Below are 57,028 nucleotides of genomic sequence, written 5' to 3' on the forward strand. Positions count from 1 at the left end.
TTTTTTTTTTTTTTTTGTTCTCTACCACGGAGGGGGGGACGGGGGGGTGGCACCTGCCCCCCTCTGCCCCCCCCCCCCCCCCCCCCCCCCCTTCTCCCCCCCCCCCCCCCCCCCCCCCCCAGGGCTGTCCGGACGGTCGCGGTACCCGGAGATACGACGCGTGGGCACACCTTCTGTGGGCCGGCGCGGTCAGCGACCGCTCAGAAGCAGGCGCGCGAGCAGGCGCAGCGTGCTCACCGGAGGCGGGGATGCGGAACCACGCAACACTCCGGCGCCTCGCGCGAGCACCGCATCCACGGTCAGCAGCTCTATCTCGACGACAGCGCTGATCAGCCGCCGGTTGGGCGCCGGGGCCAGGGCGGGCAGTTCCCTGGCGGCCATCAACGAGGCGCGAGCCGCGGTGGCTTGGTCCTTCACCAGCCTCTCCACGGCCGGCCCGCTGTTGCCGGCGGCGAGGTCTTCCGAGGTGAGGTCCTTCCAAGTGAGGGAGAACTCTTTCAGCGTCGACTCCGGGATGCCCAGCCGTCCTTCACGCAGGTCTTCGGCGAGATCGTTGACGAAGTCGAGACGCTGGCTGCCCTCGATGAAGGTCCGGCACACGGCCCGGTACCGCACGTCGTCGTCCTTCGGTCCGAGCAAGGTACCGACCAGCATGAAGGCGGGGAGCGAGTAGGCGTCCACATAGGCTTGGTAGTCCGCTTCGGTGGCGAAGCCCGCGAAGTCCAGCTCAGCCTTGGCGGTTGACAGATAGTGCTCAACTGCCGCCCGAAGCCGGGGATGTGCGGCCACGCTGTCCACCAGCGTGCGGATCAGCGGGGAGTCACCACCACCGGTCGCCAACGCCTCACGCACCTGCTGCTCCCAGGACGCCCAGGCTGCCTCGCGCTGCGACGAGGCCCCGGTGTCCAGGAGGTTGTCACCGTGGTGCATCACCGCTGTCGCCGCGACGACGTACGGCAGTTCATGCCGTGGCAGCAGAAGCATCGCCGCCAGATACGGAGCGCGCCTGAAACGCCGTACGAGCTGCCGCTGAGAGTCGTAGTCCCGGCGCAGCCCGAACTCCTTGATACCCGCCGCGTCCAGGCTCTTCGTCCATACGCTCACGGTCCGATCGTAGGCGCAGCGCCGTGACGAGCCGGCGAGGGGGTGACCTGCCGGCGGTGACCACCGACCGTTTCGGACGGAGAAAAGTCCAGCTTGCCGTCACCTGCCGTATGCCCGGCGACGGCAGCGTGGCGGCATGACGTACGAGCGCATTCCTTCCGTGGACGGGCTGATGGCCCTGCTGGCCGACTGTGCGGACGTCTGGGACCGGCCGGATCGCTCCGGTGACCCGGTGCCCGTCCTCGACCACGGCCTGCAGGTCGCCGCCGTGCTGGCCAAGCTTGCCCCTGACGACGAGGAGTTGCAGGTGGCCGGGCTCGTACACGACATCGGTCACCACCTCGTGCCCGACGACGAAGCGGGCCACGGGACGCACGCCGCGAGGGCGGTGGAAGGCCTGCTGGGGCCGCGGGTGGCACGCCTGGTCGCCCTGCACATCCCAGCCAAGCGCTATCTCGCGGCTGCCGACCCGGATCTCGCGTTGTCGCCGGAGAGCGCCCGCACGCTGGGCTGCCAGGGCGGACCCATGACACCGCGGGAGACGGCGGCGTTCGAGGCCGACCCCGACTTCACGGCGGCAGTGGCACTGCGCCGCGCCGACGACGCGGGGAAGGTGGTGGGGCTACGGGTCGAGGCTCTCGAAGCCTGGCGGCCCGTCGTGGAGCGCGTCGCCGCAGCCGCCGCGGTTGCCGAGGACCGAGCCTCCGACTGCTCATGAGGCGGACAGGACGGTGGCGAACACCGCTGTCAACGTGTCTGCCCTCAACCGCAATTGAGGATCGGTGGCGCCCACCACTCGGACGGAGACCTCATCGCCTCCCACCGCGTTGGCGAGCTGCACGACGAGGTGATGGTCCGCCCCGACCAGCGGGTAGTCGTACCAGCGATCCGGGCGCTCGTCATCGGTGGTCTCGAGGCCGAATTCCACCGCCTGCCAGTCGACGCCGTCGAAGTCGCAGCCGGCGTAGTGGGCCAGAAGTTCCAGGAAGGGCCGGACGTTGTCACTCCAGATCCAGCCCGCAAGGCGGCCGTCCGCGTCGCTCTCTGCCACTCGTCCAGCGTGCCACACGGACAGTTCGCCCACAGCGGTGCCGGCGGCCGTGGGCTGGGCTGTCAGAGCGTTGTGTCATAGTCCGCGCATGCTCGAAATCGTGGTGAAGACGGAGAACAGGGAGCGGCACGTTCGTGTGTCCGCCGAGGAACTGGCCGGCCTGGTCCGGCGCATGGGCGCTGACGGCGACCGGTTCCTGGTGGTCCAGCGGATACCCGACCTGCCCGACGTCTTCGCCCAGGTCTGGCACGAGGACGGCGGGGACTACACGCTGGAGTACCGCGACGGTGCCGCCGACCGGCACTTCCAGGCGATGGTCGGCACACCCGAGGCCGTGTCCGCCGCGATGACCGGCTGGGCCCGTCAGGAGGCCGGCTGGGACGCCGGTCCCGCCTGGTCACCACTGGACATGGGACCCGCCGGCGAAGCGCCGCCGCTCGACCTCGAGGCGGACGAGCGTGCGGAGTTGGAGGGGCGCGTGCGCGAAGAGCTGGTCGGCGGTTACGCCGACCGGGCCGAACTGGCCGAGCTCGCCGAGGAGTACCTCGTCACCGCGGACCACCGGCCCGTCTCGCGCCAACAGGCGCGGATGCTCGCCGACCGGATGTGGGTCGAGCGCGTCGCGGAGCAGGCCGCATGGCAGGGGGAGACCGACCCTGAACGCCTCGGCCGTGCGTTCACCGCCCTGGAGGGGGCGGGTGTCACCGCCCGCGAGAACTTCACCTGCTGCCGCAGCTGCGGCCAGTCCGAGATCGGCGGCGAAGCCGCTCCCGACGCGCGGGGCTTCGTGTACTTCCACTCCCAGTGCACGGAATCCGCCGCGGCCGGCCACGGACTGATGCTCCTTTACGGCGGCTTCGACGGTTCTTCCGAGACCACCGCGGCCATCGGCCACGAGGTCGTGGCCGCCCTCGAAGCGGTCGGCCTCCGCACGGAATGGGACCACGACCCGGCCCGTGCCATCACCGTCACGCCGCTGGACTGGCGCCGCCGACTGGTCGGCTAGAGGCCGTCGGGCGGACCTTGCGGTCGTACGGCGTCGAACAGGGGCCAGCCGTCGACCTCCACCGATCCCGCCGTGGGAAACAGTCCACGGAAAAGGGCCTCGTCCAGCAACGCCCTTACGCTGCCGGGCTCGTGGAGATTCAGATACTCCCGGTCCGGCAGGCGCACCACTGTGCCCTCGTCGAAACAGCCGTCGGCGATGACCCGGCCGGAAACCGGCCGGAACACAAGACGTAGGCGGGCCCGGCTTTCGGGACGCCACAGCGTCACCGTGCTGCTGCACCCGGGGTAGCCCCGCACACGATCGTGCCGGTGCCGGAAACTCCAGCCGTACTCGGTGCCGCCCACCAGCATGCGACGGACCCTGCGTCTCCCCATGGCGTGCACTCCAGGGCCAGGTTCAGAACACGGACCGTACCTCCCCCACCTCCTGGCCACCGCCCAGCAGCGGCATTCGGCCGACTCGGTCCGTGACCGGTGCGGTCACGCCGGACAGACGCAGTGCGCGGGCCAGGACCGGCCTGAGGGCCCGGGCGGCGCCGTCGTCGATCTTGAGGGCCAGGGCGCGGCCGTCGGGCAGAGCGACGGCCTGGACCGCTTCCGCGCCCACCTTGGACAGGGCGCCGGGTATCTCGCGCATGAGCCAGGTGTCGTGGCGGCGGGTGCCGGCGACGTACTCGGGGTGGGCACGCATGGCGTCGGCGACCCGCCGTTCGGGCGTGCCGGGGGCGGCGAGGACGAAGGAGCGGAAGGCGCGGGCGAGGCCGGTCAGGCTGATCGCCATCAGCGGCGCCCCGCAGCCGTCCGTGCCGACGGCGGCGACCGGTTCGCCGGCGGCCTCCTCCACCACCGTCCGGATGAGCTGCTGGAGCGGGTGGCAGGGGTCGAGGTAGGACTCCAGCGGCCAGCCCCGCAGCGCGGCGGCGGCGAGCATCGCCGTGTGCTTGCCGGAGCAGTTCATGGCCACCCGGTCGGGTCGCGCGCCCGCCGCCAGGTAGGTCTCCTGTTCCTCCTGGTCCAGGGGGAGGGCGGGCGGGCACTGCAGGTGCTCCGGGCTCAGTCCGTGCTCGTCGAGCATCGTGCGGACCAGGTCGCGGTGGAAGCCCTCACCGGAGTGGCTCGCTGCCGCGAGCGCCAGCCGTTCGCCCGCGAGCTCCAGGCCGGCACGCAGCATGCCCGCCGCCTGCATCGGCTTGTTGGAGGAGCGCGGGAAGACGGGCGACGTCACTTCGCCGAGCGCCAGCTCCACCGAGCCGTCGGCACCGAGCAGCACCAGGCTGCCCCGGTGCCGCCCTTCGACGAATCCGGAGCGGACGACCTCGGCGAGGACCGGGCTGGTGACGGTGGCGGCGGCCATGGCGGGCTGGGGCATCGACGGTGACCTTCCGGACGCGGATCGGACCGGCCTGCCCGGCCGGCCACCCCTCATCACCGGGCCGCCGACCAGATGAGCGGGCCGTCCACCTGGGCTTCGGCGCCACCGTACCCGCGGCGCTGCCGCGCCCTGCAGCCGCCTGCCCCGTGCGGGACAAGCTCGCCGCCCGGCACACCGGCTCCGACGGTCGCCACGGACCCCCGAGCACCCCGGCTGGGACCCTCGCTCTTCCGTCTCCGTCGAGCTGTGCGACACCGGCGGTCGGCCGTGCCGGGACAGGCGGCGGTGGGCCGGCAGCACCAGGGCCGAGGCGGCCAGGGTGATCGTGCCGCCGGTGCGCAGGACGGCGTCGTACGCGGCTCGGATGCGCCCGACGGGCGGGCGCCGCACGGCGCGCGGACGCCGGGAATGCCCGCGGGCCTCGCGTGGTTGTACGGCCCGTGGTGGTGAAGGGGAGAGTGTCCCCGGGCCTCACCTTGTGCCCATGAGGACGATCGTTCGGCTGAAGCCTCATGGCGCGTCTCGCCGCGTGGGCGACCGCCCTTCACGACCACGGTCCGACAGAGCCGGGAATGCCGCAGTACCCGGCGCTGTTGGGAGAACCAGATGACATGCCCGCATCAAAATCGGGCGGGTGAAGGGAGAACCTCATGGCACGCAGCACCCTGCGTCCCGTCGTCAGGCTGAAGTCGACGGCTGGGACCGGCGTCACCTACGTGACCCGCAAGAACCGTCTGAGCGACCCCGACCGGCTCGTCCTGCGCAAGTACGACCCGGTCGCCGGCAAGCACGTCCCCTTCCGCGAGGAACGCTGAACCACGCTCCGCGGGAAACGCCGAACCACGCCGCCGCCCTCCGGGTGGACGGCCACTAGGAGAAACGCCCCATGAGGTCTGGCATCCATCCCGAGTCCCGGCCGGTCGTCTTCCGCGACCGGGCCGCCGACGCCCTCTTCCTGATCCGCTCGACCGCGGCCACGTCCAAGACGATCGAGTGGGAGGACGGCACCACCTATCCGCTGATCGACGTGGAGATCTCGTCGGCCGGCCACCCCTTCTACACCGGCACCACGCGGGTCGTGGACTCCGCCGGCCGCGTCGAACGCTTCGAGCGGCGCTACGGCCACACGGCCACGCCCCGCGGCTGACCGCCGTACGCGCACGAGCACGAGGAGAACCCGGCCATGAAGGTGCGCAAGTCCCTGCGCTCGCTGAAGTCCAAGCCCGGCGCCCAGGTGGTACGCCGCCGCGGCACGGTCTTCGTCGTCAACAAGAAGAATCCCCGCTTCAAGGCCCGCCAGGGCTGACGGAGCATGCCGAGAAGGCGAACCCGGCCCGGTCCCGCCACGCGCGGTACCGGGCCGATCCGTGTGAGGCGCGACGAGTGTCCTGGTCCGGACCGTGGCATGCGGCGGACACCCCGGTCGCCGAGCCATTAGCCACAGTGTTAGAAAAGGGGCATGAGCGGACGTTCCCGCTGGCCCTGGGGGAAAGCGGCGCCGCCGCCCGGCACTGGGAGGTCATCCGAGCCATCCCGTCGCCCAGGCCCCTGGCGATCACTGGGACGCCGCCTTTCGCCGTACCTGAGCGTGCGCACCCTCGCCGCGCAGGTCTTTCTGCTGCAGGCGTTCATCGTGCTGGTGGTGGTCGCGGTGGCGGCCGCCGCCCTGGTGGTGCAGGGCCGGTACGACGCCGAGCGCAGCGCCAGCGACCAGTCGCTGGCCGTGGCCCAGTCCTTCGCGCACGCGCCCGGCACCGCTGCCGCGCTGCGATCGCCGAACCGGACGGAACTGCTGCAGGTGTCGACGGACCGGGTGAAGGAGGGATCGGGCGTAGATTTCGTCAGCGTCCTGGACCAGCACGGAGTCCGGCTCGCCGACACGGATCCCGCCCTGGTCGGCATGAAGGCCCAGGGCGTCGGCCGAGCCGCTGCGGGAGAGTCGTTCACGGAGACGTTCCACGGCCGGCCGTCCGACGCCGTGCGCGCGGTCGTCCCCGTGATGGACGCCAGCAGGCGCGTGATCGGCATCGTCAGCGCCGGAATCCAGTACGCGAATCTGGGTCACGTGCTGAACCGGCAGCTGCCGGCGCTGCTCGGCGCGGCGGCCGGAGCACTCGTCCTCGCGACCGGCGGCACGGCTCTGGTCAGCCGGCGGCTGCTGCGGCAGACCCGTGGACTCGGCCCGGCCGAGATGACCCGGATGTACGAGCACCACGACGCCGTGCTGCACGCGGTGCGCGAGGGTGTCCTGATCGCCGACGCCGACGGGTGGTTGCTGCTCGCCAACGACGAGGCACGCCGGCTGCTGGGCCTGCCCGAGGACGCCGACCGGCGGCAGGTGACGGAACTCGGGCTGGGGACCGGGCTGACGCGGCTGCTGGTGTCGGGTGAGGCCGCCTCCGACGAGGTGATTCCGGTCGGTGACCGGCTGCTGGCCGTGAACATCCGGCACACCGCACCGTACGGCGGCGCGCAGGGGCTGGTAGCCACCTTCCGCGACACCACGGAGCTGACGGCGCTGTCCGGCCAGGCCGAGGTGGCGCGGGGCCGGCTGTCGTTCCTGTACGAGGCCGGCATGCGGATCGGCACCACGCTCGATGTGCAGCGCACGGCCGAGGAGTTGTCCGAGGTGGCGGTCCCGCGCCTGGCCGACTACGTCACCGTGGAACTCCTGGACTCCGTGTTGCGCGGCGAGGAGCCCACGGGCGCCGTGCACCGGATGCGGCGTACCGCGCTGCGCGAGTCCCGGTCCGGGCATCCGTTGCAACCGGTGGGAGACCTGATCCAGTTCGTGGTGGCCGACACGCCGATGGTGGCGGCGCTGCAACGCGGCAGGGCCGTCCTGGTTCCCGACCTGCACACCGCCGAGGACTGGCGGGCCCAGGACCCGGAGGGGGCACGGGAGGCGCTGGAGTACGGCATTCACTCACTGGTCACGGTCCCTCTGCGGGCGCGTGGAGTGGTTCTCGGCATGGTCAACTTCTGGCGGGGCGCCGGCATCGCGCGGTTCGACGAGGAGGACGTCGCGGTGGCCGAGGAACTGGTCGCCCGCGCGGCCGTGGCGATCGACAACGCGCGCCGGTACTCCCGTGAGCACGCCCTCGCCGTGACGCTGCAGCGCAGTCTGCTGCCCGTGGGCCTGCCCGAGCAGGACGTGCTGGAGATCGCCTCCCGCTATCTGCCGGCACGGTCGGGCGTGGGCGGCGACTGGTTCGACGTCATCCCTCTGCCCGGTTTCCGGGTGGCACTGGTCGTCGGCGACATCGTGGGGCATGGCCTGCACGCCGCGGTCACCATGGGACGGCTGCGGACCGCGGTGCTGAACTTCTCCTCACTGGACCTGGCCCCGGACGAACTGCTGGGCCACCTCGACGAGATGGTGACCCGGCTGGACACCCGGACGGAGACCGGCGACGACGACCGGGCCCCGCTCACCGGCGCCACCTGCCTCTACGCCATCTACGACCCCGTCGGCGGGCGCTGCACCCTCTCCCGGGCCGGGCATCTCGCGCCGGCCGTGGTGGACACCCGGGGCAGGGTGACCTTCCCCGAACTTCCCCTGTCGCCGCCGCTGGGTGTGGGCGGGCACCCCTTCGAGACAGGTGAGCTGGATCTGCCGGAGGGCAGCCGGCTCGTCCTGTTCACCGACGGCCTGGTCGAGAACCGCGGACGCGACATCGACGAGGGCCTGGAGATCCTCCGCTCGACCATCGCCCACCCGGACCGGACGCCGGAGGAGATCTGCCGCGCCCTCATGGAGACGATGCTGCCCGAGCACCCCAGTGACGACGTGGCGCTGCTGGTCGCCCGAACCCGGCTGCTCGACCCGTCCCGGGTCGCGACCTGGGACGTGCCGTCCGACGTGCAGGCCGTGTCACGGGTGCGCACGGACGTCAGCCGGCGCCTGGACGAGTGGGGACTGCGGGACTCGGCGTTCACCACGGAACTGATCCTCAGCGAGCTTCTCACCAACGCGATCCGGTACGGTGCCCCGCCCGTGCGGGTGCGGATCCTGCTCGGGTCCACCCTGGTGTGCGAGGTGTCGGACGGCAGCAACACCTCACCCCGGCTGCGGCGCGCGGCCACCACCGACGAAGGGGGCCGCGGCCTGTTCCTCGTCTCCCAGTTCGCGGACCGGTGGGGCACACGCTATGCGCCGCAGGGCAAGGTGATCTGGGCCGAGCAGACACTGGACCGCAATCGGGAACCGGACCCGGCGGCGCTGTTCGACGCCATGGCGTGGTGAACCCGTCCGGCTGATGCGTCATCCGCCCCGACGCGCCGTCAAGAAGTCTTCCGAGGATGCTGGTCGTCGTCCTCGGGCGAGGGCACCGGGGCGGTGGTGGCCCGGGGGATCAACTGGGTGGGCAGGACGATGTGCCGCACGTGGTCCGCCTCGGAGTCGTCGATGAGCCTCAGGGCCAGTTCACCCGCTGCCCGGCCCATGTCCGACGGTGACTGGGCCACGGTGGACAGATCGAACCACTCCGCCACCTGGTGGTCGTCGAAGCCGATGACGGACATGCGCTCGGGTACCTGGATCCTGGCCCGGCGCAGCGTGTGGATGACGGCGACGGCGAGCTCGTCCTGCTCGGCGAAGAGAGCGGTGGGCGGCTCCCGCAGCGCCAGCAGTTGTCCCACGCCCGCGACGAGGCCGCGCCGGTCGTCGGCTGCCATCGTGACCACCAGTTCGTCGTCGACGGCGATGCCCGCCTCGGCGAGCGCCTGCCGGTAGCCGAGCAGACGTTCGCGCGAGCTGAAGGTGAAGCCGGTGGCGCCCGTGGTCGGTGCGAACGCGATCCGCCGGTGGCCGAGGTTGAGCAGATGCCGGGTGGCCTTCAGGGCTCCGGCCACGTCGTCGACGTACACGCTGGGCCGGCCCTCGGCGTGCTGACTGACGTAGATGACCGGCATCCCGAGGTCGTCCAGCCCCGCGGTCTCCTCGTCGGTGAGGTCGAACCCGAAGACGAGCAGCGCGTCGGCGTTCCGGCGGGCCGGCAGACGCTCGAAGAACGAGGTGCGCTCGGCCATGTCGGGGATGACGTAGACGTTCAGCTCCATGCCCGCCGCGCGCAGCAGCGGGCCCAGACTGGAGAGCGCCGATCCCATGAACCACGAGTTGAGCGTCGGGACGAGCACCGCCACGACCCCGGTCCTTCCCGTGACGAGGCTCGCCGCCTGGCGCGAGACCGCGAAGTTCAGCTCACGGGCGGCCTGTTCGACCCGGGCGCGGACCTCGGGCGAGACGGTCGGCAGCCCGCGCAGGGTGCGGGAGACGGTGGACGGAGAGACGCCGGCCCGTTCGGCGACGTCGGCCATCGTGGGGTGCCGTTGCGCGGGTGACATGAGCGGAAGTTAGCACAGACCATGCCTCTCGCTCGTGACAGCGCTGTCATGACGTCGTACTGCGGTGGATAGACCCAACTTGTCCATAGATAAGCTGCGTAGCCCATCTAAATCTGTTCGAGCTACCGACAAGTTACGGATTGACTTCCCCCAGGTGTACTCCTAGCGTGCAAGCGTTGTCACGGCGGGGTCGGACACGCCGCCACACATCCCTCATCCACCGCTCTGACCTGCATTTTTATTCTGTGCAATGCCGTGACAGCTCAGTCTCACACGGGCGCTCAGTCGCGCCTTCGGTTCCGCACGACCAGGAGAGAGACAGTGAAGACCAGGACCACCAGAGCCCTCCAGTGCTCGGCGACGCTCGTCGCCGCCGGGCTCCTCCTCACCGCCTGCGGCTCGTCCGGGGGCAGCGGCTCCGGGCAGCAGGCCGGGAGCACGTCGTTCGAGGGCCGTGGCCCCATCACCTATGTGGCCGGAAAGGACACCTCCGGCGTCGTGCAGAAGGTCATCGACCGCTGGAACAAGCTGCACCCCAAGGAGAAGGTCACCTTCGTGCAGCTGCCGACCGACGCGGACTCGCAACGGCAGCAGATGATCCAGAACGCGGAGACGAAGTCCGACGCCTACACGGTGCTCTCCCTCGACGTCGTGTGGACCTCGGAGTTCGCCGCCCACCAGTGGATCGAACGCCTGCCCGAGAAGCAGTTCCCGCTGCGCAGCATGCTCAAGCCCGTGGTGGAGACCGCGAAGTACCGCGGCGGTCTGTACGCGGCCCCGGCCAGTTCGGACGGTGGACTGCTCTACTACCGCACCGACCTGCTCAAGAAGGCCGGCATCGCGAAGCCCCCGACCACCTGGTCGGAGATGACGGACGACTGCGCCAAGGCGAAGAAGCTGCCCGAGGCCAAGGGCATGTCGTGTTACGCCGGTCAGTTCCAGAAGTACGAGGGCCTGACGGTCAACTTCGCCGAGGCCGTGGGCTCCGCCGGCGGTGTCGTCACCGACGCCGCCGGCAAGCCCGACGTCGACACCCCCGAAGCGAGGAAGGGCCTGGACTTCCTCGCCGGTTCGGTCAAGGACGGGACGATCCCCAAGGAGGCCGTCACCTACCAGGAGGAGGACAGCCGCCAGGCGTTCCAGTCCGGCAAGCTGATGTTCCTGCGCAACTGGCCGTACGTCTACGCGCTCGCCGGCAAGAGCAGGCTGGCGGGGAAGTTCGCGGTCGCACCGCTGCCCGGCCTGAACGGACCCGGCTCCTCCAGCCTGGGCGGCCACAACCTCGCCCTGTCGTCCTTCGCCAGGAACAAGGCCACGGCCCTGGACTTCATGAAGTTCTTCAGCAGCGAGGACAGCGCGAGCACCTTCCTGAAGGACGCCTCACTCGCCCCGCCGTACGCGGACCTGTACGACGAGGCGTCGCTGGTCGGGCAGTACCCGTACCTGCCCGTTCTCAAGCAGTCCATCCTGCACGCCGTGCCCCGGCCGAGGGTCGTGCAGTACGGCGATGTCACCTCGGCGATCCAGCAGGAGGCGTACGCCGCGCTGACCGGCGCCAAGAGCAGCGCGCAGGCGCTCAAGGACCTGCAGAGCGCCCTGCAGAAGTCCACGGCGCAGTGAGGAGCGGGGCCATGGCCGACACGACGATCCCGCCCGACACCACGGTCCACGAACGCGGCAGCGCCTCCGGGCTGCAGTCCGCACCCGTCACCGCGCGCCGCCCCGCCCGGGCGACCGCCGGCTCGGGCCGGATGGCGGCGCTGCTGGTCTCCCCGACGCTGCTGGTGCTGACGATCGTGGTGCTCTACCCGACGCTCATGGCGCTGCACGAGTCGCTGTACGGGCCGAAGGGCCTCGACCCGAAGACCGGCTTCGTGCGCACCACCGAGCCGTTCGTCGGGCTGCGGAACTACGCCGACGTCCTCGGCGCCGCCGGGGACCGGTTCTGGAACGCCTTCTGGAACACCACGTTCTTCACGGTCGTCACGGTGGGACTGGAAACGGTCATCGGCGTGGCGATGGCGCTGATCATGCACAAGGCATTCCGGGGCCGCGCCCTGGTGCGCGCCGGAATCCTCGTGCCCTGGGCGGTGCCCACGGCCATCTCCGGCCTGCTGTGGCGGTGGATCTTCAACAGCAACGGCATCGCCAACGCCCTGATCGGCCGCCAGATCCTGTGGACCACCGAAGGCTTCCACGCCAAGGTCGCGGTCATCGTCGCCGAGGTGTGGAAGACCGCCCCCTTCATCGGGCTGCTGGTCCTGGCCGGCCTGCAGGTGATCCCGAAGGAGGTCTACGAGGCCGCCCGCATCGACGGCGCCGGCGCCCTCAGCCGGTTCTGGCACGTCACCCTGCCCCTGGTGAAGCCCGCGCTGCTGGTGGCGGTGCTGTTCCGGTGCCTGGACGCACTGCGCATGTTCGACCTGCCCTACATCCTCGTCGGGGCACAGAAGAACTCGGTGGAGACCCTGTCCATGCTGGCGCAGAACGAGGCCTCCAACGTCCGCTTCGGACCGGCCTCCGCCTACGCGGTGATCCTCTTCCTGTACGTCCTCCTCATCGCACTCGCCTTCGTCCGGCTGCTGGGCGCGGACCTCGTCGGCGACCGCGACGGCGGAAAGGCGGGCAGGAGCGGGCGCCGGAGCATCCTGGCACCGCGCCGTGCGGAGGTGACCGCATGACCTCCACGGCGAAGTGGCGCAATCGGTTGCTGTACGTGGGCGTGGCCGCGGTGGTGGCCTACTGCCTGGCCCCGTTCTACTGGATGCTGGTCTCCAGCCTGCGCCGCACCTCCGACATCTTCGACACCTCGCTGCTTCCCGGCCCGGTGTCGTTCGAGAACTACCGGGCGGTGTTCGACCCGTCCCAGGGATTCACCCGCGCGCTGCTCAACAGCCTCGTCGTCGCGGGCATCACCACCGCGCTGGCGCTGTTGCTGGCCACGTTCACCGCCTATGCGATGGCCCGGCTGCGGTTCCGGTTCAAGCGGCTGATCCTCACGCTGATCATCGCCACCTCGATGTTCCCGGTGGTGTCGATCGTGGTCCCGCTGCTGAAGCTGTTCACGGACATCGGGTGGATCAACACCTACCAGGCCATGATCGTGCCGAGCATGTCGTTCGCGCTGCCGCTGGCGGTGTGGAACCTCACCACGTTCTTCCGTCAGATGCCGGACGAGTTGGAGCACGCGGCCATGATCGACGGCTGCAGCCGTGGCCAGGCGTTCCGCAGGATCATCATCCCTCTCGCCGCACCGGGCATCTTCACCACCGCGATCATCACGTTCATCGCCGCATGGAACGAGTTCCTCATCGCCCTGTCGATGACGAACAAGGCCGCCATGCAGACGGCACCGGTCGCCATCTCCAAGTTCTCCGGCGCCACCCAGTTCGAGACCCCGTTCGGCAGCCAGATGGCGGCAGGCGTCCTGGTCACCGTCCCCCTCTTGGTCATGGTGCTGCTCTTCCAGCGCCGTATCGTCGCCGGACTCACCGCCGGCGCGGCCAAGTAGACACCCACGAGCGGGACTTCCCGTCCCGCCCCGACCCTCCGCACCCTCTCCCAGACTCTCGAAGGACCCATTCCACCCCATGTCCAACACCGCCCCGTGGTGGCGCAGCGCCGTCATCTACCAGGTCTACATCCGCAGTTTCGCCGACGCGAACGGTGACGGCGTCGGCGACATCGCCGGCATCCGCTCCCGACTGCCGTACCTCGAGTCGCTCGGTGTCGACGCCATCTGGATCAACCCGTGGTACAAGTCGCCGATGGCCGACCACGGTTACGACGTCGCCGACTACCGTGCGATCGACCCGCTGTTCGGCACCGTGGCCGAGGCCGAGCGACTCATCGAGGAGGCGCACCGGCACGGGATCCGCGTCATCCCCGACATCGTGCCCAACCACACCTCCGACCAGCACGCCTGGTTCCAGGCAGCCCTGGCGGCCGGACCAGGCAGCCCGGAACGCGCGCGGTACGTCTTCCGGCCCGGCCGCGGGCCCGACGGCGCCGAACCACCCAACGACTGGGTGTCCTGCTTCGGCGGCCCGGCCTGGACCCGGCTGCCCGACGGCGAGTGGTACCTGCACCTGTTCGCACCGCAGCAGCCCGACCTCAACTGGGAACACCCCGACGTACGCGCGGAGTTCGAGTCGGTCCTGCGCTTCTGGTTCAGCCGCGGCGTGGACGGGTTCCGCATCGACGTCGCCCACGGACTCGTCAAGCACCCCGAACTGCCCGACCTGCCGCCCCGCCAGGAGCCGGCCGTACTGGGTCCCCTGGCCGCCCGGGACACCGCGGACTACCGGACCCGGCAGCACGTCGATCACCCCCACTGGGACCGAGACGAGGTCCACGACATCTACCGGGGCTGGCGCAAGGTGGCCGACGAGTTCCCCGGCGACCGGTCGTTCGTCGCCGAGGCCTGGGCCGACACCCCCGAACGGCTGGCCGCCTACGTCCGCGAGGACGGGCTGCACACCGCGTTCAACTTCGACTTCCTGATGTCCAGTTGGAGCGCGAAGGATCTGCGTGCCGTCATCGACGACTCGCTTGCCATGCTCGGCGCCGTCGGCGCGCCGGCCACCTGGGTAATGTCCAACCACGACGTCATGCGCCACCCGAGCCGCTACGGTCGCAGGACGGTCAAGCGGTGGACGGCGAACGAGCCGTACCGCCCCGAGGGCCCCGCCGACCTGGAACTGGGCACCCGGCGCGCCCGCGCGGCAGCCCTGCTCATGCTCGCTCTGCCCGGCGGGGCGTACATCTACCAGGGAGAGGAGCTGGGCCTGCCGGAGGTCGAGGACCTGCCCGAGGACGTGTTGCAGGACCCCGTCTGGGAGCGGTCCGGGCACACCGACCGGGGCCGCGACGGCTGCCGTGTGCCCATCCCGTGGTCCGGGAAGGCCGCACCGTACGGCTTCAGCCCCGAGGACGGCTCCGGCGCGCCCTGGCTGCCCCAGCCGGCCGCCTGGGGCGAGCTGAGCGTGGCGACGCAGACCGGCGACGAGACGTCGATGCTGGAGCTCTACCGCCGCGCCCTGCGTCTGCGCCGCGAGCATCCCGCGCTCGGCGACGGCACCCTCACCTGGCGGGACACCCCCGAGGGAGTCCTGATCTTCGGCCGTGATCCCGGCTTCGTCTGCGTGGTCAACCTCTCGGCCGAGCCGTACCGGCTGCCCGCCCACACCTCGGTCCTGCTGTCGAGCGGACCCGTCGCCGACGGCCTGCTCCCGCCCGACCACTCGGCCTGGCTGGCGGTGTAAGCGGCCCCCGGGCAACTGCCCGCGCGCGCACCTCCGGCAGCGGGATGCCGGAGGTGCGCCGGCTCGCGTGGGCCGTTCCCGGGGGAAGCGGTCGGTGCGGGTCGGAGAGCCTTGACACGGGCGTCGGCCTGCGCGACTCCCGCGCACCAGGAACCGTGGCCACCGTATGCAGGCACGGCGTCACTGTCGGCGCACCCGCGAAGCGGCAGTCGGCCGATCACGAGCCGGGACCTCGTGATCACGGAATCGCGGCACCACCGGTGCAGAACTAGTATCGACCGGAGTACAGACCACCACGCCATGAGGAGCTGCCCCGGCCGGCCACCCCCGCAGGAGGTCCGCGATGGCGACGCTGCTGTCCGTCAACGTAGGAACGCCCAAGAACGTCTCCTGGCAGGGAAGAACCGTCCACACCGGCGCCTGGAAATCCCCCGTGCACGGCCCGCGCATGGTGCGGCGGCTGAACATCGACGGAGACGGCCAGGGCGACCTCGCCGGCCACGGCGGTGAGATCCGCGCCGTCCTCGTCTACCAGCTGCAGTCCTACCAGTACTGGCAGAAGCAACTCGGTCGCGACGACCTGACCTTCGGGATCTTCGGCGAGAACTTCACCGTCGACGGCCTGCCCGACGACGAAGTGTGCATCGGCGACCGGTATCGCATCGGCGAAGCCGAATTCGAGGTCACCCAGCCCCGCGTCACCTGCTACCGCGTCGGCATGCGCCTGGGCGAACCCACCATGGCCGCCCTCCTGGTCGCCCACCACCGCCCCGGCTTCTACCTGCGCGTGATCACCGAGGGAAGCGTCGAGGCCGGCGCCGAGATCGTCCTCACCCGCAGGGGCCCGGAAGAACTCACCGTCGCCGACACCGACGCGCTGCTCTATCTCCCCGACCGTGAGCCCGCGAAACTGCGCAAAGCACTCGCCATCCCCGCCCTCAGCCCGGGATGGCAGCAGTCCTTCCGCGAACTCACCGCCGCCCCGCCCCCCGGACGGCAGGAGGAGCGGGCGGGCACCGGGCCGCCCCGGGCAGAGCAGGGATGGCCGGGGTTCAGGGCCATGCGCGTCGCACGCATCGTGCCCGAAACCCCCACTGTCTCCTCGATCTACCTCAACACCGCCGACGGCACGCCCCTGCCCGCGGGCAGTCCCGGCCAGTACCTCTCCCTTCGCCTCGCCGCCGGTGATGCCGCCCCGGCCGTGCGCAGCTACTCCCTCTCCGACACGCCCACGGCCGACACGTACCGCATCAGCGTCAAGCACGAGCCGCACGGACACGTCAGCAGCTACCTCCATGCCACGCTCCATCCCGGGGACGTCGTCGGCATCGCCAGCCCCCGCGGGACGTTCGTGCTCCAGGAAGGCACCCGGCCGGTCGTCCTCGTCTCCGCCGGGATCGGCGCCACTCCCGTGCTCGCCATGCTGCACCGACTCGCCGCCCACCAGGACCCGCGCCCCGTCTGGTGGATCCACACCGCCCACGACCGCGCCCACCACGCCTTCGCGGACGAGGCCCACGCGCTCCTGGCCCAACTCCCCGACGCCCGCGAGCACATCTACTACACCGCCGAAGCCGCCCCGCACCCCGATCAGGCCCACATCACCCAGGGACGCCCGACCGCCCGGTCCCTCGCGGCCATGGGCATTCCCACCGACGCGGACGCCTACCTCTGCGGGCCAACCGCCTTCATGGACGCCCTCGGTGGCTACCTGCACGACCTCGGCCTGCGCCCCGAGCGCATCCACACCGAACAGTTCAGCGCCCTGCCCGCCATCAACCCAGGCGTCACACCCGCCGCCACCGTCCGGCCGCACCAGCCACCCGGCACCCCCGGCACCGGCCCCCTCATCACCTTCGCCCGCAGCGGCATCGCCACCCCGTGGTCGCCCGCCTACGCCTCGCTCCTCGACCTCGCCGAAGCCTGCGACATCCCCACCCGCTGGTCCTGCCGCACCGGCGTCTGCCACACCTGCGTCACCCAACTCGTCTCGGGCGACATCACCTACGCCACCCAGCCCCTCGAACTCCCCGAGGCCGGCACCGCCCTCGTCTGCTGCAGCCGACCTGCCACCGAGGTCGTCCTCGACCTCTAGGGCCCGCCGGACACTGGCCTGCCGGACACGACGGCCAGGACCGCCGCGAGCAGACCGGCGACAAGCGCCGGCGCCGGGGTGCACGCGGCCGCCAGGACTGCGAGAGCCACAGCGGGAAACGCGAACGCCGTGAGCCCGCAGCGCCGGTGCGGCCGAACCTGGAGGACCCACAGGGTGATCAGGAAGACCGCCAGCGGCACGGTGACCGCCGCACCCGCTGCCGCCGACGGGGCATCGGCGCGCCGGGAGACCAGGTGCGCGTACGCCGCCAGGCCGGCACCCTCGGCGGCGGCCGAGGCGAAGATCAGGTAGTGCCCGTACGCCCAGACGAACCTCCTGCGGTGGGCCCGGTGCGTCGTGGCGAGCAGGGTGTGGGCCGGCCGGGCGAAGTAGAGCCACCACATGGAGAAGACCATGACGAGGCCGCCGGCCGCCAGCGCGTACAGGGCCCCGGCGTGGTGGTGCCGGTCGAGGGCGCCGCGGACCGCCGTGGTGGCGGCCGTGACGGACTCACCGAGCACGATGGGGGTGAAGAGTTCGTACCGTTCGGCGATGTGGTGCGGGTGCCAGGGCGTCATCCCGGCGGACTGTGCCCACACCGGGACCGAGACCTCGGCGGCGATCAGCGCGAGCACGACCGGCAGGTGTGCCGACGCCGGGAGGAAGAGCAGCCCGATCCAGCCGATCTGGCAGCCCGTCACTCCGGCGGCGAAGCGCAGCGCCGTCCGCCGCCGACCGGGATCCGAACGAGCGGCACGCAGCCACAGCGCGGCCGGAGCCGTACGGAGCAGCGCGTACCCGAGCGTGATGACGCGCAGGTCCCCGTCCCTGAACGCCCGCGGGACTCCGGCGGCGAGGATCAGGGACCCCGTGATCTGGACCAGCACCGTCAACCGGTAGGGGACGTCGTCCGGGTCGTAGGCGGATGCGAACCAAGTGAAGTTCATCCAGGCCCACCAGACGGTGAAGAACACCAGTGCGAAGCGCAGGGAGCCGGTGGTGTAGTGCCCGGCGGTCACCGCGGTGCTCAGGCTCGCGGACGCCTGCGCCACGCTATGACGAAGCACAGGTCGAAGAGGAGTTCCAGGGAGGTGGCGGTCCGGTGCGGTTCCCCGGGGTCCCGGCCCGGCATGGCGTCCCCGGATCGCTGTTTCCGGCGTCCGGGCCACCGGGCAGGCGTCAGGAGGGAACGGCTCGGCGCAGGGCTCCCAGTCATGGCTCTCCTCGCCTCCCGTGGACTCACACCGTCCGCGAGAGGTCAGGAGCGGCAGGGCCCTGGGACGTGCCCGTCGGCGCACGGGGACTTGCCCGAGAACGCCCGGACCACCCGAGGAGCCGGATCATCAGGTCAGATTCAGCCCGCCGTCGAGCATGATGACCTCGCCCGTGAGATAGGTGTTGGCGATCACCGACGCCACCAGGTCGGCCACGTCGGCAGGTTGGGCCGGTCGGCGCATGGGCGCTCGCTCCCGCCACAGTTCGTGCGCCTGCGCCCAGTCCTTCGTCATGGGAGTGTCCACCAGCCCCGGCGCCACCGCGTTCACCCGCACGTCGGGCGCGAGCGCGGCCGCGAGCAGCCGGGTCACATGGTTCAGCGCCGCCTTGCTCGCCGCATAGGGCACCGACGAGCCCTTGGGACGCACCCCGGCGTGGCTGGTGACGTTCACGATGCTGCCGCCCGCCGGGGACTCGCGCAGCGCCGGCAGCGCCGCCGTGCACAGCACCCAGGGCGCGATCAGGTTGACCTCCAGCAACCGGCGCCAGTCCGCGGGCGTCGCCGCGGCGAGGTCATGGTGCGGGATCGGCCAGCTGATGCCCGCGTTGTTCACCAGCACGTCCAGCCGCCCGTACCGGCCGAGCGCCGCCGCCACCAGCTCGCGGGACTCCGCCTCCACCGCCAGGTCGGCTCGCACGTACGCACCACCGAGCTCGGCCGCCAGCGCCTCCCCGGCCTCCGCACTGCTCCGTGAGTGCACGACGACCAGCATGCCGTCGGCCGCCAGCCTGCGCGCGACGGCCTCCCCGATCCCCGAAGTGGACCCGGTGACCAGGGCAACGGGCCGATCCGCCGGTGCAGTACTCATGCTCGTGGATCATGCCACGGCTCCGCGACGACCGATCGGCGGGCGGCCACCTCCAGGGTGTGCGGAGCGAGAATCCGCCGATGAGCCCGGAGGCGCCGTGTCCTTGCAGATGCGATTGACCGCGATTACGCTCGACTGCCCCGATCCGCCGGCGCCGGCAGCGTTCTACGAGCAGGCCACCGGCCTTGCGCGTCACCCGAAGTCGAACGCCGAGTTCGCCGGCCTCAGCCGCGGGGACGGACTCTTCATCGGCTTTCGACGGGTCGACGACCACCGGGTGCCGCGCCGGCCCGACCGGACCGTCCCCCAGCAGTTCCACTTCGACTTCGCGGTCGAGGACCTGGACGAGGCTGCGGCCCGGCTCCTGGAACTGGGCGCGCGCATACCGGAGCACCAGCCGGGCGGGGACAGGTGGCGGGTCCTCACCGGCCCGGCCGGGCACCCCTTCTGCCTGGTCAGAGGTTGATCGGCAGGCCTCTGTGCACGCCTCGGCCTCGGCGGCTACGCAACCGCGGTGAGCCCGAGGTGGCTGCCGATCTCCCCGGCGACCTCCGGGTGGGAGAGGTACTCCGCGATGTTGTGGGCCCGGTCGCGGGCGTTGATGACGGCGACGTCGGTCACCGTGCCGGCCCACTCGTCGGCCAACGGGCAGCCGATGGCCACCGCGTCGGACGGTGACCACGCGTTGAGCCAGTCCGCCACCACGTCGGGGCGCTTCGGGCCGCCGATGAGCAGCCTCTTGTACACGCTGTCCAGCCCCAGCGGACTGCCCACCGTGGTGAGGTGGATGGTGCGCAGGGCGGGAGACAACCGCGTGGTGAGGTCCATGCCGACCACCGTGCCGAGGCTGTGGCTGACGAGTATTACCTCGCCCTCCTGCGGCAACGTGTCCAGCACACTGTCCAGGACCGCGTCCCGGACGGGCCGGTCGTCGAGATACGCGGCCACGTCGTGCAGGACCAGGGCGATCGTCCACGCGTCGAGGTCGCTCCTCGCGGCCAGCCAGCTCAGCTGCCGATGAAGGCCTCCGACGACGTCGCCCAGGGCGATCCGCTCGAGGTCGGGCTGTCTCTCCTTGGGGAGGTCCCACCTGCTGGCGGCCTCGCCGATCATCTCCTCGTACACCGCTCGGGCCGTGGGCGAGACGGGAGCGACCGCCTCGGCCGGGGACAGACTCGCCGCCTCGGTGAACCGTGGGACGGCCTCGTGCGCGGAGAGCACCTGCACCAGCCGATCGCCGTAGTACGGGAACCAGGCGTCGGCCGGGTCGACCGGCGGGAGGCCGGCACGGACAAGTCCCTGATTGAGACCGGCCGTCCACTCGCGGCGCAGGTTCTCCGGATCCTTGTGCTCCTGGGAGCGCCCGTGCAGGAACACGAGATGACGCTCGCCGCCGAACGCGCCGTCCCGGGCGCGCAGGCCCGTGTGCGTGACCGCCGCCGCGGCGGCCGGCCCGGGTACGACGGCCGCGGGCGCCGGAGCGGGAACCAGGGACTCCGCCAGGCCCAGACCCGACTCGGTGCCCATCTCCGCGAGCGGACCCGACCGCGTGCCGGCCGGCAGCTGCGCGAGGTGCCGAAGGATGGAGCTGACGCGCACACCCTCGTTGGCCACCCAGTCGACCGCGTCCTCGCCGTCCCCCGGCTGCCACACCTGCCCGTCCGTGCGCAGGACGTGCCCCTGCTCGTCGGTCTTCGGCACCCCGCTGTGGTGGAGCGCCACGACCTCCCACTGGTCGTTGAAGACCGGGGAACCCGAATTCCCGGGCTCGGTGTCCGTCTTGTACTGGAGGAAGTCGTCGAGCCGCACCTGCAGCATGTTGTCGCGGACGGCGATCTCCTTCAGTCGCCCCATCGGGTGGCCGATCACGTTGACCGGCTCGCCGATGACCAGCTTGCCCGGCTGGACGCTGAGCCGGTTCCAGCCGAACGTCTCGCCCGGCGGCCGACCGTCCGGCCCGGGAGCCACCGACACAAGGGCGTAGTCCAGGCGCTGGTCGGCCACGAAGAACGCGTCCGGGGCGAACTCCAGCCGCGCCGCCGGCTGCGGGGTGTTGTCGACGGTGACCTGGGCATCGAACTCGACGAAGCACTGCCGGGCCGTGTCCGCGTCGGAGAGCACATGATGATTGGTCATCAGCAGGCTCGGCGACACCAGGAAGCCGGTGCCGAGCGGCAGTTCGCGTCCGTTCTCCCGGGTCGAGATCCGGGCGACGGTACGTGCCGCCCGGGCGCCGCGCGGCAGAAAGCTCCACGCCTGCAGGTCCTTGGACACCCCGAGGATGCGTTCGTAGGCGTCGGGCGCGGCCAGCGGCTCCGCGCGCACGGCCTCCACGGCCAGGGCGGCGGGCACGGCGTGCCGGTCCAGCAGGCGCGTGGCGCGCGCCGCGAGCGCCTGCCGCGAGTCCGGGAAGGGAACGCCGGCATCCTGCTGCCGCTCCACGGCCCGGCGCTCGTCGCTGGTCGCGCGGTATCGCTCGGCGGCCGCGGCGAGTTGGTGTGCGCGCTCCTGCCGGAGCCTTTCCGTCGCCGCCATCTCAGGTGTCCTTCCGTGCGGCGTTGTGCCACGGCACGAAGGCGTTGGTCAGCCCGGACAGGGCCGTACGCAGCTCGGGGTGGTGGCGCAGCAGGACGGTGACCATGCTGTTGTCGTCGATCCAGGCCAGGCCGGCCTTGGAGTAGACCTCGGGGGTGTAGTACGTGGTGAAGAAGCGGTCGCTGTTCAGCCGGCGCGAGGCCATCAGGATGAAGATGCGGAACGCCGTGTCGCTGAAGGCGAATCCGGCCGGGAGCTTCTCCGCGTACAGCCCGACCATCAGGTCGACCTTCTCGATGTCGCCTTCGTAGAGCCGCTCGATCTGCTCGGCCCACGCCGGGTCGTGCGCCAGCTCCGTGAAGGTCGCGGCGGGCTTGAGCCGCAGCAGCCGCCGGAACTCGTTGTAGCGGGGCACCCCCAGCTCCCGCGAGCGCAGGATGTCGGTCGCGGCGAGGTCCTGCAGATGACCGTCGGGCCGCTCGAACTCCTGCAGGAAACTCGGGAAGTTGTGCAGCGTGACCAGTCCGGGATGGAGCGTGCCGAAGCTGTACAGCAGGTCGGCCATCTCCGTGGTCTCCAGGAACTTCAGCGCTCCCGGGCCCGAGATGTCGCGCAGGGTGCACTGGCGCAGGGTCGTGTCGTCGGCGACGGAGCGCAGGTGCCAGTCGTCGCGGATCAGCGGGTGCATCCGGTAGACCGCCACGAACTCCTCGGTGAGGGCGTACGGGACGCCGTAGTGGTCGGTCTCGCCGCCGGGAATGCCGCTGATGACCTCGCTGTCGCTGATCCGGCCGAACAGGTTGTGGACGCGTTCGCCCGCGACGCCCCACCAGTTGGCGCGCAGCGCCTTGACGGTGGTGGGATGGCTGATCACCGCCGGTGTCCACTCCACGGTGTGGATCTTGGCGAGGAGCGCGGCGTTGACGAGCCGGGCACGCTGGAAGAGCTCCTCGTCGCTCCAGGAGGGGTAGGCGCCGTGCAGGTGGTCGCAGATCGCGTTGTGCTCCCGGGTGAACAGGTCCTGCATCATCGCGAGGCCCAGCCAGAAGCCCGGAACGCGCGTGGGGTCCTGGGAGGGATCAGCGGGTACGGGGGCCTGCTCGTCGTCCCACAGGTGCAGCTTGCCCAGTTGCCCGGTGCGCAGCTGGTGCTGCTCGGCCTCGTTCTTGCCGTAGATCTGGGAGGCGTCCCACCAGTGGGAGGAGGCGTTGACGCGGGTGTCGGGCGTACCGGGAGGCGCCTGCGGGTCACGGGTCGGGTCGTCCGGTGTCCGGAAGATCTGCATGGGGTGTTCCGGCCACGGGTCGTCGTCCAGCAGGGGCACCTCCCAGGGCCGGTCCGTGGGGCTCGTGCCGTGACTGAACCAGTCACGGATCATGAACTGGAGCCAGGCGGAGACCAGGGAGTTCACGGATTCGGCCGCGATGAGCTCGTGGCGGGTGAGCAGGGTGCGGCTGACCTCGCGCGGACTGGGCGCGGACAGCACGTCCTCGGGTGCGGCCGGGGCGATGTTCTCCAGCGGGATGTTCCGGCCGAAGCGGGTGCCCGCCATGCCCATGCGCGGGTCGCCGAGGTCGTTGTGGCTGCCGTCGGCGGTCCGGTTGACCCGGTTGCTCGCGGACGGCGGCGCGGGCTTGGGCTGGTTGATCGAGGGCAGCCCGCTGGTGTCGTACAGGTTCTTCTGCCGAAGCCTGACACGCAGTCCGAAGAGTGTCAGCAGGCCCCCGGCGACGGGCAGTTTGTCCCAGCCGAAGCGGCGGTCGATGTACTGGGCGGCGCCGGTGATGATCCGCCAGGGGAGTGACGTGCGGTATCCGGCCGGGGAACGCCGTGCGGCGCGTCGGTGCGTGCTCATCGCGATACTCCTTGGGTGGCTCCTGTTCGTTCGCGCGGGAATCGCGCGCTCGTGCGGGGTCAGGTCCGTATGGGGTCAGGCGTGGGCCGCGTCGCCGAGGATCACCTCGCTCGCCTTCTCACTGATCATGTAGATGGGCGCGGCGACGAAGAACCCGGGAATGCGCGGGAAGACCGAGGCGTCGACGATCCGCAGGCGGTCCACCCCGCGGACCCGGAAGGCGCTGTCGACCACCGCCGAGGGATCGTCGGCACGTCCCATCCGGCAGGTGCACGACGCGTGGTGGCCCCACGCCTCGTCCTGGACGAACCCGCGTACGGCGTCGCGGTCGTCGACGTCGTCGCCGGGCCACAGCTCCTTGAGGATCACGGAGCCGGCCCTGCGGTTCATCCCGCGCACGAACTCCACGGCGTCGGCCATCGCTTCGAGGTCCAGGCCCTCCTTGTCCGTGCCCTCGGTGAAGTAGTGGAAGTTGACCAGTGGCGTGTCACGGGGGTCGGGGGAGCGCAGCCGGACCCGGCCCCCCGTGTTGTGGGTGCGGCTCTTGAGGATGGCCCAGGTGAAGCGGTCCTTTTGGAGGGTCAGGTCGAGGGAGTATCCGGGGCGGTATCCCCGGAAGTCGAAGGGGCCGCCGAAGATGAACAGGTCGGGGGCGTCCAGGTCCGGGCGGGACTTGCGGGTGATGCCGAGGACGGCGCCGTTGGTGGTGTAGAGGCCCTTGCCCTGCTGCCACGCCCGGTAGCAGCGGTCCGGCTCGCTCCCGGCCCGCGGAGCGTGGAAGGAGCAGTCCCTGATGACCGGGAACTCGCGGTCCATCTGGCTGACCACGCCGACTTCGTACCGGTCCTGGAGATTGGCGCCGACTCCGTGCAGTCCGACACGCACCGGGATGCCGTGCCGCCGCAGCTCCTCGGGTGGTCCGATGCCCGAAAGCATCAACAGCTGGGGTGTGTTGAAGGCCCCCGCGGCCAGGATCACCTCGCGTGCGGCGACGACCCGGCGCAGCACCGGTGGACCGGACTCCGGGCGGGTACCGGGATCGGCCCGGTAGGCGTGCGCCGCGTCCAGATAGTCGACGCCGGTCGCCGCATTGCCCTCGTCCAGTACGATCCGCGCGGCCAACGCGTGGGTTCGGACCACCAGTTGGTCAGGATGCTCCCGCTGCACGGCCTGGACGCGTTCGCGTACGGCGCTGCGGCGGCCGCCGTCGGTGGAGACGGGAATCTGCCACAGCCCTTGCAACGCGTGGGTCTGCACCCGCCAGTCGTTGGGGTCGACCAAGGAGCCCAACCCCTCGAGAGGTGACAGCGGCCGGTCGAGGAAACCGGCGAGCGTGTCCTCCGCGGCCGAGAGGATGACCTTCAGCAACTGTTCGTCCTGCACGGCCAGTCGTGGGTCGGCCAGCGCGGTGGGCAGCCAGCCGTCGAACCCGTGCCGGGCGTTGTTGCGGTACCGGTCCGACACGAAGGGCAGCGCCCGGAGCAACGCGGCCAGCAGCGGGATGCCGGGCGGCTCCTTCGGCCGGGGCCGGTAGGTGCAGCGCTCCAGCCGCTCGAAGTACCGGCGCATGGCCGAGCTGTGCCAGCTCGCGTCACCCGTCTCCTCCGCGATGGCGTCCCAGTCGCGGTTGTAGGGGTAGACGGTGATCAGCGCATGGTGCGCGGTGCACCCGCCGACCGTTCCGGCGCGCGGGTAGAGGACGCCCCTGTCCGGTACGAGCTTGCTGTCGCGCCGTTGCTGCTGCTCGTCGGCGTAGTGCCGTACGAAGTAGTTCCAGCACTGGACGGGATCCTCGGAGGCGTCGGCGTGGAAGGCGGGCACCAGGTAGCTGTCGTTCTCCTCCGCACCGCCGGCGTCGAGGAGGAGGGTGCGCATCCCCGCGGCGGCGAGGTTGGCCGCGAGCGGTCCGCCACCGGCGCCGGCGCCGACGACGACGTAGTCGAAGCCGGTCTCGGTGGGGGGAGTGGTCCCGGACTGCGTGTTCACGTCCGTCTGTCCTTGGGGGAGTTGGCGAGCGAAGCGCTGGCGCTGACGGCCAGAACGGTGTTGACGGCCGAGATGAAGGTGGTCAGGAACGCCGTGCGCGGCGGTACCTGGCCGTGGAGGCCGAGCGTGGCCGCTGTCGCGGTGTCGCTGCCGTGGATCAGGATGCCCTCGCTCACGTCGTCGCGCAGCCGGGCTCCGCTGTGGGTCAGCAGGTCGAAGCCGAGGAGGACCGTGCGGATGCCGAAGAGGCGGAAGGCGTAGATGGCGGCCGGGCTGGGGGGATCGCGGTCGGGGTCGAACCGCCGGATGAGCATCTCCGGTGCCAGCAGACCGGCGGCTCCGTTGAACAGTCTGATGCCGGCGAGGACATAGACCGAGAGGGGGCGGGTGGCGGCGGGAACCGTGGCCATGATGTCTCCTGGGGGTGTGGTGATTCTCGCGCTGACGGGACCGTCGGCCGAACCCCACGACAAGGGAGAGGAACACCCTGGACGCACTCTTACCGACCACGCTATGGGAACGGCCGCTCAACTGCATCTCGAGAACGGCACAGTTGTTGGCGTCGCGTTCAACCAAATCGGCTTTCGCGGCCGACAGGAGTGCCTCCATGCGTCTCGCGCCCGACGGCGCGGCCGACCCCGCACGGCTCGGCCCGCCGATCGACGCTCGCCCGCTCTTCGGGCGGGAACTGACGTCTTTGCTCGATGAACTACGTGGCCTGCGGCCCACCGAATGGAACAACGCGGCCGTCCCCGGCTGGACCGTCCGCGATCTCGCCGCGCACATCCTCGGTGACTACCAGGGCCGTCTCGGCCGGCGCGGAGCCGCGCTCCGGCGCGCCGCCGGGGAGGGAGAGACGCTCGAGGCGTTCATCCATCGCGTCAACCAGGAATGGATCGACCTCCACGCCGACCACACCCCCGCTCAGCTCATGGAGGCCCTGGAGGTGGCCGGGGCCCAGGTCGCCGACCGGTTCCTGAGCGCCGACCCCGCAGCGGCGGGCCTGGGGGTGTCCTGGGCAGGAGCCGACCCGGCGCCGAGGTGGCTGGACATCGCTCGGGAGCTCACCGAGTACTGGACGCACCGGCAGCAGATCCGCCACGCCACCGGCCGGGCCACGGACACGGAGCCCCGAGCCCTGTCCATGGTCCTGGACACCTTCATGCGGGCCCTGCCCCACACCCTGCGGCACACGCCGGCGCCCCTCGGGACTCAACTCCGGATGGTGATCGACGAGCCGGCCGGCGGCTCCTGGACCGTGACCGCCACCGCGGGCGGCTGGACCCTCGCGCGGGCGCCGAGCGGCCGGCCGGCCGCATCGGTGTGGCTGGACCCGGAGACCGCCTGGCGACTGTGCACCCGCGGCATCGATCACGGCACCGCCCTGGCCCGCGTCCGCATCCGGGGCGAGCGACGGCTTGCCGAAGCCGCGTGCCGGATCGTGTCCATCGTCTGCTGACGGTCCCCCGCGGGGACCCCTCCGTCCCGGAGGCGCTGACGTGCGCGTCGACCCGCGACGACGCCGGGTTGCGTGGGCCCGGCACGCGGCTAGTCTCGTACGAAGCGCATGCCACCGCACGAAGGAGCAGGGCTCATGGGCCTGGAACGGTGGTTCGGCCAGTGGCCGGTGTACCGGCAGATCACCGGCACCGACCGGCTCGGCCGCGGCAAGGCGGCCGAGTCCCGGCGCTCGGCCGGACTCACGCCCCGCACCGACGGCGCGGACCGCGTGGTGGACTCGGTCTGTCCCTACTGCGCGGTGGGCTGCGCACAGCGCGTCTATGTGAAGGACGAGCGGGTCATCCAGATCGAGGGCAACCCGGACAGCCCCATCTCCCGCGGTCGGCTGTGCCCCAAGGGATCCGCCAGCAAGCAGCTCGTCACCGGCCCGCAGCGCGAGCAGAAGGTCCGCTACCGGCCGCCGTACGCCACCGAATGGCAGGACCTCGACCTCGAGACGGCCATGGACATGGTGGCCGACCGGGTGCTGGACGCCCGGCGCAGGGGCTGGCAGCACGCCGACGAGTCCGGGAACACGCTCCGGCGCACCATGGGCATCGCCAGCCTGGGCGGCGCCACGCTGGACAACGAGGAAAACTACCTGATCAAGAAGTTGTTCACCGCGCTCGGCGCCCTGCAGATCGAGAACCAGGCACGTATTTGACACTCCGCCACGGTTCCCGGTCTGGGAGTCTCGTTCGGACGCGGCGGCGCCACCGGCTACCAGCAGGACCTGGTCAACGCCGACTGCATCGTCATCATGGGCTCGAACATGGCCGAGGCCCATCCCGTCGGGTTCCAGTGGGTGCTGGAGGCCAAGGCGCGCGGGACCCGCGTGATCCACATCGATCCGCGGTTCACCCGTACCAGCGCGCTGGCCGACCAGCACGTCACGCTGCGCGCGGGCACCGACATCGCGTTCCTCGGCGGCGTCATCAACCACATCCTGACCCACGACCTGTACTTCAGGGAGTACGTGCAGGCGTACACCAACGCCCCGTTCCTGCTGAGCGAGCGGTTCCAGGACACCGAGGACCTCGACGGCCTGTTCAGCGGCTACGACCCGCACACCGCCTCCTACGACTCCTCCAGCTGGGCGTACGAGAGCATCGAGACGGAGGAACGCCCAGGTCACCGGCCGAAGGAGCAGGCCGCGCCCGACCAGCACGGTGCCGGGGGACCGGTCGTCGAGGGCGGCGCAGGGGAGATCGCGGCCGACCCCACCCTGAGGCACCCCCGGTGCGTCTTCCAGGTACTCAAACGGCACTACGCCCGCTACACACCGGAGATGGTCGAGCGGATCTGCGGGGTGCCGCGGGAGCTGTTCCTCGACGTGTGCCGAGCGTGGACACAGAACTCCGGACGCGAGCGCACCGGGGCCCTGGTGTACAGCGTGGGCTGGACTCAGCACTCCGTCGGCGCCCAGTACATCCGCGCCGGATCCATCATCCAACTGCTGCTGGGCAACATCGGCCGCCCCGGCGGAGGCATCTACGCGCTGCGCGGGCACGCCAGCATCCAGGGCTCCACGGACATCCCGACCCTGTTCAACCTGCTCCCCGGCTATCTGCCGATGCCGGACACCACCCACGAGAGCCTGACCGCGTACCTCGACGGCATCCGCAGACCCGGCCAGAAGGGCTTCTGGGGCAACGCCGACGCCTACATGATCTCCCTGCTGAAGGAGTACTGGGGCGAGGCGGCGACCGCCGAGAACGACTACTGCTTCGACTACCTGCCCCGCATCAACGGCGACCACGGCACCTACCGCACCGCGATGGACATGATCGACGGGAAGGTGTACGGCTACTTCCTGCTCGGTCAGAACCCCGCCGTCGGCTCCGCCCACGGCCGGCTGCAGCGCCTCGGCATGGCCAACCTGGACTGGCTCGTCGTCCGCGACCTGAACATGATCGAGAGTGCCACCTTCTGGAAGGACGCCCCCGAGACCGAGACCGGTGAGATCGTCACCGAGCGGTGCCGCACGGAGGTGTTCTTCTTCCCCGCCGCCTCGCACGTGGAGAAGTCCGGCACGTTCACCCAGACCCAGCGGATGCTGCAGTGGCGGGACCAGGCCGTCGAACCGAGCGGTGACCAGCGCTCCGAGCTGTGGTTCTTCCACCACCTCGGCCTGCGTGTCAAGGAAAGGCTGGCCGGCTCGACCGACGACCGCGACCGGCCCGTCCTCGACCTCGCCTGGGACTACCGCACCGAGGGCGACGAACCATCGGCCGCCGACGTACTGCGCCACATCAACGGCATCGACCTGCGCACCGGCCGGACCGTCGACAGCTACACCGACCTCAGGGCCGACGGCAGCACGGCCTGCGGCTGCTGGATCTACAGCGGCGTCCACGCCGGCGAGGTCAACCAGGCCCGGCGCCGCAAACCCCGATTCGAGCAGGGGCCGTACGACGCCGAGTGGGGCTGGACCTGGCCGCTGAACCGGCGCGTCCTCTACAACCGCGCCTCCGCCGACCCGCAGGGCAGGCCCTGGAGCGAACGCAAGGCCCTCGTCTGGTGGGACGAGGAGCGCGGCCGGTGGACCGGCCACGACACCCCGGACTTCGAGAAGGACAAGCCGCCCCGATACCGGCCGCCCGAGGGGGCGTCGGGGCCCCAGGCACTCAGCGGCGAGGACGCGTTCATCATGATGGCCGACGGCAAGGCCTGGCTGTTCGCGCCCACCGGCCTCGCGGACGGCCCGCTGCCCACCCACTACGAGCCGCACGAGTCGCCCGTACCCAATCTCCTGTACGGCCAGCAGGCCAACCCGACGCGAAAGGTGTACGGGCGCCGCGACAACCCCTCCAACCCGGCCCCGCCCGAGGCACACGGCGAGGTGTTCCCCTTCGTGTTCACGGCGGCGCGGCTCACCGAGCACCACACCGCCGGCGGCATGAGCCGCCAACTGGCCTACCTCTCGGAACTGCAGCCCGAGCTGTTCGTGGAGGTCTCGCCGGAGCTGGCCGCCGAACGCGGACTGCGCCACCTGGACTGGGCCCACGTGATCACCAGCCGCACAGCGGTCGAGGCCCGCGTCGTCGTCACCGACCGGCTGGCGCCACTGCGCGTCGAGAACCGCACGATCCACCAGGTCTGGATGCCGTACCACTGGGGCCAGTCGGGTCTGACCAGGGGGGACGTGGTCAACGACCTCATCGGCGTGGTGACCGACCCCAACGTGCTGATCCAGGAGAGCAAGGTGCTCACCTGCGACATCCGCCCCGGACGCCGCCCCAGGGGACCCGCCCTGCTGGAGTACGTCCAGGACTACCGCCGCCGGGCCGGGATCACCCCGGCAACCGGCACCCGCCTCATGACCGTGGGCGAGGACACCACGCCCAGCCACACCGAGCCGGACCGGCCGGAGGACTCCTCATGACTCACGAACACAGTCTGTACGGGCCCCTGGAGGACCCCGCCGCGGACGCCGGCCACAGCGAACACCCGCCCCGCGTAGGCTTCTTCACCGACACCTCCGTGTGCATCGGCTGCAAGGCGTGCGAAGTGGCCTGCAAGGAGTGGAACGACGTCCCGGACGACGGCTTCGACCTGCTGGGCATGTCCTTCGACAACACCGGCATGCTCGGCGCGAGTTCCTGGCGGCACGTCGCGTTCATCGAACAGGAACGCCCGCTGGGCCGCCAGGACGCCGGCCTGTCCGACCTGCCCACCGGGCCCTCCGCCACCGAGCACACGTCCGAGGTCGTCGCGGACGCGCTGCACGAAACCCCGCGAGGCGGTGGCGAACTCGGCACCCAGCCGGTCGACCTGGGCTTCCCCTCCTTCGACCTGCCCGGCGCCGGGACCGGTGCGGAGACCCGTACCGACTTCCGCTGGCTGATGTCCTCCGACGTCTGCAAGCACTGCACGCACGCCGGATGCCTCGACGTCTGCCCCACCGGCGCGCTCTTCCGCACCGAGTTCGGCAGCGTCGTGGTGCAGCCCGACATCTGCAACGGCTGCGGCTACTGCGTCTCCGGCTGTCCCTACGGCGTCATCGACCGCCGCCCCGACGACGGCCGCGCCTGGAAGTGCACCCTGTGCTACGACCGCCTGCGTGGCGGCCTCGAACCCGCCTGCGCCAAGGCCTGCCCCACCGACTCCATCCAGTTCGGGCCCCTCGACGAACTGCGCGAGCGGGCCGACCGCAGAGTGGAGCAGCTGCACGAAGCGGGCGTGAGCGAGGCCCACCTGTACGGCCGCGACCCCGAGGACGGAGTGGGCGGCGACGGCGCCTTCTTCCTGCTGCTGGACGACCCGGAGGTCTACGGACTCCCGCCCGACCCCGTCGTCCCCACCCGCGATCTGCCCTCCATGTGGAAGCACGCCGCGGTGGCGGCCTCCGCCATGCTCGCGGCGACCGCCGCCGTCTTCATCAAGGAAGGCCGCCGATGACCGACGAGGACGGACTCCCGCACGAGCCGCGCAGCGACAGGGACGGCGCCGGCTTCCGGGCCCGCACCCACAGTGCGGGCCGCGACCGCACCGGACACGACGGCGAAAGCGCCGTCTCCCCGGGTGAGTTCCGCTCCTACTACGGGCGTCCGGTGCTGAAGCCACCTGTGTGGGAGTGGAAGGTCCCGGCCTACCTGTTCACCGGCGGCCTGTCGGCCGGTGCCGCCCTGCTCTCCGCCGGCGCCGACCTGACCGGCCGCCCGGCCCTGCGCCGTGCCGGACGCCTGGGCGGCTTCGGCGCCCTGCTGGCCAGCAGCTACCTGCTGATCGCCGACCTCGGCCGCCCCGAACGGTTCCACCACATGCTCCGGGTGGCCAAGCCGAGTTCACCGATGTCCGTCGGCACCTGGATCCTCGTCGCCTACGGCCCCGGCAGCGGCCTGGCCGCCGTCGCCGAGCTGCTGCCGCGCTCGCTGCGCGCCACACTGCCCGGCCGGCTGCTGGAGCGGGCCGGCCGTCCGGGCGGCCTGTCCGCGGCGGTCTTCGCCCCCGCTCTGGCCTCCTACACCGCGGTGCTGCTGTCCCAGACCGCCGTCCCGGCCTGGCACGAAGCCCGGCGCGAACTGCCGTTCCTGTTCACCGGATCCGCGGCCGCGAGCGGCGCCGGCCTCGGAATGCTGCTGACGCCCGTGCCCGAGGCAGGCCCTGCCCGGAAGCTGGCGGCCATCGGGGCGAGCGCGGAACTCGTCGCCGCCCGGCTGATCGAACGCCGGCCGGAACTGGAGACCACCGCCTACACCCGGGGCCGGGCCCACCGCCTGCGACGGGCCTCCGAATACCTCACCCTGGCCGGAACCCTCGCGTCGCTCACCGTGGCCCGCCGCAACCGCACCGCCGCGGCCGCCGCCGGACTGGCCCTTCTCGCCGGCAGCGCCCTGCAACGCTTCGGCACCTTCGAGGCGGGCGTCGCCTCGACGAAGGATCCGGCCTACGTGGTGGTTCCCCAGCGGGCACGGCTGCGGGCGCGGGGCGAGGAGCCCCGCCGGTCACGAGGTGCCTGACGCGTGGTCCGACCGGGACGACCGGAACGCCGCCCAACCTCGTCTTTTGCGGTCTCAGCAAATTCTCTGGTCGATTGCTGCCGTCCTGCCTGAGTCTGACCGGGCACCGCTCCCGGACGGAAAGAGGCGGACCATGACCACCACGGCGATCCCTCCTGCTCAGCCCCTGCTGAGCGCCCGCAGACGCTGGACGGTGCTGGCCGTCTGCTGTCTGAGCATGTTCCTGGTCGGCCTGGACACCACCATCGTCAACGTCGGTCTGCCCGCCGTCGGGCGCGGCCTGGGTGCCGGAACGCGCAGCCTCGAATGGACCGTGGACGCCTACACCGTCGTCCTGGCCGGTCTGCTGATCTCCTCCGGCGCGCTCGCCGACCGGTTCGGGCGCCGGCGCGTGTTCCAGTCCGGACTGGCCGTGTTCGGCGCGGCCTCGCTGGTCTGCGCGGTCGCCCCGTCGGTGGGCGCGCTCGTCGCGGCCCGCGCGGTGCAGGGGATCGGCGCCTCGATGCTCAGCCCCGTCGCCCTCGCGATCGTGGTGAACGCGATGCCCGACCCGAAGGAGCGAGCGCAGGCCATCGGCGTCTGGGCCGCCGTGTTCGGTCTCAGCATGGCCGTCGGCCCCGTCACGGGCGGCGCGCTCGTCGCGGAGTTCGGCTGGCGATCGCTGTTCTGGATCAACGCTCCGGTCATCGTGACCGCCCTGGTCCTCAGCGCGCTGTTCGTGCCCGAGTCCCGGGCGGCTCGCGCCCGACGGCTCGACGTTCCGGGTCAGGTCCTGCTGACCGTGGTCATCGGGACCTGGGTCGGCGTCCTCATCGAGGGACCACGCCTCGGCTGGACGTCGGCGGCAACGATGACCGCCTACGGGGTCGCCGCCGCCGCGACGGCGGGATTCGTATGGGTGGAGTCCCACCGGCCCGAGCCGCTGATGGATCCGCGGCTCTTCCGCGGCCCCGCGTTCACCGGTGCCGTCCTGGGCGCGGTGGCGGTTTTCGTCGCCCTGAACGTGACGCTGCTGCTCAACACCTTCTATCTGCAGCACACCCGGGGGTTCACGCCCCTGGCCGCCGGGACGGCGACCCTTCCCATGGCCGTCGCGGCGACCGTCTGCGCACCCTGGTCCGGCCGTCTGGTGGGCCGTATCGGACCCCGGCTGCCCCTGGTCCTGGCCGGCGGCTTCATCGCGGCCGGCGGGCTGTCGCTCGTCGGGCTCGACCGGCACACGAACGTGTCCCTGCTCCTCTTCGCGTACCTGCTCATCGGTATCGGCTTCGGCTTCGCCAACGCGCCGATCACCAACACCGCGGTGAGCGGCCTGCCGCCCGCCCGGGCCGGCGTGGCCGGCGCCATCACGTCCACCGCACGACAGCTCGGCTCCGCACTCGGCATCGCCCTCGCCGGCGGCCTGGTCGCGGGTACGAGCCCCGCCGGGCTGGCCCACGCGTCCCGCCCGGGCTGGCTGCTGGTCGCCGCCTGCGGACTGCTGTTGCTGCTCGTGGCCCGCGCCTCGCGGCCGAGCGAGAACCGTCAGCCCTGATCCGACCCGGCTGAAGGAGCCGTTCCGGACGAAGCTCGGCAAGATCGACGAGAAGCGGTTGCGGGAGCCGGTCCGGCGCGAGGATGATCCAGTTGAGGTCGGTTGGTCCCGTCCCGTGCCCGAGACCGCTCCATGAGAGGAACAACCCCATGCCCGAGCTGGACGAACGCTTCGACGTCGTGGTCCTCGGAGCCGGACCCGGCGGCTACGTCGCCGCCGTCCGCGCCGCGCAGCTGGGCAAGCGCGTCGCCGTGGTCGAGGAGAAGTACTGGGGCGGTGTGTGCCTGAACGTGGGCTGCATCCCGAGCAAGGCACTGCTGCGCAACGCCGAGCTGGCTCACATCTTTCTCCACGAGGCCAAGACGTTCGGCATCAGGGTCGACGGGCAGGTGTCCTTCGACTACGGCGAGGCCTTCCGCCGCAGCCGCAAGGTCGCCGACGGCCGGGTCAAGGGCGTCCACTACCTGATGAAGAAGAACAAGATCACGGAGTTCGACGGCCGTGGCACCTTCCTCGACCCGCACACCCTGGAGGTGGCGGGCTACGACGGCTCGACGCGCACCATCGGTTTCGACCACTGCATCATCGCCACCGGCGCCACGCCGAAGCTGCTCCCCGGCACCCGCCGGACCTCCCGGGTGGTGACGTTCGAGGAGCAGATCCTCGCCGAGGATCTGCCCCGGTCGATCGTCATCGCGGGCGCCGGGGCGATCGGCGTGGAGTTCGCGTATGTGCTGCACAACTACGGCGTGAAGGTCACGATCGTCGAGTTCCTGGACCGTATGACTCCCCTCGAGGATGCGGAGGTGTCCGCCGAGCTGGCCCGCCAGTACCGCAGGCTGGGTATCGACGTGCTGACCTCCACCCGGGTCGACGCCATCGACGAGTCGGGCCCGCAGGTCCGGGTCACGGTCACCGCCAAGGACGGCTCCCAGCAGGTCCTGGAGGCCGACAAGGTTCTGCAGGCGATCGGCTTCGCCCCGAACATCGAGGGCTACGGCCTGGACAAGGTCGGCGTGCGGGTGACGGATCGCGGCGCGATCGACGTCGACGGCCGCTGCCGCACCTCCGTCCCGCACATCTATGCCATCGGTGACGTCACCGCCAAGCTGATGCTCGCGCACGCCGCCGAGGCGATGGGCATCGTCGCCGCCGAGACGATCGCCGACGCGGAGACCATGGAGCTCGACTACACCATGATCCCGCGGGCGACCTACTGCCAGCCCCAGATCGCCAGCTTCGGCTACACCGAGGCCCAGGCCCGCGAGCTGGGTCACGACGTGAAGGTCGCCAAGTTCCCCTTCACCGCCAACGGCAAGTCGCACGGCCTCGGCGACACCACGGGCTTCGTGAAGCTCATCAGCGACAACAAGTACGGTGAACTGCTCGGCGGCCACCTCATCGGCCCGGACGTCACCGAGCTGCTGCCCGAACTGACGCTCGCTCAGCAGTGGGACCTGACGGTCCACGAGGTGGCCCGCAACGTACACGCCCACCCCACGCTGGGCGAGGCGGTCAAGGAGGCGGTGCACGGCCTGGCGGGACACATGATCAACTTCTGAGGCGGCACAGCACCGACTGCCGGCGCCCGACGACCCGCACTGCGATCTCCTGGACCTGACCGGCAGGTAGAGCCGTCTGTCCGCCGCTCGGATGATCCGGGGGACCGCTACGTGCGGGGGGTCGCCTTCGGCTGCCCCGACGACGTTACGCTCGCACGCGACGAGGGAGGTCGCATGCCGGTCGAGGCGGGACGAATGGTCATCGCCGGCATGCTCGCCGTCTCATGCCTTTCCGCCGCCGGCTGCCGCTCCTCCGATCACGAGCCGCACACCAGTCCCTCCGCCACCGCTTCGAAGTCGTCACCCATGCCGTCGGACTCGACCACGTCCGGCACGCCGTCGAGCCCCTCACAGTCGCCGTCGCCGGCCACGTCGTCCGCGTCCGGCACCGTCATTCCGTCGCCGCCGCCTCCCCCCACCTGCACGGACTGCGGCCACGACGACGGCCCCAGCATCGCCCCGTCCGCCACGCCTCCCAGCCCTCCCACCCCTGTCCCCGAAGTCACTCCCCCTGAGGGCACGTGAGTGAGCCCGCGGAGGGGCTGCCGCCCCAGGACGGGCAGTCAGGCGTCGGGAACCAAGAGCCGAGCCCGACGGCACTCCTCAAGACCGTGATCGCGCAGGCCTCTGTCATCGCCGCGCTGATGTTCTACCTGGGAGCGATGTACAGCAGCCAGTACTACGGCAACTTCCACCTCTCCATCTACTCCCTCGACTTCGGCTTCGCGCCACTGGTGCTCCAGAGCCTGAAGCTGGTGCGCTCTCCGGTCATCGTGGCCGCCGTCCTCGTACTGATCGCGGCGGTGGGACCCTGGTTCGCCACACGCCGATCCCCGCCGGGACTGCGTACCGTCTCCGCTTCCGCGGCCCTCGCCCCGGTGGCACGCTTCTACCCCGTTGTGGTGGCGGCCGGACTGGTGCTGCTGGTCTTCTGGTCGCGGATCGCGCCGTACGAATGGGCTGCGCCCCTCACCCTCGCGCTCGGATTCCTGCTGGGTCAGATCGCACACGCCGGGGGCAGTGGCCCAGGGGGAGCACGCCGCCGTGGAGCGCTCTTCTTCGCCGCCGCCGTCTGCCTGTTCTGGGTGCTGACACAGACCGCGCTGCAACTCGGCGAGCGGGACGCCAGGTTCCGCGCCAGTCATGTCCAGAGCTGGCCCAGCGTGATGCTCCTCAGCAGCCGACCGCTGAGCCTGCCTCCCCCCGGCGTCCAGGAGACGAAGCTACCCCGTGAGGACCTACGCCTGCCGTACCGCTATACGGGACTCCGACTCCTCATCGAACGCAGCGGCCGCTACTACGTCGTCCCCGTCGACTGGAAGGCCAGGACCGATCCGATCTACATCATCCACGAGAGCGACGACCTGTGGGTCGGGCTCGGACCGGGGGTTCAGTGATATCGCAGCTGCACGGGCGGTCCGCGTCGCTTCCTCCTCGAGCAAAGTCGAACCGACGGCAGTCGGCGCGGGCCTGGTCTCCGCACATGAGCCCCACTGTCCACGCCGAGCTGCGACTCCAACTGAACCCGCCACGCCCGTCATCGGGTTCGGAGCAAGCCGTCGCACCACATGGCCCGCGGACGGCCCGTGATCGGCAGCCGGGACTTGGTGTTCACCCCATGCCTGATGAACCGCCCGCTGCTGCCGCGCCCCGCCCTCCGAGACTCGCCAGACGCGCTCGCAGTCTCGCCCGACAGCCCGGCCACTCCTGCTCCACGATGGAGTACATCGCGGAGTCACGGAGCAGGCCGTCCTCGCCGGGAGCCCAGGACCGCGACCAGTTCCGCAGTACGCCTTCGAAGCGTGCGCCGACCGACTCGATCGCGGCACGGGACCTGCTGTTGCGGGCGTCTGTCTTCAGGTCGACACGGGCCGCGCCCCAGTTCTCGAACGCGTGCTGGAACAGGAGCAGTTTGGCTTCCGTGTTCACTCCCGTTCCCTGAGCCGACGCTGCAAGCCAGGTGAATCCCACCTCGACCGCGAAGAGCCGGTCTCCCTCGGGCCGTACCCGCGGATCCCAGTACGCGGCTGCGCCTACGACCCGTCCTGTCCGCACCAGAACCTGCGCGTAGGGGGCCAGCTTCCCCGTCTCCACACGGGCGAGCTGAGCGTCGATGTACGTACCGGCCTCGGTTGCGGTGGGTACCCAGGTGAAGGAGTAGGAGTCCCTGCTCTCCTCCGCCGCCGTGGCCAGACCCGCCGCGTGCTGGGGGCCGAGCGGCTCCAGCCGCACCAGAGAGCCTTCCAGCACCGGCCCTTCAAGCCGAATTCCCATCAGCTGCTCCTGGATCGTGTGGTGTTCGTGTACCTGACCACCGCCCGCCGCGCCGGGGGCGGGAACTCCTGGGGGCGCCGTTCACCTCGCGTCAGTCGGTGAAGCAGGCCATGGACGGGTACCAGGCACTGTTCACCAAGGCCGCCGACGGAATCCGGGAGACGGGCCGTTTCAGCGAACCGGAGCAATGGCGGTTCAACTGGGAGCAGTCCTACACCCGTGACGAGTGGAGGGACCAGATGCCCACACAGGGACCCCTCACCCGGCTTCCGGCGGACAGGCTGGCGGAGGTGCTGGAGGGCGTCGGGGCCGCGATCGATGCGGTGGGGGGAAGGTTCAGGATGCCGTACACCACGGTGGCGGTCACCGCGGCGCGAACCAGCACCGTCTGACCCGGCCTGCCGGCGCTACCAGTCCCGGCAGGAAGCCCGACCAGGCAGGACTCGCCGCCCCGGACGACCGGCCTGGCGCCCACCAGGCACGCGACGGCGCCGCAGCCGGTCCGTCAGCCGCCGGTGCTGTGTCTCTGATGCGTGGCCGCCCGCCGTGGGGCCCGTCGAGCGACCGCCGTCTGCACGCCCCCTCATCGCCGCCATGAGCCAGGCACCCGCCCACAGCGCTCTGCCATACGCAAAGCGGATGGTCTGTTCGCGTGACAGGGGCGGGTGCCGCGCAGAGCCCGTCTCTCCCGTCACCTCATAGTGGCGGCATGACTATCGATCAGGGGACCGACGAGCTGTACCTCCTGCAAGCCCCGCAAGCGGCGGTCATGGCTCGGCAGCTTGTGGAGTCGGTGGGCAGCCAGCAAATGAGGAAGGCGACGGTGGTCCTCGCCTCCTTCCGTAACGGCTACTGGCTGCGCCGGTTCATCGAGGAGCCGTCGCTCGACGCCGTGGAGCCGCACGACCGCCCCACGTCGGTGAACTGGGCGGGTGTCCTGGAGTTGCTGCGGAGGCCCGAGCTGCTGGACGACGATCGCCGGGAGCCCGGCACCATGGGCCCCCATCTGGCCGTGCTGGAGATCGCCGCATCGCTTGCCGCGGGGCACCCCCTCGACCTGCGCCGGGCTGCCACGCAACTCTCCGGGGCGGAATGGAGGGACGCGCTGCTGAGGATGGAGTCGGCGGCCGACTTCGTGTGATGCCCGATGCCCCGGCGTCGCGTCGCCTGCGGGGGGCATCGCCATCGGCCTGGCAGTGCGCACCGAGTTTTGGGACATGTTTTACACGACGGGCGCAACTGTGCCCCCTAACCTCCCTGTCTGACAGGGAGTCGGGCCCGTCAGGGCCGAAGAGCGAGAGAGCGGGGCAGATCGTGGGACGGCGCAAGGGCGGCATACGGATCGCAGTCGTCACAGGTGCCATGCTGCTGGGCGCGAGTGCCTGCGGCGGGGGCGGCAGTGACAAGGCAAGCGGGGACGACGCAGAGGCGTCCGGCAAGCCGGGTGCGAGCGCCTCTCCGTCACCGACGAAGCCCGCGGGCCCGCCGATGCTGCTGGAGACGATCACCCCGCAGACGGGAACCACGGTCGGCGTGGCCATGCCGATCTCGGTGGTCTTCACGAACCCGGTGGCGGCAAAGGCCCGGGCCGCGGTGGAGAAGCACATGAAGGTGAGCACCTCGCAGCCGGTGGCCGGCGCCTGGCACTGGTTCGGCGACAAGCGCGCCGACTGGCGCCCGAAGACGTACTGGCCCTCCGGCACGACAGTGAAGATCGACGCCGACCTGAAGGGCGTCAGCAACGGCAACGGACGCTACGGCGTGCACGGCTACACGCACACCTTCAAGATCGGCGACGACGTGCGTGCGGATGTCTCGGTGACCGGCCACACCATGAAGGTGAGCCGTAACGGCAAGGCGGTGCGCACCCTGTCGATCAACGCGGGCAGCCCTCAGTACCCGACGTGGAACGGCACGATGGCCGTCATCGACAAGCAGGAGAAGGTCCACATGACCTCCTGCAGCGTCGGCATCAGCTGCGACAAGGGCAGCCCCAACTACTACGACCTGACGCTGCCCTGGGACGTCCACCTGACCCAGTCCGGCACGTACGTGCACTACTCGACCGGCGACCCCAATCCGGGCAGCGGCAGCGCCCGCGGCTCGCACGGGTGCGTCCACCTGTCCATGTCGGACGCCAAGTGGTTCTACGGCCAGGTCAAGCAGGGCGACCCCGTCACCATCACCGGCTCGTCGCGTGCCAAGGCCCCGGCCGACAACGGCTACGCCGCCTTCAACCTCGGATGGGACCAGTGGCTCGCGGGCAGCGCGGCCGGGGAAGGGACGACCTCGACCCTGTGACGGCGTCGCGGTGACGGCGCCGGTCAGAGATCAGCGAGCAGGCACCGAACTCCCGCATGAGCGCAGTCGCCTCGCGTGGCCGAGCGAGGCGACTGCGGGTCAAGTGGACTCGACGTCCCCCAAGCGCATTCACGGTGCGGCTTGACGGTGCCACAGGCCGAACAGGTCTGCCGCGTTGTCGTGACACACGGCCCGCAGCCAATCCTGGCCGAGTTCCAGGCGCTCCAGGGCGTGGAGCTGGTGCAGGTAGGGGTAGGGGATGTTGGGGAAGTCGGAGCCGAGCAGGATGCGGTCGCCCAGTGCGGCGAGCCGCGGCAGGGCCCGGCGGGGGAACGGCATGAAGCCTTCGCTGAAGTCGGTGAACGCCATCGTCGTGTCGAGGCGCACCTGGCCGTACCGTTCGGCGAGGTCGAGGAACTCCTCGTACTCCGGCATGCCCATGTGCGCGACGATCAGCCGCAGCTGCGGGTGACGCGCCAGCACGCGCGCGACGGGCTCGGGGCCGGTGTGCTTGCCGGGCGCGGGCCCGGAGCCGCAGTGCATCACCACGGGAACGCCGGTCTCGGCCAGCAGCCCCCAGGCCTGCCGGAGCCGTTCGTCGCCCGGGTCGTACGCTCCCACCTGCACATGGGCCTTGAACACGCGCGCCCCGGATTCGACGGCCTCGCGGACGTAGGTCTCGACGTCCGGCTCGGGGTAGAGGGTGGCGGTGTGCAGGCAGTCGGGGGTGCGGCGGGCGAAGTCGGCCGCCCATCCGTTCAGCCACCGGGCCATGCCCGGCTTGTGCGGATAGAGCATGGAGGTGAAGGCCCGGACGCCGAACTCCCGCAGGAGGGCCGTGCGCTCCTCCTCCTGCTTGCGATAGGTGATCGGCCACTCCAGCCCGCCGATCAACGGCCCATTGGCGTCGAAGTACTCCCAGACCTTGTGCAGCACACGCTCGGGCATGAAGTGCGTGTGGACGTCGATCAGCCCGGGAAGACCGAGCCCCTTCCAGAAACGGCGGACGTCGCCGGCCTCCTCTTCGACGGCCGGGCGGGGGGAACTCACCTGATACTGCCTCTCTGTCGGACACGGTCGCCTGCAGTGTCGCAAAGGCCGCCCCGTGCCTGGCGAAGATCCCCCTCTCAGCCGGCGTGAAGGATCCGAAAGCGATGGGGTTCCGCCGGATCTCGGTCAACGACCTGGACCGGCGTCCAAGCCCATTGCCAGACACTGATGCCTGGCGTGCGGGAGAAGCTGATCTGCCCGCGGGTGCCTTCGACCGCGACGCGTGGCCAGGATTCGGCAGTGCGCGCCCGGTCGGTGCCGTGAGAACGCAGCACATCGGCGAGGACGGTGACCGTGTCATAGCCCTCGAAGGCGACGAAGGAGGGCGCTTCGGCCAGCCGAGCGCGGAGGGCCGTCTCGACTCGTGCACCGAGTGGGCTGAGGCGCTCGGGCAGGTAGCGCAGGAACGGGATGCCGGAGCTGTCGTCGCCCAGCAACGTCGCCCATTCGGTGAACTCCGGTTGCCCGGCCGGAGCACCGATCATGATCTCGGCGAGCCGCGGGTCGCGGCGGACAGAGTTGACGATCGACACTGCCGGATCGGGGTGGCCGACCAGAAGAAGGAGGGCCGTCGCGCGATTGCCGACGAGTTCCTCGCACACGGCCGAGGGGGCGAGCGCGCGCATGTCGAGTTCGATGACGGTGCCGCCGCGTGGAGCGAGGCAGTCCCGGAGAATGCGGGCCCCGGATGCCCAGTAGACACTCGGCTCGGCTGCTACGGCGATTCGGCTGTGTCCCGCGCTGAGGAGGAAGTCCGCGTAGATCTGCCATCCGTGGGACTGCGCCGGGGCGAGGCGCGCGACCCATTCCGTCGGCTGTTCGGTGAGCGCGTCGAGAACCGCTGAGGAGCAGAGGAACGGCAGGCCGACGGCGTCGGCCCTGGCCGCAGCGGCGCGAGCGACGACGCTGTGATACTCCCCTGCCAAGGCAGCCACGCCCAGGCGAGCCAATTCGTCCACTGCGGCCGCAGCCCTCTGTGGATCGGCAGCGGTGTCTCGGACCACCAGCTCGAGTGGTCTTCCCACGATCCCGCCGGCGTCATTGACATCACGAACGGCCAGCTCGAGTCCGGCGAGCAAGTGTCGGCCGGCCCCGACCCAGCCAGGCCGAGTCAGCGGAACGAGGGCGCCGATCCGGACGGATGATCCGTCGGTCCGCTCCGCTCCCAGTGGCGATGGCGGCGCATTCATGCGTTGGCGTCTCCCGTACGACGGTCCGGCTGCGGTGTGCCCGGATCACACAGGGGCGAGGCCCGGTGGTACGCGTTCATCTCCGCTCGCCGTGGCAGGCGCACCTGGGTGACCATGCCGGTCATTGCATCCACCACCATCGGCAAAGGCAACCGATTATCCGTTCGCCGGCCGGTCGGCCGGTCAGGCTCGGCAGCGCAGCATCTCCAGTGGCGGGTGCGTGAGGAAGTCCGCCCAGAAGTCCTCGCCGAACTCACGGACTCCGGCTTCGGACACCCGCAGCGGAATCCACTCCGTTTCCTTGAACCCGGTCGCCCGCAGGGACTCCTCATAGACCTCGCGGCGCGGGGCGGTGGTGACAATGCTGATCGGCCGCGGGTCGAGGAGAGCGGTGATCCGCGCCCGCGGACCCGTCTCCATTTCCTCGCCCGTCGGCTCGCAGAGGAACCCGTACTTGTCCAGGGACGGACAGTCGAACCGGTAGTCGGGCTTCTGGGCGAGCACGAAGAAGTCTCCACCCGGCACCAGGCTCCGGTGGATGTTGCGGCACATCCGCTCCATCGCTGCGATGTCCTCGGCGTAGTTGAGGCACTGCACTCCCACCGCGATGTCGAAGCGCCGGTCGAGAGCCCGCAGCTCGGCCACGTCACCGACCTCGTAGCGCACGCCCAGCGGGTCACGCTGCTCGATCTCGCGCGCGGCGGCGATCATCTCGACGGAGATGTCGACACCGAGGACATCAGTGGCGCCGCGCCGCTTGAACTCCCTGCTGTAGAAACCGGTGCCGCACGCCAGGTCGAGAACCGACCTACCGCTCACGTCCCCGACCATGCCCAGGAAGCTCGGCACCTCCGCGTAACGCGTCAGGGGAAGGGACTTGAACCCCTCGAATGCCTCGCCGATCTCGTCGTACTGCTGCACACCCACGTGCCGTCCCCTCCTGCGCTTCGTCTGCATACGGCCACGACGGCCCTGCGCATTCAGAGGCTCGCCGGGTCGCGGTCGTGGCAGAGAGTCTCCTCGGCCCCTGACTGGCGGCCGTACTGGCAGATGGCACGAAGAAGTTGAGGGGGTGAGCCGCCTATCGTCCAACACCACCCCGCTGTCCCGCTCACAGGAGCAGGCCCAAGACCGCGGCCACGAAGAGCAGGTGGCATGCGGCTACCGCGGTGTTGACGTGTGGGTGTGGGATTGGGCGGACGTGGTGGTCACGCGGCGCACCCGGTACGGAACGTCCTGGAGGAGCCTGACCACCATGCGGATCGCCTTCGCCCTGGTGAGTGGGCTGCACGCCCTGACGCGCTGAAAATGCGCGTCGGCCCCAAGTGCCACAGTGCCAAGCTGCGGCCATGACCACACCCGAGCTCAGCGAACTGGACTACCTCCGGGAGATCGAGCGCCTCGCTCACCGCGTCAGCGTGGAGGCCTCCAGCGAAGGATGGTTCTTGCAGGCGGATCCGGCGGATGCAGCGAACTCGGCTCCCTTCCAGCACAGTGTCAACCAGCTTGCCCGAGCTCTGCGTCGTTGGCACTTCGACGGTGATGGCTGCACCGAGGAGGGCCGGTCCCGGGTCAGGCTCGTCGGGGCGACGCTGCTGAAGCCAGGGGCCATGCCGGCCGGGGTGGAGGAGGGGTACGAGGAGGTGTGCATGCGCATCGGGGTCGAGCCCAGGCCCGAGGGGTGGGCGCTGTGGCACACCTGGAGCGGCAGGGAGTTGAAGGTGACCATGGTGGTGTCCGCCGTCGAGACGACCCTGGGGCTGTTCCAGAACTGGTCACGGGGGAGGGCCGTCGATCCGGTGGCTCCGTTGCCGTCCCAGATCGCCCTCGTCCGGCAGGGCTGGATCGGGCCGGTGACCTTCTCGCCTCGCGGTGTCAGCCGGTTGGGGTTGGGCGGACAGCCGTTGTCCTAGGCGTCGGTGGCGCAGGGAACCGGATCGGCCGTCCCGACGGCTCGATCCGGTTCCGTTTCGCGTCAGTGATGTCAGACCGCCGGCTCGACCGCCACCTCCTGCGTGGTGCGGGTCCGGCCCGGCAGCGTGAGCACGGCCATGAAGGCGAGGACGGCTACGACGGCGAAGAAGTAGAAGCCCCAGGGGTGGCCGATCCCGGCGGTGACCAGGGCTCCTGTGACCGTCGGACCGACGATGGAACCGATGCGGCCGATGCCGGAGGCCGAGCCGAGGGCGGTGCCGCGGACGGCGGCCGGGTAGAAGTTGGTCACGTAGGCGTAGACGAGCACCTGTGCCGAGAAGACGAAGACGCCGGTGAGGAACACCACCGTGTCGAGCAGCAGGTCACTGTCCATCTTGACGCTGAGGCAGGCCAGCATGACCACCGACACCGCGAACCAGCCCAGCGTGGTGATCTTGATGCCGCGCCGGTCGGCGACGAAGCCGCCGAGCACGAGTCCGGCCACACCGCCGAGGTTGAGTATGAGGAGCTGGGTGACAGCCGTGGGGACGGGGTAACCGGCCTCGTTCATGAGCTTGGGGAGCCAGGTGTTGAGGCCGTAGACCAGCAGCAGACCCATGAACGATGCGACCCAGATCCCGATGCCCGCGCGGAGGTAGGCCGGCTTGAGCAGTTCGGTGAAGGGGACGCGCTCGGACCCGGTCGCCTCCTTAGCGCGTACGAACGCCGCCGACTCCGGCAGACGGAACCACTGGATGACCGCGATGACGAGTCCGGCGACGCCGAGGACGTAGAAGAGGATCTGCCAGTTGTCGGTCACCTGGAGTGCCAGGAGCGAGGTGATCACGGCACCGGTGTGGTAGCCGGTCATGGTCAGGGTGCTGGCGCGCGCCCGCCGCTCGGCCGGCATGTGCTCGGACATCATCGTCAGCGACACCGGCATGCAGGCGCCGAGGCCCAGACCGGCGACGAGCCGGAGCACGGCGAACATCGCGACGGAGTCGGCGAGCGGCACCAGGATGGTGAAGACCGAGAACAGCACCACCGAGCCGATGAGCAGCAGGCGCCGTCCGAGGCGGTCGGCCAGCGGGCCGACGAGGACCGCGCCGATGGCCACGCCGACGAGCGAGAGGGTGGCGATGGTGGTCGCGTCAGCCGCGGTCATGCCCAGGTGATGGGTCTTGAGCAGGGTCGGGATGATGGCGCCGAGGACGACGAGGTCGTAGCCCTCGAGCATGACGGTGATCCAGCACAGGACCACCGTCCAGACGTTGCGTCCGGCGGTGCCGCCGGGTGCGGAGGTGCGGGACGCGCCGGGCGCGTCGGAAGAGGTGACGGATCTCATGGGATGTTCCCCCCAGGGGCGGCTACGGGAGATGGATGTGGAAGGAGCGGTTCAGAACGGGTAGTCGGCGATGTCCGGGCGGACGGTGACCCACTGGGTCTCGGTGAAGGCCTCGATGTTGGCGGCGGCTCCGCCGAACCGGGACCCGGTGCCGGACGCCTTTACCCCGCCGAAGGGGGCGTTGGGCTCGTCGCTGACCGTCTGCTCGTTGATGTGGACCTTGCCGGAGTCGATCCGGTCGGCGAGCTTCATCGCCGACCCGACGTCCCCGAGAATGCCGACGGACAGGCCGTACTCGCAGTCGTTGACGATCCGCGCGGCCTCCTCCGGCGTGGAGAAGCCGATGACCGGCGCGACGGGGCCGAAGATCTCCTCGCGCCATGCGGCCATGTCGGTGGTGAGGCCGGTCAGTACGGTGGCCCGGTACCCGGCGCCCGCGATCTCGCCGCCCGCGGCCAGCGTCGCGCCCGCCGCGACGCTGTCGGTGACGATGCGGTGCACCCGCTCCAGCTGCCGCCGGTCGATGATCGGGCCGAGTGCCACGTCCTCCCGGGCGGGGTCGCCGACGGGCAGGGCCTCGGCCTTCGCGGCGAGCGCCGCCGTGTACTCGTCGAGCAGGGACTCGTGCACGATGTGGCGGCCGGTCGTCATGCAGATCTGCCCCTGGTGCAGGTACGACCCGAACGCACCCGCGGAGGCGGCCTTGCCGACGTCGGCACCGGGCAGTACGACGAGGGCGTTGTTCCCGCCCAGTTCGAGGTGGGCCCGCTTCAGCAGACGGCCCGCCTGCTCACCGATCGCCCGCCCGACCGGAGTGGATCCGGTGAAGGAGATCACCCGCACCTCGGGGGCCTCGACGACCGCCTGACCGACCGAGCCGTCGCCCGGCAGCAGGTGGAGCACCCCGGAGGGGAGCCCGGCCTCCTCGAAGACACGCGCGATGACGACGCCACCGCTGACCGCCGTACGCGGATCCGGCTTCAGCATGACCGCGTTGCCGAGGGCCAGCGCGGGCGCCACCGAACGCAGACCGAGGATCAGCGGGAAGTTGAACGGCGCGATCACGCTGACGACCCCGGCAGGGCGGCGGCGGGCGAACGACCAGCGGGCGTCCTCGGACGTCAGCACCTCCCCCTGCGGATGCGTCGGCAGCGCCGCGCACTCGAAGCACTCACCCCGGGCCAGCTGCGCCTCGAAGGCGGCCTTGGCCCGTACGGAGCCCGCCTCGCGCACCAGCCAGTCCTCGATCTCGGCGGCGTGTTCGGTGAACAGCTCACCGGCGCGCCGCAGTACCGCCGCCCGCTCCTGCGGAGACTTGGCCGCCCACTCCCGCTGCGCCTCGGCGGCACGGGCGGCGGCACGGCGGACGTCCTCGGCGGTGGCCAGTCCCACGGTGCCGAGCTGGGCCCCGGTCGCCGGCTCGATCACCGGGTGTTCGCGGGTGGCGTCCTTCCAGCCGTCGCTGAGGAACTTCTTGCTCCAGACGTCGCTGTCCAGGAGTGTCATCGGTTTTCCCTTCCGTACCCAGAGGGTGGTGAGGCGTGCAGCTGAGGGGGTGAGGGCCGAGGCTGTTCAGGAAGGCGTGGTGAGCGCCGTGTCGACCTGGACCAGCCGAGGGCCGTCCGGCCGTTCGGACAGCACGGCCCGCAGCTCCTCAACCCCGTCGACGTGCTGGGAGCGCACCCCGTAGCCCTCCGCGATGCGGGTGAAGTCCAGGCCCGGGATGTCCAGGCCCGGCGCGTCCGGCACGCCGAGGAGACCGCCGAACCAGCGCAGTGCGCCGTACGTCCCGTTGCGCAGCAGCACCACGGTGAGCGGGATGCGGTGCTGGGCGGCGGTCCACAGGGCGGTGATGCCGTAGTTGGCCGAGCCGTCCCCGATCACCCCCACGACCGGCCGGTCCGGCTGGGCCATGGCGACCCCGACCGCGCCGGGCAGCCCGAAACCGAGGCCACCGGCCGCCGGGAAGTAGTAGGAGCCGGGCCTGCGCAGGTCCATCTGACGCCACCAGGCGGCATTCGTCGAGGTCGACTCCACCACGTACGCCGTGTCGCGGGGCAGCTCGTCCCGCAGGGCCGCGAAGACCTCCTCGGGGTGCAGGCGCGGTCCCTCCGCGGAGGGCGGCGTGGGCACAGACTGGAAGCCGCCCTCGGGCGCCTCGGGCGTGTCGAGCACCTTCACCAGCAGCTCGATCACCGCCGCGGGGTCGGCGACCAGCGCCTCGCCCATCGGGGCCCGCGCGGCGGCGGAAGCGTCCTGTGTCACCTGGATCAGCCGGGTGCCCTCCGGCAGATACCGCCCGGGCAGGTACTCGTGGTAGCGGAACACCGGAGCGCCGAGCACCAGCACCAGGTCGTGGCCCTCGAACGCCCGGCAGATCGGTTCGATGCCGGCGGGCAGCACGCCACGGAAGAGCGGGTGGCGGTTGGGGAAGGGCAGCCGGAACAGCGACGGCGCCGCCCACACGGGCCCACCCAGCCGCTCGGCCAGCCGGACCGCGTCGTCGAAGAGCCCGGCGGAGTCGATGTCGCCGCCCAGGACGAGCGCGGGCCGCTTCGCCGCGGCGACCGCCTCCGCCAGCTCACGCCCCTGCTCCCCGCCGGGTACACCGGCGAGCCGCACCTGCCGGTCCAGCACGGCCAGGGCGTTCTCGCCGGCGTCGGCCGCCCAGTCGTCGTAGGGGACGGAGAGATACGTCGGCCGACGCTGCAGCTGAGCCTCGAACACGGCCTGCGCGAGCGCGCGGGGCACATCCTGCGCACACGCCGGCTCGGCCGCCCAGCCGACCAGCGGCTTCATCAGGGCCGGCGCGTCGACGTTGGAAAGGTTGGCCTCCGGTCCGATGGCCGACCGCACCTGCTGTCCGGCCACGACCACCAGCGGCGTCCGCGAGGCCACCGCGTTCGTCAGCGCGCCCATCGCGTTGCCCGAGCCGGACGCCGCGTGCAGGTTGACCAGGACCGGCCGCCCGCTCGCCTGGGCGTACCCGTCGGCCATGCCCACCACGGCACCCTCGTGCAGGCCCAGGACGTAGCGGAACCCGTCCGGAAGGTCGGCGAGGAAGGGCAGCTCGTTGGAGCCGGGGTTGCCGAAGACGGTGCTGAGCCCCTGGCGCTGAAGGAACTCGTGGGAGACATGACGCACGCTTGGCACAGGCGTTCCTTTCGGAGTGACGCAGCACACGCTAGGGAGCCCGCGACATGGTCACCAATAAATGCTGCCGCGCCGCGATATAGACTCCATCGATATGAGCAGTTTCGATCTCAACCTCACCCGCGTCTTCGTGCTGCTCTACGAGACCGGCAGCGTCACGGCCACCGCCGAGACCCTCCACGTCACCCAGCCCACGGTCAGCTACAGCCTGGCCAAGCTGCGCCGACAGTTCGGCGACGAGCTCTTCCACCGCACCGGCCGCGGCCTGACCCCGACCGCGGGCGCTCGCCGCCTGTACGAGCCCCTGCAACGCGCACTGGCCGACATCGACGGCGCGATCCGCCAGTCCGACGACTTCGACCACACGACCATGGCGGGCCGCTTCACCGTCGCCCTCTCCGACCTCGGCGAGGTGACCCTCCTGCCGCGTCTCCTGGCGGCGGCCCGTGAGCGCGCACCCCGGGTGTCCTTCGCCATCCGCCCCCTGGACGTGGACGAGGCCGAGAGCCAGCTGCGCCGCGGCGAACTCGACGCCTTCATCGCCACCCCGGTCCTGACCTCCCACCGCACCGTGCGCGTCCCGCTCTTCCACGAGCGGTACGTCGGCATGGTCGCCGCCGACCACCCCCGGATCCACGGCCCGCGCGTCACCCTGCCCGAGCTCGCGGCCGAAAACCACGCGACGGTGTACGGGCCCAGTGGCCATGTCGTCCCCCGGTCCGTGCTGGCCACCCATGGGCTCCTGGACCGCGTGACCGTCGACGCCACCCGCTTCTCGATGCTGCCCTACCTCCTGGAGCGGACCGACCTGATCGCGATCGTCCCCGAGTACGTCGGCGAGGTCTTCACCGCCTCCCACCGCCTACGCCTGGTACGTCTCCCGTTCGAGACCGAGCCGATCGAGGTCGCGCTCTACGCCCGCCACGAAGCCTCGCGCAGCCCGTCCCAGCGCTGGCTGGTCCACTTCATGGCAGAGGTCCTGGGCGAACTGGTGAGCCCGGCACAACTGCCACCGACCGCCGTTCCCTAGGGCATTGAGGCGACCCGTTACGCGTCGAACGGTGGTTGACTGACTCCCGCAACCCCAGCACCCACCCCGCAGGAGAACCCGCAGCCATGAGCTACGCCCACACGTACGAGTACAAGGTCGTCACCTTCCGGGAGTCACTGATCGGCGACGCCCTGGACAGCGACAAGCTGGAGAAGGTCCTCAACAAGCACGCCGAGGACGGCTGGGGCCTGAAGGCGATAACGTCCGCCGACGTCAAGGGCCGCATCGGGCCTGGCGCGGTCGAGGGCCTGCTGCTCACCTTCGAGCGGCCCCGGCAGTAGGGGCTGCGCAACGGCGGTCAACTGAGGCTCGGTCGGCCGCCGTTGCTCGGCGCCACGGCGTCACCGGGCAGCCGTCCCGCCCGTACCGCGCGTCCGCCCCGTAGCCACCGGCTCGGCGGTCGGTGCGTACGCATGTGCCGAGCGCGGTCACTCGCTGGGCCGCAGCGTGATCACCTGTCGCGATGAGCAAGCGCTTAGTAGCATGGTCGGGACGGATGGTTCGCGTGGCAGGAAGGGGCAGCTATGCCGGTGTCGGAAGCGGAGGCGTTCTACGAGCGGGAGGCCGCGGATCGGTTCCTGCCCACCGCCTTCACACGGGGCCCCTGGGACGCCGACTCGCAGCACGCCGGTCCACCGGCCGCGCTGCTCGCCCTGGCCGTCGAGCAACGGCCGGGCGGCCGGCCGGACATGCGAGTCACCCGGCTCTCCTACGAGATCATGCGCCCGGTTCCCCTTCGGCCGCTGACCGTGACCACGCGCGTGCTGCGCGCCGGGCGCAGCGTCGAGCTGGTGGAGGCCCGTCTGACACCTGACGGCGGCGAGGAAGTCATGCGCGTGACAGCACTGCTGATGAGGACCGCGCCGGGCTCGGTGCCGGAGGTGTCGCCGAGCCGGCAGCTGCCCGGGCCGGAGGCGGTACCTGCGAAGGCGTTCTTCCCGGTGCCGTGGGAGCAGGGCTACCACACAGCCATGGAAGTACGCTTCGCCGCGGGCTCGTTCCTCGAGCGCGGCCCGGCCACGGCATGGATGCGGATGACGGTCCCCCTGGTCGCGGGGGAGGAGATCACACCCTTGAGCCGGGTGCTGACGGCCGCCGACTCCGGCAACGGCATCAGCGGCGAGCTGGACTTCCGCCGCTACGTCTTCATCAACAGCGACCTCACCGTCAACCTGCACCGCCACCCCCAGGGTGAGTGGGTCTGCCTGGACGCACGGACCATGGTGGACGGCGCGGGCATCGGCCTCGCCGAGTCGGCCCTGCACGACGAGAAGGGCCCCCTCGGCCGCAGCACCCAGAGCCTGTACGTGGCCGCGCGCGGCTGAGGTGGCGGACGCGGGGCCGGCAGGTGGGGGGGCGTAGTCACCGGCCAGTCCCGAGGGTCACGTACGTGACCGTGGGAGCATGGCACGGCCGAGCACGATGACCTGGGCGCGACGGTCCACCGACGCCGGTCGCGGCACCCTGGCCCGGACATCTCACGCGATCGACGGGTCCGACTCCTCCTGCACCGTCCAGGACACACCCTCCGGGAGGGCCTGGGACGCCTCCCCGAGCCCGCCCAACGGGAACACGACGACCGAGGCCGCAGCCAGGGCGCACAGGAGCCAGTCCAGCGCCCAGTGCAGCCCGTCGGGGCCGATGTAGAGGACGGGGAAGGTGATCAGCGCGGCGAGCAGGGCTCCGCCGAGCATGCGGGTGTGCACGGGTGCGGAGAACTTGGCGGCGCGGGTAAGTCGCCGGACGGGGCGGTCGGCGGAGGAAGGGGTGTCGGCGGCGTTGAGGTACGGCCGTGCCTCGTCCGGGTCCGTGAGCCCCATGAGCACCTCGCCATTGTCGGCGACGAACGCGGCGGGCAGTTCCGCCTCGATCAGCTTCCATCGTTGCGGCCAGCACAGCCAGCCCTCCTGGCCGTCGAAGCGCAGGACCGCCCGGCCCAACTCCCGGGGCGGGGCAGCCAGTTTGATCTCCTGTCCGCCGGCACGGAGGACGATCCAGTGGTACTGCGTGGTGTTCAACTCGCCAGGCTTGTCACCCCGCTTGAGGTAACGCATCCGGACGGGCTCTCCCACCCGTACACGCACGGCGTGCAGTTCGGACCGGCCGGCGTCGTCAGCCAGCACCCGCAGCTTGCTGCGTGTGTCGCCCTGGCTGACCTGGCGTCGTGCGAAGAGGAGCGACTTCACGGTCAGGATCAGCACAAGGATGATCACCACTCCGGAGAGCACCCCACCCGAACCGGCGGCCAGCCGGGAGAGCACGAACGGGGTCAGGATGAGGAGTACGGTCCCCGCTGCCCGGCCCACGTCACGCGCGGGAAGCGGGAGCCGACGCGGCAGGGGCGGCGGCACGGACTGCCGCGCCGCAGCGCAGGGCGCCGGGCCGATCGGTGGCACCGCACGGCAGGCGAGCACCCATCCTCCGGCGGCCACGGCGGCCGCCCCGAGGGCCGACACCATGTCCCAGCGGGGGGCGGGAGCGTCGTAGCGTATGAAGACCAGGGACAGTGCCAGGGCAGCGCAGACCAGGGCAGCGCTTCCGAAGGCGCGGGTGATCAGGGTGGAGCGTCGCATGGGCGTCCTTCACCGGGTGGTGGAGCCGGGGTGGGGGGCACCGTCTCACGAGGCTGGGTGCACACGGACCTGGCTGCCGCGCATGCTGCGGGAACTCACGCGGCGAGCCGACCGTGTGCGGCGCACCAGTTTCGTCCATGATCCCGAGCGAAGTAAAGGCTTGCCGAACCGCTGCCCTGACAGCGTGTCACTCGCCACCAGGGTGGCCGAGTTCACCGCTCATGGCACGGGCCAGGCACCCATCACCGATCCGGAACAAGCTCCATGAGCTGATCGAGAGGTCAGGCCAGTGCCCCATCGCTCCCTGCCGACGGACCAGCTGTGTCCGCGTCGAGGGCCGCCGCGCGGAGGGCTGCTGCCACGCGGGTGACCGGCTCGCTCGGCGGGTGGGGGAGACGGGCCAGGACCAGCCGCCGTTGTTCCTGGGGCCCGCCGCGGACCGGGAGGATGCGCACACCCGGCGGCGCAGCGGCCGCGAGGACCGCGGGCACGGTGGTCAACCCACAGCCTCCGGCGACGAGATGGAGCTTGGCCAGCCAGTCCCGGACGGTATGGACGATCTGGGGCCGCTCGTCCAGCCCGGGCCACACTCCCATCAGCCCCTCCTCTCCGGGGGAGGAACTCGCGATCCAGCGCTGCCCCCGCAGGTCGGCCACGTCGACGGAGTCGCCCCGGGCGAGCGGGTGGGTGGTGGGCAGCGCCAGACACAGCGCCCGCTCGGTGAGTGTCTGCAGGGCCAGCGGGGGCGACTCGGCGTCCGGTGGCCGGAACGGCGGTGCCGAGGCGAGCAGGGCCAGGTCGAGACTGCCGGCCCGCAGGGCACGGACGAGTGCCGGGGTGGTGCCTTCCCGGCCGACGACGTGCAGGCCGGGATCGGTGCGGCGCAACGCGGCCAGGGCTCGGGGCAGCAGAACGGCGCCGGCGCTGGGGAACCACCCCAGGCGGACCGTCCCGGCCTGCCCGGGCAGGCCGGACAGCTCCCTCGCGGCCGCCTCGATCTCGTCGAGGACGACGGTGGCGCGGCGCATGACGACGCGGCCGGCCGCGGTGAGCCGTACTCCGTCGCGCCGCCGCTCCAGCAATTCGGTGCCCGCCACCCGTTCGATCGCGGCGATCTGCCGGGACACCGCAGACTGGGTGTAGCCCAGCGAGGCGGCGGCCGCGGTGAAGGTTCCCTGTTCGGCCACGGCGCGGAAGACGCGCAGCGCGGTGAGTGACACATCAGTGAAGTCCATGACGATCACGCATATTAGCTGTGCCGAACTTTCGTTGGACTCATGGACGCGGCGTTCGTAGCGTTGCAGGCATGAACGCTTCACGCATCGCACTCGTCACGGGCGCCAACCAGGGACTCGGCCGCGCACTCGTCGAAGGCCTGGCGGCCCGGATGAATCCGGACGACCTGGTCCTGCTCACCGGCCGCAGCCGACAGCGCGTGTCGGACGCGGCACGGGAGGTCGCGCAACAGCCCGGCAGCCGCGCCCCCGTGGAGGGCCTGGTCCTGGACGTCACCGAAGCCGACGCCATCGACCGTCTCGCCGAGGAGCTGCGGGCACGCTACGGCGGTGTCGACGTCGTCATCTCCAACGCGGTCACCCGCGTGCTGCCCGAGGAGTCCCAGTCCGAGCGGGCCGATGAGTTCATCGACGTCTCCAACTCCGCCACGCACGCGATCCTGCGCTCCTTCGGTCCCGTCCTCCGCCCGGGCGGCCGACTGCTCGTCGTGGCCAGCAGCCTGGGCACCCTCGGCCACCTCGAGCCGCGGCTGCACCACCTGTTCGACGGCGCTGGCCTCGATCAGGTCGAGTACGCCGTCGAGTCGTGGCGCGGTGCCATCCACAACAGGACCGCCGCGGAGGCGGGTTGGCCGGTCTGGCTGAACGTGCCGTCGAAGGTGGCCCAGGTCGCCGCCGTCCGCGCGGTCGCCGAGGCGCGCCGCGAACACGACCTCGCCACCGGCACCCTGATCGCGGCCGTGTGCCCCGGCATGGTCGACACCGCCACCTCGCGCCCCTGGTTCAGCGACTACAGCCAGGCCCAGTCCCCGTCCCAGGCCGCCGGCGCCGTACTCGACCTGATCACCGCCAGGGGCGTCGACCCCGCCCTCTACGGCGAACTGGTCCGCTTCGGCAAGCCCCTGCCCTGGCACGACGGCACACCGCCGACGGAACAGGACCGGATGGTCAGGCCCTGAGCGGAGGTGGCACTTTGCCGCAGGCATGCTACGGCGGTGTCGACGGTGGCCGAGGACGCCCGGCGCCCGTGATCCTCAATTCGATCGACAGCTCGGCGCATCCTCGGCAACGATGCGAAACGTGGTCTGCTTGATCACCGGCCAACGGAACGGCTTGAGTCTCCCGTAGGGGGAGACACCAAGGTAGGGGCATGGACGGCGACACGCTCTATTCGATCGGCGAACTGGCCCGGCGGACCGGTCTGACGGTCAAGACCATTCGGTTCTACTCCGATCGCGGAATCGTGGCGCCGACGGACCGCAGCCCGGCCGGCTATCGCCTCTACAACACCGACGCCGTCGCGCGCCTGGACCTTGTACGCACCCTGCGGGACCTGGGGTTGGACCTGCCCACGATCCGCAGGGTCGTGGAGCGGGAGCTCTCGCTGTCCGAGGTCGCGGCAGCTCATGCCGAAGCCCTGGCCGTGCAGATCCGCGTCCTGCGACTGCGCCATGCGGTGCTGACGGCGGTGGCCGAGCGCGGGCTCACTGCTGAGGAGACGGATCTCATGCACAAGCTGGCCCGGCTCTCCGAGGAGGAGCGCCGACGTCTGATCGAGGATTTCCTCGATGCCGCCTTCGGCGGTCTCGGCGTCGGCTCCGCGTTCGCGGGAGTCAGACGCTCGATGACACCCGAGATACCCGACAGTCCCGCGGCGGAGCAGGTGCGGGCGTGGACGGAGTGGGCTGAACTGGCCCTGGACCCGGATTTCCGCGCCGGCATGCGGCAGATGACCGAGGGCCAGGCGGCCGAACAGGCACAAGGCGACAGCACGGGTCTGCGCCGGGACCTCGCCGCAGTCGTACGTGACCGGGTCGGCCCTGCCCTGGCGGCGGGCATCGACCCGGCCTCACGCCAGGCCGATGCGATCGTCGGAGCTCTGGCGGCTCACTATGCCCACGTCCTCGGCCGCCCCGACGACACCGAGCTGCGCCGCCTGCTGCTGGCCCGGCTGGAGAGCGTGAACGACCCACGCCGGGACCGGTACTTGCAGCTGCTGGCAGTGATCAACGGCTGGCCTGCTCCGGAGAGCCTGGCCCCGGCGTTCAGCTGGTCCGTCCAGGCCGTACGCGCCCGAATGGAGCGACAGTGGGCCAGGGATCGTCAGTAGTAGGGAAGAACGACGGCGCATACGATCTGCCGGTGAACGCCACCGTCATCCTGCATGCGGGCGCGACGCCGACCGCTCCCGCCCTCGTCCTCCGTCCCTGGCGTATGGAGGACATTGCGGCCCTCGTCGAAGTGTTCCAGGACCCCACACTGCGCAACTGGATCAGCTCGGTGGTGGAGGACGAGGCCGACGCGATGCGGTGGGTGCGGGGCCAGGAGCGGGGCTGGTCAGCGGGAGATCGTTTCGGCTTCGCGGTTCTCGAGACGCAATCCGACTCGACCCGAGGTCGGTTGGTGGGCCATGTGGTCCTGAAGGAAGTGGCCTTCGGCAAACCGTCGGCTGAGGTGGGCTACTGGACCGCGGCGCATGCCCGCGGGCGGGGTGTCGCACCACGCGCTCTGGAGGCGCTCACCGGCTGGGCCTTCGACACCCGGACGGCCGATGAGCTGGAGCGTCTGGAGCTCCTGCACCAGGTGGACAACCCGGCCTCATGCCGAGTGGCGCACAAGAGCCACTACGAGCTCACCAAGGTCCTACCCGCGGCACCGCCCTCGTTTCCCCGTGAGGGTCATCTGCACATGAGGCGCAGGAACGTCTGAGAGCCACGGGCCCGCGGGCGCTCACCGTCTGGTCACACATCAAGAGACGGCAGGGACGGCAGGGACGGATCGCAGCGGGCGTCACCCACAACTGATCTGGTGATCAAGAGACTCGGGTCGGTACCGTAAAGGCGGGATGGTTGGACGACGGCAACGGGGGCCGTCGAGCAAGCCGCCAACCCAGCTGACTGCCCGGGGAGTTGCCCTGGGGGCCGTAGGCGCGGTTTCGAGCGTCCCTTGGGGGAAGTGCGCCTCGGCGAAGATGAGTCCTGGCGCTAGGTCTCAGCAGGCCATCGCAAGGTGGTCGAGCTGAGGCCGGCTGCCCTGCCGATGGTCGACCACCCTTACTGAAGGGTCCGACCAGTGCGTTTCTCACCCTCAGCCACTCGGGCGCTGCTCGTGGTTCTGGCATTCGTGTCGTCAGTGCTCGTCGGTGTCGTGGCGGGCGTCCTCTCCTGTGCCAACGGGGCTCGAG

Annotated in this window: 51 protein-coding genes; 30 read left to right on the forward strand and 21 right to left on the reverse strand. The window is 70.8% G+C overall.

The features are described from left to right. Window positions 1-189: 189 nt before the first annotated feature. A complete protein-coding gene (locus tag AC07CM_RS40910) occupies window positions 190-1,104 on the reverse strand; it encodes a squalene/phytoene synthase family protein (protein WP_478881609.1) in 915 nt (304 codons plus the stop codon). Window positions 1,105-1,240: 136 nt separating this feature from the next. Here AC07CM_RS40910 and AC07CM_RS40915 point away from each other — a divergent pair, with 136 nt between their 5' ends. Further along, entirely contained in the window at window positions 1,241-1,822 is a 582-nt protein-coding gene (locus AC07CM_RS40915; protein ID WP_478881610.1) for an HD domain-containing protein, read from the forward strand. On the opposite strand, the gene AC07CM_RS40920 is transcribed toward AC07CM_RS40915, so the two are convergent. After that, complete coding sequence (locus tag AC07CM_RS40920) at window positions 1,817-2,155, reverse strand: hypothetical protein (protein ID WP_478881611.1); 339 nt, start codon at window positions 2,153-2,155, stop codon at window positions 1,817-1,819. The genes AC07CM_RS40915 and AC07CM_RS40920 overlap by 6 nt on opposite strands. 88 nt (window positions 2,156-2,243) lie before the next feature. Between AC07CM_RS40920 and AC07CM_RS40925 the strand changes: the two genes are divergently transcribed. Further along, complete coding sequence (locus AC07CM_RS40925) at window positions 2,244-3,161, forward strand: DUF6891 domain-containing protein (RefSeq protein ID WP_478881612.1); 918 nt, start codon at window positions 2,244-2,246, stop codon at window positions 3,159-3,161. Here AC07CM_RS40925 and AC07CM_RS40930 read toward each other — a convergent pair. Next, window positions 3,158-3,514, reverse strand: coding sequence for a hypothetical protein (locus AC07CM_RS40930; RefSeq protein ID WP_478881613.1), 357 nt, complete (start codon window positions 3,512-3,514; stop codon window positions 3,158-3,160). The two genes, AC07CM_RS40925 and AC07CM_RS40930, sit on opposite strands and share 4 nt — an antisense overlap. A 46-nt stretch (window positions 3,515-3,560) precedes the next feature. Further along, window positions 3,561-4,532, reverse strand: coding sequence for an asparaginase (locus AC07CM_RS40935; protein WP_478881614.1), 972 nt, complete (start codon window positions 4,530-4,532; stop codon window positions 3,561-3,563). A gap of 653 nt (window positions 4,533-5,185) precedes the next feature. On the opposite strand from AC07CM_RS40935, the gene rpmG reads away from it, so the two are divergent. From rpmG to AC07CM_RS40955, 4 genes are all read left to right on the forward strand, one after another. Next, window positions 5,186-5,350 (forward strand): 50S ribosomal protein L33, encoded by a 165-nt coding sequence (gene rpmG / locus AC07CM_RS40940; protein ID WP_478881615.1) that lies wholly within the window; start codon window positions 5,186-5,188, stop codon window positions 5,348-5,350. Between the two features lie 71 nt (window positions 5,351-5,421). Then, on the forward strand, window positions 5,422-5,682 hold the full coding sequence (locus AC07CM_RS40945; protein WP_478881616.1) for a type B 50S ribosomal protein L31: 261 nt from the start codon (window positions 5,422-5,424) through the stop codon (window positions 5,680-5,682). Between the two features lie 36 nt (window positions 5,683-5,718). Further along, window positions 5,719-5,841 carry a type B 50S ribosomal protein L36 gene (ykgO, locus tag AC07CM_RS40950; protein WP_478881617.1) on the forward strand — a complete coding sequence of 41 codons (123 nt, stop codon included), beginning with the start codon at window positions 5,719-5,721 and terminating at the stop codon, window positions 5,839-5,841. 153 nt (window positions 5,842-5,994) lie between these two features. Next, on the forward strand, window positions 5,995-8,781 hold the full coding sequence (locus tag AC07CM_RS40955; protein ID WP_478881618.1) for a SpoIIE family protein phosphatase: 2,787 nt from the start codon (window positions 5,995-5,997) through the stop codon (window positions 8,779-8,781). A 38-nt stretch (window positions 8,782-8,819) separates the two neighbouring features. Here AC07CM_RS40955 and AC07CM_RS40960 read toward each other — a convergent pair whose 3' ends face one another. Then, a complete protein-coding gene (locus AC07CM_RS40960; protein WP_478881619.1) occupies window positions 8,820-9,881 on the reverse strand; it encodes a LacI family DNA-binding transcriptional regulator in 1,062 nt (353 codons plus the stop codon). Window positions 9,882-10,202: 321 nt separating this feature from the next. On the opposite strand from AC07CM_RS40960, the gene AC07CM_RS40965 reads away from it, so the two are divergent. The 5 genes from AC07CM_RS40965 (at window position 10,203) to AC07CM_RS40985 (ending at window position 17,240) form a co-directional block, all read left to right on the forward strand. Beyond that, on the forward strand, window positions 10,203-11,501 hold the full coding sequence (locus AC07CM_RS40965) for an ABC transporter substrate-binding protein (protein ID WP_478881620.1): 1,299 nt from the start codon (window positions 10,203-10,205) through the stop codon (window positions 11,499-11,501). A gap of 11 nt (window positions 11,502-11,512) precedes the next feature. Then, window positions 11,513-12,562, forward strand: a complete 1,050-nt coding sequence (locus AC07CM_RS40970) for a carbohydrate ABC transporter permease (protein WP_478881621.1) — start codon at window positions 11,513-11,515, stop codon at window positions 12,560-12,562. After that, window positions 12,559-13,392, forward strand: coding sequence for a carbohydrate ABC transporter permease (locus AC07CM_RS40975; protein ID WP_478881622.1), 834 nt, complete (start codon window positions 12,559-12,561; stop codon window positions 13,390-13,392). The genes AC07CM_RS40970 and AC07CM_RS40975 overlap by 4 nt, the downstream gene beginning before the upstream one ends. Before the next feature lie 79 nt (window positions 13,393-13,471). Further along, window positions 13,472-15,145: a glycoside hydrolase family 13 protein gene (locus tag AC07CM_RS40980; protein WP_478881623.1), complete on the forward strand. Its 1,674-nt coding sequence runs from the start codon at window positions 13,472-13,474 to the stop codon at window positions 15,143-15,145. A 343-nt stretch (window positions 15,146-15,488) separates the two neighbouring features. After that, complete coding sequence (locus tag AC07CM_RS40985) at window positions 15,489-17,240, forward strand: MOSC domain-containing protein (protein ID WP_478881624.1); 1,752 nt, start codon at window positions 15,489-15,491, stop codon at window positions 17,238-17,240. Here AC07CM_RS40985 and AC07CM_RS40990 read toward each other — a convergent pair. Together AC07CM_RS40990 and AC07CM_RS40995 are read right to left on the reverse strand one after the other, a co-directional pair. After that, window positions 17,237-18,292 carry a low temperature requirement protein A gene (locus tag AC07CM_RS40990; RefSeq protein ID WP_478881625.1) on the reverse strand — a complete coding sequence of 352 codons (1,056 nt, stop codon included), beginning with the start codon at window positions 18,290-18,292 and terminating at the stop codon, window positions 17,237-17,239. The genes AC07CM_RS40985 and AC07CM_RS40990 overlap by 4 nt on opposite strands. 291 nt (window positions 18,293-18,583) lie before the next feature. Next, entirely contained in the window at window positions 18,584-19,324 is a 741-nt protein-coding gene (locus AC07CM_RS40995) for an SDR family NAD(P)-dependent oxidoreductase (protein ID WP_478881626.1), read from the reverse strand. Window positions 19,325-19,421: 97 nt separating this feature from the next. Between AC07CM_RS40995 and AC07CM_RS41000 the strand changes: the two genes are divergently transcribed. After that, the gene (locus AC07CM_RS41000) at window positions 19,422-19,790 is read left to right on the forward strand and encodes a VOC family protein (protein ID WP_478881627.1); all 369 of its coding nucleotides are present in this window, start codon (window positions 19,422-19,424) and stop codon (window positions 19,788-19,790) included. A 35-nt stretch (window positions 19,791-19,825) separates the two neighbouring features. Here the strand turns inward: AC07CM_RS41000 and AC07CM_RS41005 are convergent, their stop codons facing one another. The 4 genes from AC07CM_RS41005 to AC07CM_RS41020 form a co-directional block, all read right to left on the reverse strand. After that, a complete protein-coding gene (locus AC07CM_RS41005; protein WP_478881628.1) occupies window positions 19,826-21,859 on the reverse strand; it encodes a trypsin-like serine peptidase in 2,034 nt (677 codons plus the stop codon). 1 nt (window position 21,860) lies between these two features. Further along, window positions 21,861-23,714 carry a peroxidase family protein gene (locus AC07CM_RS41010; RefSeq protein WP_478881629.1) on the reverse strand — a complete coding sequence of 618 codons (1,854 nt, stop codon included), beginning with the start codon at window positions 23,712-23,714 and terminating at the stop codon, window positions 21,861-21,863. 75 nt (window positions 23,715-23,789) lie between these two features. Then, window positions 23,790-25,700: a GMC family oxidoreductase gene (locus tag AC07CM_RS41015; protein ID WP_478881630.1), complete on the reverse strand. Its 1,911-nt coding sequence runs from the start codon at window positions 25,698-25,700 to the stop codon at window positions 23,790-23,792. Further along, complete coding sequence (locus AC07CM_RS41020) at window positions 25,697-26,110, reverse strand: hypothetical protein (RefSeq protein ID WP_478881631.1); 414 nt, start codon at window positions 26,108-26,110, stop codon at window positions 25,697-25,699. Before AC07CM_RS41020 ends, AC07CM_RS41015 begins: the two co-directional genes overlap by 4 nt. Window positions 26,111-26,307: 197 nt before the next feature. On the opposite strand from AC07CM_RS41020, the gene AC07CM_RS41025 reads away from it, so the two are divergent. From AC07CM_RS41025 to lpdA, 6 genes are all read left to right on the forward strand, one after another. Continuing rightward, the gene (locus AC07CM_RS41025; RefSeq protein WP_478881632.1) at window positions 26,308-27,159 is read left to right on the forward strand and encodes a maleylpyruvate isomerase family mycothiol-dependent enzyme; all 852 of its coding nucleotides are present in this window, start codon (window positions 26,308-26,310) and stop codon (window positions 27,157-27,159) included. A 135-nt stretch (window positions 27,160-27,294) separates the two neighbouring features. Next, on the forward strand, window positions 27,295-30,585 hold the full coding sequence (fdh, locus tag AC07CM_RS41030) for a formate dehydrogenase (protein ID WP_478881633.1): 3,291 nt from the start codon (window positions 27,295-27,297) through the stop codon (window positions 30,583-30,585). Further along, on the forward strand, window positions 30,582-31,601 hold the full coding sequence (locus tag AC07CM_RS41035) for a 4Fe-4S dicluster domain-containing protein (RefSeq protein ID WP_478881634.1): 1,020 nt from the start codon (window positions 30,582-30,584) through the stop codon (window positions 31,599-31,601). The genes fdh and AC07CM_RS41035 overlap by 4 nt, the downstream gene beginning before the upstream one ends. Then, window positions 31,598-32,662: an NrfD/PsrC family molybdoenzyme membrane anchor subunit gene (gene nrfD, locus AC07CM_RS41040; protein ID WP_478881635.1), complete on the forward strand. Its 1,065-nt coding sequence runs from the start codon at window positions 31,598-31,600 to the stop codon at window positions 32,660-32,662. Before AC07CM_RS41035 ends, nrfD begins: the two co-directional genes overlap by 4 nt. Window positions 32,663-32,795: 133 nt before the next feature. Continuing rightward, the gene (locus AC07CM_RS41045) at window positions 32,796-34,196 is read left to right on the forward strand and encodes an MFS transporter (protein ID WP_478881636.1); all 1,401 of its coding nucleotides are present in this window, start codon (window positions 32,796-32,798) and stop codon (window positions 34,194-34,196) included. A gap of 149 nt (window positions 34,197-34,345) precedes the next feature. Beyond that, window positions 34,346-35,758 carry a dihydrolipoyl dehydrogenase gene (lpdA, locus tag AC07CM_RS41050; protein WP_478881637.1) on the forward strand — a complete coding sequence of 471 codons (1,413 nt, stop codon included), beginning with the start codon at window positions 34,346-34,348 and terminating at the stop codon, window positions 35,756-35,758. Window positions 35,759-36,015: 257 nt separating this feature from the next. On the opposite strand, the gene AC07CM_RS41055 is transcribed toward lpdA, so the two are convergent. Beyond that, window positions 36,016-36,228, reverse strand: coding sequence for a hypothetical protein (locus AC07CM_RS41055; protein WP_478881638.1), 213 nt, complete (start codon window positions 36,226-36,228; stop codon window positions 36,016-36,018). Window positions 36,229-36,279: 51 nt separating this feature from the next. Here AC07CM_RS41055 and AC07CM_RS41060 point away from each other — a divergent pair, with 51 nt between their 5' ends. Further along, complete coding sequence (locus AC07CM_RS41060) at window positions 36,280-37,155, forward strand: hypothetical protein (RefSeq protein WP_478881639.1); 876 nt, start codon at window positions 36,280-36,282, stop codon at window positions 37,153-37,155. A 214-nt stretch (window positions 37,156-37,369) separates the two neighbouring features. Here AC07CM_RS41060 and AC07CM_RS41065 read toward each other — a convergent pair whose 3' ends face one another. Then, window positions 37,370-38,032, reverse strand: a complete 663-nt coding sequence (locus AC07CM_RS41065) for a GNAT family N-acetyltransferase (RefSeq protein WP_478881640.1) — start codon at window positions 38,030-38,032, stop codon at window positions 37,370-37,372. A gap of 98 nt (window positions 38,033-38,130) precedes the next feature. On the opposite strand from AC07CM_RS41065, the gene AC07CM_RS41070 reads away from it, so the two are divergent. The 3 genes from AC07CM_RS41070 to AC07CM_RS41080 all read left to right on the forward strand — a co-directional run bounded on the left by AC07CM_RS41070 (window position 38,131) and on the right by AC07CM_RS41080 (window position 40,333). Beyond that, entirely contained in the window at window positions 38,131-38,424 is a 294-nt protein-coding gene (locus tag AC07CM_RS41070; protein WP_478881641.1) for a hypothetical protein, read from the forward strand. 317 nt (window positions 38,425-38,741) lie between these two features. Next, complete coding sequence (locus AC07CM_RS41075) at window positions 38,742-39,173, forward strand: hypothetical protein (RefSeq protein WP_478881642.1); 432 nt, start codon at window positions 38,742-38,744, stop codon at window positions 39,171-39,173. A 173-nt stretch (window positions 39,174-39,346) separates the two neighbouring features. Then, the gene (locus AC07CM_RS41080) at window positions 39,347-40,333 is read left to right on the forward strand and encodes a L,D-transpeptidase (protein WP_478881643.1); all 987 of its coding nucleotides are present in this window, start codon (window positions 39,347-39,349) and stop codon (window positions 40,331-40,333) included. A gap of 129 nt (window positions 40,334-40,462) precedes the next feature. On the opposite strand, the gene AC07CM_RS41085 is transcribed toward AC07CM_RS41080, so the two are convergent. From AC07CM_RS41085 to AC07CM_RS41095, 3 genes are all read right to left on the reverse strand, one after another. Beyond that, entirely contained in the window at window positions 40,463-41,383 is a 921-nt protein-coding gene (locus tag AC07CM_RS41085; protein WP_478881644.1) for an amidohydrolase family protein, read from the reverse strand. A gap of 77 nt (window positions 41,384-41,460) precedes the next feature. Next, window positions 41,461-42,573, reverse strand: a complete 1,113-nt coding sequence (locus AC07CM_RS41090; protein WP_478881645.1) for an ABC transporter substrate-binding protein — start codon at window positions 42,571-42,573, stop codon at window positions 41,461-41,463. A 183-nt stretch (window positions 42,574-42,756) separates the two neighbouring features. After that, window positions 42,757-43,500, reverse strand: coding sequence for a class I SAM-dependent methyltransferase (locus tag AC07CM_RS41095; RefSeq protein WP_478881646.1), 744 nt, complete (start codon window positions 43,498-43,500; stop codon window positions 42,757-42,759). Between the two features lie 145 nt (window positions 43,501-43,645). Between AC07CM_RS41095 and AC07CM_RS41100 the strand changes: the two genes are divergently transcribed. Both AC07CM_RS41100 and AC07CM_RS41105 read left to right on the forward strand, forming a co-directional pair. Beyond that, complete coding sequence (locus AC07CM_RS41100; protein ID WP_478881647.1) at window positions 43,646-43,879, forward strand: hypothetical protein; 234 nt, start codon at window positions 43,646-43,648, stop codon at window positions 43,877-43,879. 43 nt (window positions 43,880-43,922) lie between these two features. After that, entirely contained in the window at window positions 43,923-44,486 is a 564-nt protein-coding gene (locus AC07CM_RS41105) for a hypothetical protein (RefSeq protein WP_478881648.1), read from the forward strand. 71 nt (window positions 44,487-44,557) lie between these two features. Here the strand turns inward: AC07CM_RS41105 and AC07CM_RS41110 are convergent, their stop codons facing one another. The 3 genes from AC07CM_RS41110 to mdlC form a co-directional block, all read right to left on the reverse strand. Then, window positions 44,558-45,832, reverse strand: a complete 1,275-nt coding sequence (locus AC07CM_RS41110; protein WP_478881649.1) for an MFS transporter — start codon at window positions 45,830-45,832, stop codon at window positions 44,558-44,560. Between the two features lie 51 nt (window positions 45,833-45,883). After that, the gene (locus AC07CM_RS41115) at window positions 45,884-47,338 is read right to left on the reverse strand and encodes a benzaldehyde dehydrogenase (RefSeq protein WP_478881650.1); all 1,455 of its coding nucleotides are present in this window, start codon (window positions 47,336-47,338) and stop codon (window positions 45,884-45,886) included. Window positions 47,339-47,404: 66 nt separating this feature from the next. Then, window positions 47,405-48,985, reverse strand: a complete 1,581-nt coding sequence (mdlC, locus tag AC07CM_RS41120; protein WP_478881651.1) for a benzoylformate decarboxylase — start codon at window positions 48,983-48,985, stop codon at window positions 47,405-47,407. 94 nt (window positions 48,986-49,079) lie between these two features. On the opposite strand from mdlC, the gene AC07CM_RS41125 reads away from it, so the two are divergent. The 3 genes from AC07CM_RS41125 to AC07CM_RS41135 all read left to right on the forward strand — a co-directional run bounded on the left by AC07CM_RS41125 (window position 49,080) and on the right by AC07CM_RS41135 (window position 51,361). Continuing rightward, on the forward strand, window positions 49,080-50,015 hold the full coding sequence (locus AC07CM_RS41125) for a LysR family transcriptional regulator (protein WP_478881652.1): 936 nt from the start codon (window positions 49,080-49,082) through the stop codon (window positions 50,013-50,015). 86 nt (window positions 50,016-50,101) lie between these two features. Next, complete coding sequence (locus tag AC07CM_RS41130; protein ID WP_478881653.1) at window positions 50,102-50,317, forward strand: DUF4177 domain-containing protein; 216 nt, start codon at window positions 50,102-50,104, stop codon at window positions 50,315-50,317. A gap of 249 nt (window positions 50,318-50,566) precedes the next feature. After that, the gene (locus tag AC07CM_RS41135; RefSeq protein WP_478881667.1) at window positions 50,567-51,361 is read left to right on the forward strand and encodes a thioesterase family protein; all 795 of its coding nucleotides are present in this window, start codon (window positions 50,567-50,569) and stop codon (window positions 51,359-51,361) included. A 153-nt stretch (window positions 51,362-51,514) separates the two neighbouring features. Here the strand turns inward: AC07CM_RS41135 and AC07CM_RS41140 are convergent, their stop codons facing one another. Both AC07CM_RS41140 and AC07CM_RS41145 read right to left on the reverse strand, forming a co-directional pair. Next, window positions 51,515-52,609: a hypothetical protein gene (locus tag AC07CM_RS41140; protein WP_478881654.1), complete on the reverse strand. Its 1,095-nt coding sequence runs from the start codon at window positions 52,607-52,609 to the stop codon at window positions 51,515-51,517. Between the two features lie 281 nt (window positions 52,610-52,890). Next, complete coding sequence (locus tag AC07CM_RS41145) at window positions 52,891-53,844, reverse strand: LysR family transcriptional regulator (protein ID WP_478881655.1); 954 nt, start codon at window positions 53,842-53,844, stop codon at window positions 52,891-52,893. A gap of 71 nt (window positions 53,845-53,915) precedes the next feature. Between AC07CM_RS41145 and AC07CM_RS41150 the strand changes: the two genes are divergently transcribed. The 3 genes from AC07CM_RS41150 (at window position 53,916) to AC07CM_RS41160 (ending at window position 56,553) form a co-directional block, all read left to right on the forward strand. Beyond that, complete coding sequence (locus AC07CM_RS41150; protein WP_478881656.1) at window positions 53,916-54,803, forward strand: SDR family NAD(P)-dependent oxidoreductase; 888 nt, start codon at window positions 53,916-53,918, stop codon at window positions 54,801-54,803. 191 nt (window positions 54,804-54,994) lie between these two features. Next, the gene (locus AC07CM_RS41155) at window positions 54,995-55,954 is read left to right on the forward strand and encodes a MerR family transcriptional regulator (protein WP_478881657.1); all 960 of its coding nucleotides are present in this window, start codon (window positions 54,995-54,997) and stop codon (window positions 55,952-55,954) included. Between the two features lie 32 nt (window positions 55,955-55,986). Then, the gene (locus AC07CM_RS41160) at window positions 55,987-56,553 is read left to right on the forward strand and encodes a GNAT family N-acetyltransferase (protein ID WP_478881658.1); all 567 of its coding nucleotides are present in this window, start codon (window positions 55,987-55,989) and stop codon (window positions 56,551-56,553) included. The last annotated feature ends 475 nt before the right edge of the window (window positions 56,554-57,028 follow it).

It is taken from the genome of Streptomyces sp. NPDC044061 (genome assembly GCF_056434305.1).

Coding starts and splice junctions, on each gene's coding strand:
- AC07CM_RS41010 (WP_478881629.1), bottom strand. CDS start 23,714: ATGAGCACGCACCGACGCGCCGCACGGCGTTCCCCGGCCGGATACCGC.
- AC07CM_RS41005 (WP_478881628.1), bottom strand. CDS start 21,859: ATGGCGGCGACGGAAAGGCTCCGGCAGGAGCGCGCACACCAACTCGCC.
- AC07CM_RS40955 (WP_478881618.1), top strand. CDS start 5,995: ATGAGCGGACGTTCCCGCTGGCCCTGGGGGAAAGCGGCGCCGCCGCCC.
- AC07CM_RS41150 (WP_478881656.1), top strand. CDS start 53,916: ATGAACGCTTCACGCATCGCACTCGTCACGGGCGCCAACCAGGGACTC.
- AC07CM_RS41140 (WP_478881654.1), bottom strand. CDS start 52,609: ATGCGACGCTCCACCCTGATCACCCGCGCCTTCGGAAGCGCTGCCCTG.
- AC07CM_RS41145 (WP_478881655.1), bottom strand. CDS start 53,844: ATGGACTTCACTGATGTGTCACTCACCGCGCTGCGCGTCTTCCGCGCC.
- AC07CM_RS41110 (WP_478881649.1), bottom strand. CDS start 45,832: ATGAGATCCGTCACCTCTTCCGACGCGCCCGGCGCGTCCCGCACCTCC.
- AC07CM_RS40960 (WP_478881619.1), bottom strand. CDS start 9,881: ATGTCACCCGCGCAACGGCACCCCACGATGGCCGACGTCGCCGAACGG.
- AC07CM_RS41125 (WP_478881652.1), top strand. CDS start 49,080: ATGAGCAGTTTCGATCTCAACCTCACCCGCGTCTTCGTGCTGCTCTAC.
- AC07CM_RS40925 (WP_478881612.1), top strand. CDS start 2,244: ATGCTCGAAATCGTGGTGAAGACGGAGAACAGGGAGCGGCACGTTCGT.
- AC07CM_RS40970 (WP_478881621.1), top strand. CDS start 11,513: ATGGCCGACACGACGATCCCGCCCGACACCACGGTCCACGAACGCGGC.
- AC07CM_RS41075 (WP_478881642.1), top strand. CDS start 38,742: ATGACTATCGATCAGGGGACCGACGAGCTGTACCTCCTGCAAGCCCCG.
- AC07CM_RS41130 (WP_478881653.1), top strand. CDS start 50,102: ATGAGCTACGCCCACACGTACGAGTACAAGGTCGTCACCTTCCGGGAG.
- ykgO (WP_478881617.1), top strand. CDS start 5,719: ATGAAGGTGCGCAAGTCCCTGCGCTCGCTGAAGTCCAAGCCCGGCGCC.
- lpdA (WP_478881637.1), top strand. CDS start 34,346: ATGCCCGAGCTGGACGAACGCTTCGACGTCGTGGTCCTCGGAGCCGGA.
- rpmG (WP_478881615.1), top strand. CDS start 5,186: ATGGCACGCAGCACCCTGCGTCCCGTCGTCAGGCTGAAGTCGACGGCT.
- AC07CM_RS41045 (WP_478881636.1), top strand. CDS start 32,796: ATGACCACCACGGCGATCCCTCCTGCTCAGCCCCTGCTGAGCGCCCGC.
- AC07CM_RS40945 (WP_478881616.1), top strand. CDS start 5,422: ATGAGGTCTGGCATCCATCCCGAGTCCCGGCCGGTCGTCTTCCGCGAC.
- AC07CM_RS41035 (WP_478881634.1), top strand. CDS start 30,582: ATGACTCACGAACACAGTCTGTACGGGCCCCTGGAGGACCCCGCCGCG.
- AC07CM_RS41020 (WP_478881631.1), bottom strand. CDS start 26,110: ATGGCCACGGTTCCCGCCGCCACCCGCCCCCTCTCGGTCTATGTCCTC.
- AC07CM_RS41115 (WP_478881650.1), bottom strand. CDS start 47,338: ATGACACTCCTGGACAGCGACGTCTGGAGCAAGAAGTTCCTCAGCGAC.
- AC07CM_RS40980 (WP_478881623.1), top strand. CDS start 13,472: ATGTCCAACACCGCCCCGTGGTGGCGCAGCGCCGTCATCTACCAGGTC.
- AC07CM_RS41025 (WP_478881632.1), top strand. CDS start 26,308: ATGCGTCTCGCGCCCGACGGCGCGGCCGACCCCGCACGGCTCGGCCCG.
- AC07CM_RS40915 (WP_478881610.1), top strand. CDS start 1,241: ATGACGTACGAGCGCATTCCTTCCGTGGACGGGCTGATGGCCCTGCTG.
- AC07CM_RS41065 (WP_478881640.1), bottom strand. CDS start 38,032: ATGGGAATTCGGCTTGAAGGGCCGGTGCTGGAAGGCTCTCTGGTGCGG.
- AC07CM_RS41090 (WP_478881645.1), bottom strand. CDS start 42,573: ATGAATGCGCCGCCATCGCCACTGGGAGCGGAGCGGACCGACGGATCA.
- AC07CM_RS41155 (WP_478881657.1), top strand. CDS start 54,995: ATGGACGGCGACACGCTCTATTCGATCGGCGAACTGGCCCGGCGGACC.
- AC07CM_RS40985 (WP_478881624.1), top strand. CDS start 15,489: ATGGCGACGCTGCTGTCCGTCAACGTAGGAACGCCCAAGAACGTCTCC.
- AC07CM_RS40930 (WP_478881613.1), bottom strand. CDS start 3,514: ATGCTGGTGGGCGGCACCGAGTACGGCTGGAGTTTCCGGCACCGGCAC.
- AC07CM_RS41105 (WP_478881648.1), top strand. CDS start 43,923: ATGACCACACCCGAGCTCAGCGAACTGGACTACCTCCGGGAGATCGAG.
- nrfD (WP_478881635.1), top strand. CDS start 31,598: ATGACCGACGAGGACGGACTCCCGCACGAGCCGCGCAGCGACAGGGAC.
- AC07CM_RS40935 (WP_478881614.1), bottom strand. CDS start 4,532: ATGCCCCAGCCCGCCATGGCCGCCGCCACCGTCACCAGCCCGGTCCTC.
- AC07CM_RS40975 (WP_478881622.1), top strand. CDS start 12,559: ATGACCTCCACGGCGAAGTGGCGCAATCGGTTGCTGTACGTGGGCGTG.
- AC07CM_RS40995 (WP_478881626.1), bottom strand. CDS start 19,324: ATGAGTACTGCACCGGCGGATCGGCCCGTTGCCCTGGTCACCGGGTCC.